Source organism: Pseudomonas sp. ICMP 10191 (assembly GCF_001467335.1).
In the GTDB taxonomy this organism is placed as follows: domain Bacteria; phylum Pseudomonadota; class Gammaproteobacteria; order Pseudomonadales; family Pseudomonadaceae; genus Aquipseudomonas; species Aquipseudomonas cerasi.
The window spans coordinates 57,672-113,331 of the sequence record NZ_LKGW01000057.1; the positions used below are offsets into that span (position 1 = coordinate 57,672).

At 59.5% G+C, this 55,660-nt stretch carries 59 protein-coding genes and 1 other RNA gene (2 of these 60 only partly in view); 42 read left to right on the top strand and 18 right to left on the bottom strand.

The window, feature by feature from the left end; translation table 11 throughout:
• On the top strand, positions 1 to 492 hold the 3' portion of the coding sequence (locus AO388_RS06035; protein ID WP_058398011.1) for a carbon-nitrogen hydrolase family protein. The gene continues 354 nt to the left of window position 1, outside the view; only the last 492 of its 846 coding nucleotides appear in the window; its start codon lies beyond the left edge, outside the window; its stop codon occupies positions 490 to 492.
• Positions 493 to 494: 2 nt separating this feature from the next.
• Positions 495 to 1,934, top strand: a complete 1,440-nt coding sequence (gene tldD / locus AO388_RS06040) for a metalloprotease TldD (RefSeq protein WP_003400228.1) — start codon at positions 495 to 497, stop codon at positions 1,932 to 1,934.
• A 47-nt stretch (positions 1,935 to 1,981) separates the two neighbouring features.
• On the opposite strand, the gene yjgA is transcribed toward tldD, so the two are convergent.
• Positions 1,982 to 2,503, bottom strand: a complete 522-nt coding sequence (yjgA, locus tag AO388_RS06045; protein ID WP_003364101.1) for a ribosome biogenesis factor YjgA — start codon at positions 2,501 to 2,503, stop codon at positions 1,982 to 1,984.
• A gap of 107 nt (positions 2,504 to 2,610) precedes the next feature.
• On the opposite strand from yjgA, the gene pmbA reads away from it, so the two are divergent.
• From pmbA to AO388_RS29900, 4 genes are all read left to right on the top strand, one after another.
• Entirely contained in the window at positions 2,611 to 3,957 is a 1,347-nt protein-coding gene (pmbA, locus tag AO388_RS06050) for a metalloprotease PmbA (protein WP_003364100.1), read from the top strand.
• 1,271 nt (positions 3,958 to 5,228) lie between these two features.
• Complete coding sequence (locus AO388_RS06055) at positions 5,229 to 5,690, top strand: tetratricopeptide repeat protein (RefSeq protein WP_054082039.1); 462 nt, start codon at positions 5,229 to 5,231, stop codon at positions 5,688 to 5,690.
• A gap of 1 nt (position 5,691) precedes the next feature.
• Positions 5,692 to 6,303 carry a superoxide dismutase gene (locus tag AO388_RS06060; protein ID WP_003364098.1) on the top strand — a complete coding sequence of 204 codons (612 nt, stop codon included), beginning with the start codon at positions 5,692 to 5,694 and terminating at the stop codon, positions 6,301 to 6,303.
• 27 nt (positions 6,304 to 6,330) lie between these two features.
• Positions 6,331 to 6,465 (top strand): hypothetical protein, encoded by a 135-nt coding sequence (locus AO388_RS29900; RefSeq protein WP_255301235.1) that lies wholly within the window; start codon positions 6,331 to 6,333, stop codon positions 6,463 to 6,465.
• 24 nt (positions 6,466 to 6,489) lie between these two features.
• Here AO388_RS29900 and AO388_RS06065 read toward each other — a convergent pair whose 3' ends face one another.
• From AO388_RS06065 to AO388_RS06110, 10 genes are all read right to left on the bottom strand, one after another.
• Positions 6,490 to 6,762 (bottom strand): HPr family phosphocarrier protein, encoded by a 273-nt coding sequence (locus AO388_RS06065; RefSeq protein ID WP_003364097.1) that lies wholly within the window; start codon positions 6,760 to 6,762, stop codon positions 6,490 to 6,492.
• 15 nt (positions 6,763 to 6,777) lie between these two features.
• Positions 6,778 to 7,635, bottom strand: coding sequence for an RNase adapter RapZ (gene rapZ / locus AO388_RS06070; RefSeq protein ID WP_003364096.1), 858 nt, complete (start codon positions 7,633 to 7,635; stop codon positions 6,778 to 6,780).
• A gap of 2 nt (positions 7,636 to 7,637) precedes the next feature.
• Positions 7,638 to 8,102, bottom strand: coding sequence for a PTS IIA-like nitrogen regulatory protein PtsN (ptsN, locus tag AO388_RS06075; RefSeq protein WP_003364094.1), 465 nt, complete (start codon positions 8,100 to 8,102; stop codon positions 7,638 to 7,640).
• Between the two features lie 10 nt (positions 8,103 to 8,112).
• Positions 8,113 to 8,421 carry a ribosome hibernation-promoting factor, HPF/YfiA family gene (hpf, locus tag AO388_RS06080; RefSeq protein WP_002555091.1) on the bottom strand — a complete coding sequence of 103 codons (309 nt, stop codon included), beginning with the start codon at positions 8,419 to 8,421 and terminating at the stop codon, positions 8,113 to 8,115.
• Between the two features lie 75 nt (positions 8,422 to 8,496).
• The gene (locus AO388_RS06085; RefSeq protein WP_003364093.1) at positions 8,497 to 9,990 is read right to left on the bottom strand and encodes an RNA polymerase factor sigma-54; all 1,494 of its coding nucleotides are present in this window, start codon (positions 9,988 to 9,990) and stop codon (positions 8,497 to 8,499) included.
• Positions 9,991 to 10,173: 183 nt separating this feature from the next.
• Positions 10,174 to 10,899 carry an LPS export ABC transporter ATP-binding protein gene (gene lptB / locus AO388_RS06090; RefSeq protein ID WP_002555089.1) on the bottom strand — a complete coding sequence of 242 codons (726 nt, stop codon included), beginning with the start codon at positions 10,897 to 10,899 and terminating at the stop codon, positions 10,174 to 10,176.
• A complete protein-coding gene (gene lptA / locus AO388_RS06095; protein WP_002555088.1) occupies positions 10,900 to 11,448 on the bottom strand; it encodes a lipopolysaccharide transport periplasmic protein LptA in 549 nt (182 codons plus the stop codon). It lies immediately after the preceding gene.
• Positions 11,435 to 12,007, bottom strand: coding sequence for an LPS export ABC transporter periplasmic protein LptC (gene lptC, locus AO388_RS06100; RefSeq protein ID WP_024661038.1), 573 nt, complete (start codon positions 12,005 to 12,007; stop codon positions 11,435 to 11,437). Before lptC ends, lptA begins: the two co-directional genes overlap by 14 nt.
• Positions 12,008 to 12,015: 8 nt before the next feature.
• Positions 12,016 to 12,555, bottom strand: a complete 540-nt coding sequence (locus AO388_RS06105; protein WP_003413390.1) for a KdsC family phosphatase — start codon at positions 12,553 to 12,555, stop codon at positions 12,016 to 12,018.
• A complete protein-coding gene (locus AO388_RS06110; RefSeq protein ID WP_003400250.1) occupies positions 12,555 to 13,529 on the bottom strand; it encodes a KpsF/GutQ family sugar-phosphate isomerase in 975 nt (324 codons plus the stop codon). Before AO388_RS06110 ends, AO388_RS06105 begins: the two co-directional genes overlap by 1 nt.
• A gap of 304 nt (positions 13,530 to 13,833) precedes the next feature.
• Between AO388_RS06110 and AO388_RS06115 the strand changes: the two genes are divergently transcribed.
• The 10 genes from AO388_RS06115 to hisC all read left to right on the top strand — a co-directional run bounded on the left by AO388_RS06115 (position 13,834) and on the right by hisC (position 21,824).
• Positions 13,834 to 14,643: an ATP-binding cassette domain-containing protein gene (locus AO388_RS06115; RefSeq protein ID WP_003313589.1), complete on the top strand. Its 810-nt coding sequence runs from the start codon at positions 13,834 to 13,836 to the stop codon at positions 14,641 to 14,643.
• Positions 14,643 to 15,440 carry a lipid asymmetry maintenance ABC transporter permease subunit MlaE gene (gene mlaE / locus AO388_RS06120; RefSeq protein ID WP_003364085.1) on the top strand — a complete coding sequence of 266 codons (798 nt, stop codon included), beginning with the start codon at positions 14,643 to 14,645 and terminating at the stop codon, positions 15,438 to 15,440. The genes AO388_RS06115 and mlaE overlap by 1 nt, the downstream gene beginning before the upstream one ends.
• Positions 15,440 to 15,907: an outer membrane lipid asymmetry maintenance protein MlaD gene (gene mlaD / locus AO388_RS06125; RefSeq protein ID WP_003313587.1), complete on the top strand. Its 468-nt coding sequence runs from the start codon at positions 15,440 to 15,442 to the stop codon at positions 15,905 to 15,907. Before mlaE ends, mlaD begins: the two co-directional genes overlap by 1 nt.
• A 10-nt stretch (positions 15,908 to 15,917) precedes the next feature.
• Positions 15,918 to 16,568: an MlaC/ttg2D family ABC transporter substrate-binding protein gene (locus AO388_RS06130; protein ID WP_003364082.1), complete on the top strand. Its 651-nt coding sequence runs from the start codon at positions 15,918 to 15,920 to the stop codon at positions 16,566 to 16,568.
• Positions 16,565 to 16,870: an STAS domain-containing protein gene (locus AO388_RS06135; protein WP_003431491.1), complete on the top strand. Its 306-nt coding sequence runs from the start codon at positions 16,565 to 16,567 to the stop codon at positions 16,868 to 16,870. The genes AO388_RS06130 and AO388_RS06135 overlap by 4 nt, the downstream gene beginning before the upstream one ends.
• Positions 16,871 to 16,985: 115 nt before the next feature.
• Entirely contained in the window at positions 16,986 to 17,225 is a 240-nt protein-coding gene (locus AO388_RS06140) for a BolA family protein (protein ID WP_002555079.1), read from the top strand.
• Positions 17,226 to 17,247: 22 nt separating this feature from the next.
• Entirely contained in the window at positions 17,248 to 18,513 is a 1,266-nt protein-coding gene (gene murA, locus AO388_RS06145) for a UDP-N-acetylglucosamine 1-carboxyvinyltransferase (protein ID WP_002555078.1), read from the top strand.
• A gap of 153 nt (positions 18,514 to 18,666) precedes the next feature.
• A complete protein-coding gene (hisG, locus tag AO388_RS06150) occupies positions 18,667 to 19,302 on the top strand; it encodes an ATP phosphoribosyltransferase (protein WP_002555077.1) in 636 nt (211 codons plus the stop codon).
• 123 nt (positions 19,303 to 19,425) lie between these two features.
• The gene (gene hisD, locus AO388_RS06155) at positions 19,426 to 20,772 is read left to right on the top strand and encodes a histidinol dehydrogenase (RefSeq protein ID WP_058397322.1); all 1,347 of its coding nucleotides are present in this window, start codon (positions 19,426 to 19,428) and stop codon (positions 20,770 to 20,772) included.
• Entirely contained in the window at positions 20,772 to 21,824 is a 1,053-nt protein-coding gene (gene hisC, locus AO388_RS06160; protein ID WP_058416190.1) for a histidinol-phosphate transaminase, read from the top strand. The genes hisD and hisC overlap by 1 nt, the downstream gene beginning before the upstream one ends.
• Positions 21,825 to 22,536: 712 nt before the next feature.
• On the opposite strand, the gene algW is transcribed toward hisC, so the two are convergent.
• On the bottom strand, positions 22,537 to 23,697 hold the full coding sequence (algW, locus tag AO388_RS06165) for a Do family serine endopeptidase AlgW (RefSeq protein ID WP_002555073.1): 1,161 nt from the start codon (positions 23,695 to 23,697) through the stop codon (positions 22,537 to 22,539).
• Positions 23,698 to 23,808: 111 nt separating this feature from the next.
• Here algW and AO388_RS06170 point away from each other — a divergent pair, with 111 nt between their 5' ends.
• The 3 genes from AO388_RS06170 (at position 23,809) to cysN (ending at position 27,547) form a co-directional block, all read left to right on the top strand.
• The gene (locus tag AO388_RS06170) at positions 23,809 to 24,567 is read left to right on the top strand and encodes a Nif3-like dinuclear metal center hexameric protein (protein WP_003364071.1); all 759 of its coding nucleotides are present in this window, start codon (positions 23,809 to 23,811) and stop codon (positions 24,565 to 24,567) included.
• Positions 24,568 to 24,720: 153 nt separating this feature from the next.
• The gene (gene cysD, locus AO388_RS06175) at positions 24,721 to 25,638 is read left to right on the top strand and encodes a sulfate adenylyltransferase subunit CysD (protein ID WP_003313577.1); all 918 of its coding nucleotides are present in this window, start codon (positions 24,721 to 24,723) and stop codon (positions 25,636 to 25,638) included.
• Between the two features lie 10 nt (positions 25,639 to 25,648).
• The gene (cysN, locus tag AO388_RS06180) at positions 25,649 to 27,547 is read left to right on the top strand and encodes a sulfate adenylyltransferase subunit CysN (protein ID WP_003431487.1); all 1,899 of its coding nucleotides are present in this window, start codon (positions 25,649 to 25,651) and stop codon (positions 27,545 to 27,547) included.
• Between the two features lie 100 nt (positions 27,548 to 27,647).
• Here cysN and AO388_RS06185 read toward each other — a convergent pair whose 3' ends face one another.
• Complete coding sequence (locus tag AO388_RS06185) at positions 27,648 to 28,091, bottom strand: YhcB family protein (RefSeq protein WP_003364066.1); 444 nt, start codon at positions 28,089 to 28,091, stop codon at positions 27,648 to 27,650.
• A gap of 145 nt (positions 28,092 to 28,236) precedes the next feature.
• On the opposite strand from AO388_RS06185, the gene AO388_RS06190 reads away from it, so the two are divergent.
• The 3 genes from AO388_RS06190 to zapE all read left to right on the top strand — a co-directional run bounded on the left by AO388_RS06190 (position 28,237) and on the right by zapE (position 31,411).
• Complete coding sequence (locus AO388_RS06190; protein ID WP_003364064.1) at positions 28,237 to 28,866, top strand: alpha/beta hydrolase; 630 nt, start codon at positions 28,237 to 28,239, stop codon at positions 28,864 to 28,866.
• A gap of 38 nt (positions 28,867 to 28,904) precedes the next feature.
• Positions 28,905 to 30,254 carry a tryptophan--tRNA ligase gene (locus AO388_RS06195; RefSeq protein WP_058416191.1) on the top strand — a complete coding sequence of 450 codons (1,350 nt, stop codon included), beginning with the start codon at positions 28,905 to 28,907 and terminating at the stop codon, positions 30,252 to 30,254.
• 62 nt (positions 30,255 to 30,316) lie between these two features.
• A complete protein-coding gene (gene zapE / locus AO388_RS06200) occupies positions 30,317 to 31,411 on the top strand; it encodes a cell division protein ZapE (protein WP_003340671.1) in 1,095 nt (364 codons plus the stop codon).
• Positions 31,412 to 31,469: 58 nt separating this feature from the next.
• Here zapE and AO388_RS06205 read toward each other — a convergent pair whose 3' ends face one another.
• Positions 31,470 to 32,375 (bottom strand): GlxA family transcriptional regulator, encoded by a 906-nt coding sequence (locus AO388_RS06205; RefSeq protein ID WP_161420698.1) that lies wholly within the window; start codon positions 32,373 to 32,375, stop codon positions 31,470 to 31,472.
• Positions 32,376 to 32,869: 494 nt separating this feature from the next.
• On the opposite strand from AO388_RS06205, the gene rplM reads away from it, so the two are divergent.
• The 4 genes from rplM (at position 32,870) to AO388_RS06225 (ending at position 35,041) form a co-directional block, all read left to right on the top strand.
• A complete protein-coding gene (gene rplM / locus AO388_RS06210; protein ID WP_002555065.1) occupies positions 32,870 to 33,298 on the top strand; it encodes a 50S ribosomal protein L13 in 429 nt (142 codons plus the stop codon).
• A gap of 14 nt (positions 33,299 to 33,312) precedes the next feature.
• Positions 33,313 to 33,705, top strand: a complete 393-nt coding sequence (gene rpsI, locus AO388_RS06215) for a 30S ribosomal protein S9 (protein ID WP_002555064.1) — start codon at positions 33,313 to 33,315, stop codon at positions 33,703 to 33,705.
• A gap of 281 nt (positions 33,706 to 33,986) precedes the next feature.
• Positions 33,987 to 34,604, top strand: a complete 618-nt coding sequence (locus tag AO388_RS06220) for a glutathione S-transferase N-terminal domain-containing protein (RefSeq protein WP_007248965.1) — start codon at positions 33,987 to 33,989, stop codon at positions 34,602 to 34,604.
• A 17-nt stretch (positions 34,605 to 34,621) separates the two neighbouring features.
• Positions 34,622 to 35,041 carry a ClpXP protease specificity-enhancing factor gene (locus AO388_RS06225; protein ID WP_003313571.1) on the top strand — a complete coding sequence of 140 codons (420 nt, stop codon included), beginning with the start codon at positions 34,622 to 34,624 and terminating at the stop codon, positions 35,039 to 35,041.
• A gap of 59 nt (positions 35,042 to 35,100) precedes the next feature.
• Here the strand turns inward: AO388_RS06225 and AO388_RS06230 are convergent, their stop codons facing one another.
• From AO388_RS06230 to AO388_RS06245, 4 genes are all read right to left on the bottom strand, one after another.
• Positions 35,101 to 35,679 carry a BON domain-containing protein gene (locus AO388_RS06230; protein WP_003364054.1) on the bottom strand — a complete coding sequence of 193 codons (579 nt, stop codon included), beginning with the start codon at positions 35,677 to 35,679 and terminating at the stop codon, positions 35,101 to 35,103.
• Entirely contained in the window at positions 35,676 to 36,269 is a 594-nt protein-coding gene (locus tag AO388_RS06235; RefSeq protein ID WP_003418801.1) for a phosphoheptose isomerase, read from the bottom strand. The genes AO388_RS06230 and AO388_RS06235 overlap by 4 nt, the downstream gene beginning before the upstream one ends.
• Before the next feature lie 171 nt (positions 36,270 to 36,440).
• On the bottom strand, positions 36,441 to 36,815 hold the full coding sequence (locus AO388_RS06240; RefSeq protein ID WP_170846025.1) for a YraN family protein: 375 nt from the start codon (positions 36,813 to 36,815) through the stop codon (positions 36,441 to 36,443).
• Positions 36,812 to 38,626, bottom strand: a complete 1,815-nt coding sequence (locus AO388_RS06245; protein WP_024662621.1) for a penicillin-binding protein activator — start codon at positions 38,624 to 38,626, stop codon at positions 36,812 to 36,814. Before AO388_RS06245 ends, AO388_RS06240 begins: the two co-directional genes overlap by 4 nt.
• A 280-nt stretch (positions 38,627 to 38,906) precedes the next feature.
• Here AO388_RS06245 and rsmI point away from each other — a divergent pair, with 280 nt between their 5' ends.
• The 16 genes from rsmI to ftsA all read left to right on the top strand — a co-directional run.
• Complete coding sequence (gene rsmI / locus AO388_RS06250) at positions 38,907 to 39,776, top strand: 16S rRNA (cytidine(1402)-2'-O)-methyltransferase (RefSeq protein ID WP_003431476.1); 870 nt, start codon at positions 38,907 to 38,909, stop codon at positions 39,774 to 39,776.
• 85 nt (positions 39,777 to 39,861) lie between these two features.
• Positions 39,862 to 40,219, top strand: an RNA gene (rnpB, locus tag AO388_RS06515) — RNase P RNA component class A.
• Positions 40,220 to 40,526: 307 nt separating this feature from the next.
• Positions 40,527 to 40,982 carry a division/cell wall cluster transcriptional repressor MraZ gene (mraZ, locus tag AO388_RS06255; protein ID WP_002555055.1) on the top strand — a complete coding sequence of 152 codons (456 nt, stop codon included), beginning with the start codon at positions 40,527 to 40,529 and terminating at the stop codon, positions 40,980 to 40,982.
• Between the two features lie 2 nt (positions 40,983 to 40,984).
• Complete coding sequence (rsmH, locus tag AO388_RS06260) at positions 40,985 to 41,926, top strand: 16S rRNA (cytosine(1402)-N(4))-methyltransferase RsmH (RefSeq protein WP_074805056.1); 942 nt, start codon at positions 40,985 to 40,987, stop codon at positions 41,924 to 41,926.
• Positions 41,923 to 42,216: a cell division protein FtsL gene (gene ftsL, locus AO388_RS06265; protein WP_003340690.1), complete on the top strand. Its 294-nt coding sequence runs from the start codon at positions 41,923 to 41,925 to the stop codon at positions 42,214 to 42,216. Before rsmH ends, ftsL begins: the two co-directional genes overlap by 4 nt.
• Complete coding sequence (locus AO388_RS06270) at positions 42,216 to 43,943, top strand: peptidoglycan D,D-transpeptidase FtsI family protein (protein WP_010427469.1); 1,728 nt, start codon at positions 42,216 to 42,218, stop codon at positions 43,941 to 43,943. Before ftsL ends, AO388_RS06270 begins: the two co-directional genes overlap by 1 nt.
• Positions 43,943 to 45,406, top strand: a complete 1,464-nt coding sequence (locus AO388_RS06275) for a UDP-N-acetylmuramoyl-L-alanyl-D-glutamate--2,6-diaminopimelate ligase (RefSeq protein WP_058416193.1) — start codon at positions 43,943 to 43,945, stop codon at positions 45,404 to 45,406. Before AO388_RS06270 ends, AO388_RS06275 begins: the two co-directional genes overlap by 1 nt.
• Positions 45,399 to 46,769, top strand: coding sequence for a UDP-N-acetylmuramoyl-tripeptide--D-alanyl-D-alanine ligase (locus AO388_RS06280; RefSeq protein WP_003431469.1), 1,371 nt, complete (start codon positions 45,399 to 45,401; stop codon positions 46,767 to 46,769). Before AO388_RS06275 ends, AO388_RS06280 begins: the two co-directional genes overlap by 8 nt.
• Positions 46,769 to 47,851 carry a phospho-N-acetylmuramoyl-pentapeptide-transferase gene (gene mraY, locus AO388_RS06285; RefSeq protein ID WP_003431468.1) on the top strand — a complete coding sequence of 361 codons (1,083 nt, stop codon included), beginning with the start codon at positions 46,769 to 46,771 and terminating at the stop codon, positions 47,849 to 47,851. Before AO388_RS06280 ends, mraY begins: the two co-directional genes overlap by 1 nt.
• A gap of 5 nt (positions 47,852 to 47,856) precedes the next feature.
• The gene (murD, locus tag AO388_RS06290) at positions 47,857 to 49,203 is read left to right on the top strand and encodes a UDP-N-acetylmuramoyl-L-alanine--D-glutamate ligase (protein ID WP_044308992.1); all 1,347 of its coding nucleotides are present in this window, start codon (positions 47,857 to 47,859) and stop codon (positions 49,201 to 49,203) included.
• A complete protein-coding gene (gene ftsW, locus AO388_RS06295; protein WP_003431463.1) occupies positions 49,200 to 50,414 on the top strand; it encodes a putative lipid II flippase FtsW in 1,215 nt (404 codons plus the stop codon). Before murD ends, ftsW begins: the two co-directional genes overlap by 4 nt.
• Entirely contained in the window at positions 50,404 to 51,474 is a 1,071-nt protein-coding gene (murG, locus tag AO388_RS06300; protein ID WP_003431460.1) for an undecaprenyldiphospho-muramoylpentapeptide beta-N-acetylglucosaminyltransferase, read from the top strand. Before ftsW ends, murG begins: the two co-directional genes overlap by 11 nt.
• The gene (gene murC, locus AO388_RS06305) at positions 51,467 to 52,927 is read left to right on the top strand and encodes a UDP-N-acetylmuramate--L-alanine ligase (RefSeq protein WP_003431458.1); all 1,461 of its coding nucleotides are present in this window, start codon (positions 51,467 to 51,469) and stop codon (positions 52,925 to 52,927) included. The genes murG and murC overlap by 8 nt, the downstream gene beginning before the upstream one ends.
• The gene (locus AO388_RS06310; RefSeq protein ID WP_003431456.1) at positions 52,924 to 53,883 is read left to right on the top strand and encodes a D-alanine--D-alanine ligase; all 960 of its coding nucleotides are present in this window, start codon (positions 52,924 to 52,926) and stop codon (positions 53,881 to 53,883) included. The genes murC and AO388_RS06310 overlap by 4 nt, the downstream gene beginning before the upstream one ends.
• Before the next feature lie 3 nt (positions 53,884 to 53,886).
• The gene (locus AO388_RS06315; protein ID WP_003364019.1) at positions 53,887 to 54,756 is read left to right on the top strand and encodes a cell division protein FtsQ/DivIB; all 870 of its coding nucleotides are present in this window, start codon (positions 53,887 to 53,889) and stop codon (positions 54,754 to 54,756) included.
• Between the two features lie 14 nt (positions 54,757 to 54,770).
• Positions 54,771 to 55,660, top strand: the 5' portion of a protein-coding gene (gene ftsA, locus AO388_RS06320) for a cell division protein FtsA (RefSeq protein WP_003364017.1). Its footprint extends 367 nt past the window's final position; 890 of the gene's 1,257 nt are visible here — the first part of the coding sequence; the start codon lies at positions 54,771 to 54,773; the stop codon falls past the right edge of the window.

Here is a 55,660-nt window from a genome sequence, read left to right on the forward strand (position 1 = left end):
TTCGATGTAGACGTCGCTGACAACCGTGGCCGCTATCGTGAATCGGATGACTATGCTCATGGGAGCAGCGTGGTGGTAGCCGATACGCCCGTGGGGCGTCTGGGGCTGACCGTCTGCTACGACCTGCGCTTTCCCGAGCTGTACACCGCGTTGCGTGAAGCCGGTGCTGAACTGATAACCGCGCCGTCAGCGTTCACTGCGGTAACGGGGGCTGCGCACTGGGACATTCTGATCCGCGCGCGTGCCATCGAAACCCAGTGTTACGTGCTGGCGGCAGCACAGGGCGGGGTCCATCCGGGGCCTCGCGAGACTTACGGACACGCGGCCATCGTTGATCCATGGGGACGCGTACTGGCCGAGCAGGCACAGGGTGAAGCGGTGCTGCTGGCCACACGAGACAGTCAAGAACAGGCGTCCATACGGGCGCGGATGCCGGTGTCCAGTCACCGGCGCTTTTTTTCGCAGGACGCCATGCGGCCTGCTTCGGAGTGAATATGAGTGATCTGTCCTCAGTCAGCGAACACCTTCTGGCACCCGGCGGCCTGAACCTCGACAGCCTGCAGTCCGTGCTGGGCGATCTGGCCGGGCCAGGAATCGACGCGGCCGATCTGTATTTTCAGGGCATGATCTCCGAGTCCTGGTCGCTCGAAGACGGGATCGTCAAGGAAGGCAGTTTCAATCTCGATCAAGGCGTGGGCGTGCGTGCCCAGTCGGGTGAGAAAACCGGCTTTGCGTACAGCAACGCGATCACCGCCGAGGCACTGCGCACCGCCGCGCAGGCCGCGCGTTCCATCTCCCGCGCTGGCCAGAATGGTCGCGTGCAGGCTTTCACCTCGCAGGACGTGGCGCAGTTGTACGCCCCGGATAACCCGCTGGAAGTGTTGAGCCGCGCCGAGAAGGTCGAGTTGCTCAAGCGCATCGACGTTGCGACGCGTGCGCTGGACTCGCGTATCCAGCAGGTTTCGGTGAGCATGGCCGGCGTCTGGGAGCGCATTCTGGTGGCCGCCGCGGATGGCAGCCTTGCCGCCGATGTGCGCCCGCTGGTGCGCTTCAATGTCAGTGTCATCGTCGAGCAGAATGGCCGTCGCGAGCGGGGCGGGCATGGCGGCGGGGGGCGTACCGACTACCGTTATTTCCTGACCGACGATCGCGCCATGGGCTATGCCCGTGAGGCCCTGCGTCAGGCACTGGTCAACCTGGAAGCGATTCCCGCCCCGGCAGGCACCTTGCCGGTAGTACTTGGCTCTGGCTGGTCTGGCGTGCTGCTGCACGAAGCAGTGGGTCACGGCCTTGAGGGCGACTTCAACCGCAAGGGCAGTTCGGCCTACAGCGGGCGCATGGGCGAGATGGTTGCGTCGAAACTCTGCACCATCGTCGACGACGGCACCCTGGCGGGGCGTCGTGGCTCGCTGAGTGTCGATGACGAGGGCACACCGACCGAATGCACCACGCTGATCGAGAATGGCGTGCTCAAGGGCTACATGCAGGACAAGCTCAATGCGCGCCTGATGGGCGTGGCACGTACCGGCAACGGCCGTCGCGAGTCCTATGCCCACCTGCCGATGCCGCGCATGACCAACACCTACATGCTGGGCGGGCAGAGCGATCCGCAGGAAATCATCGCCTCAGTGAAGCGCGGCATCTACTGCGCCAATCTGGGCGGTGGCCAGGTGGATATCACCAGCGGCAAGTTCGTGTTTTCAACCAGTGAGGCCTATCTGATCGAAGACGGCAAGATCACCGCGCCGGTCAAAGGCGCGACCTTGATCGGTAACGGGCCGGAAGCCATGAGCAGGGTGTCGATGGTGGGTAACGATCTGTCGCTGGACAGCGGCGTCGGTACGTGCGGGAAAGATGGCCAGTCGCTGCCGGTCGGTGTGGGTCAGCCTACGTTGAAAATCGACGCGATCACCGTGGGTGGCACCGGTAGCTGAATGTGAGTCGGGGCCGGCTGCCTCTGCTGCCGGCCCCGAGGGCGAAATCAACGCAGACCGCGTTGAAGTTCGTCCAGCTCACGGATGTATTTGAAGATTTTGCGGCTGGTGGCCGGCGGTTTGTTGCGTGCAACTTCGTGTTGCGCCTGACGGATCAGCGAACGCAGCTGCTGACGGTCAGCATCGGGGTATTCGACCACGAATTTCTCGAGGTCGGCGTCATCGCCCGCAATCAGGCGATCACGCCAGCGCTCCAGATTGTGGAAACGTTCATTGTATTGGCGAGTGGAGGCATCGAGTTGGTCCAGCAACACCAGAATGGCTTCCTGGTCCTGATCGCGCATCAGCTTGCCGATGAACAGAATGTGCCGCTTTCGCGCGATGTTCGCCGTGTGCTTGGGCGCTTCGGCCAGGGCCTTGCGCAAAGCGTCGGTCAGCGGCAGCTTGGCCAGCACATCGGCTTTGAGTGTTGTCAGTCGCTCGCCGAGGTCGACCAGAGCATGCAGCTCTCGTTTGACCTGGGTTTTGCTTTTCTCCCCGTCGAGGGAGTCGTCGTAAGAATCAACCATGGGGGCAGTCCGCAAAGAAACGCCGCCATGATAACCAGTCGTGGGCCGCTTGTCCGGCCCGGTCGGTATTCGGCCTGTGCTGAAAGAAGAATTTGATGGAGAAAGTCATGAGTGCAACCCAAAGCGTCGGCCCACAAGCCTTGCCCGAACTGCAGGAACAGGTCGAGCAGATCATCGCCGAAGCCCGGCGTCAGGGTGCCAGCGCCTGCGAAGTCGCGGTGTCGGTGGACCAGGGGCTGTCGACATCGGTCCGTCAGCGTGAAGTCGAAACCGTCGAGTTCAACCGCGATCAGGGCTTTGGTATCACCCTGTATGTCGGGCAGCGCAAGGGCTCGGCCAGCACGTCGGCAACCGGCGCCGATGCGATTCGTGAAACGGTCGCCGCTGCACTGGCGATTGCCGAACACACCTCCGAGGATGAAAGCTCCGGGCTGGCCGACGCTGCGCTGATGGCCAAAGAGGTCATGGATTTTGACCTTTATCACACCTGGGACATCACGCCCGAGCAGGCCATCGAGAAAGCGCTGATCTGCGAAGCGGCGGCCTTCGATGCCGACAGCCGCATCAAGAACGCCGATGGCACTACGCTCAATACCCATCAGGGCTGCCGCGTGTATGGCAACAGCAATGGCTTCATCGGTGGCTATGCCTCAACGCGTCACAGCCTCAGCTGTGTGATGATTGCCGAGGGTGAAGGCCAGATGCAGCGCGATTACTGGTATGACGTCAACCGCCAGGGCGAGCTGCTGGCCGATGCGCAGAGCATTGGCCGCAAGGCCGCGTTGCGTGCGGCAAGCCGTCTGGGTGCGCGTCCGGTGCCGACCTGTGAAGTGCCAGTGCTGTTTGCTGCGGAACTGGCGGGCGGCCTCTTCGGCAGCTTTCTCGGCGCCATTTCCGGTGGCACGCTGTACCGCAAATCGTCGTTCCTCGAAGGCGCGCTGGGTCAGCGCCTGTTCCCTGAGTGGATGACCATCGATGAGCGCCCGCACCTGAAGCATGCGATGGGCAGTTCGGCGTTCGACAGCGACGGTCTGGCGACCTTCGCCAAGCCATTCGTGGCAGGTGGGGATCTGGTTTCCTATGTGCTGAGCACGTATTCCGGCCGCAAGCTGGGCATGCCGAGCACCGCCAACGCGGGCGGTGTACATAACCTGTTCGTCACCCATGGTTCGGACGACCAGGCTGCGCTGATTCGGCGCATGGGGCGCGGCTTGCTGGTCACCGAGCTGATGGGCAGCGGTTTGAACATGGTCACCGGCGACTATTCGCGTGGCGCGGCAGGCTTCTGGGTCGAGAATGGCGAGATTCAGTTCCCGGTTCAGGAAGTGACCATCGCCGGCAACATGCGCGACATGTTCAAGCAGATCGTCGCCGTTGGCAGCGATCTTGAGCTGCGCAGCAACATCCGCACCGGCTCGGTACTGATCGAGCGAATGACCGTAGCGGGTAGCTGACAGGCCCCCGATTTCGGCTATCGTGCCCATAAATGCAGAGCGTGGGCACGATAGTTGCGATCATCGTTCCCTACGCTCCAGCGTGGGAATGCAGTTCACGACGCTCTGCGTCGTCAAGAGGACGCAGAGCGTCCGGAACGGCATGCGACGCGGAGCGCCGCACGATAGTTGAGGTTATCGTTCCCTACGCTCCAGCGTGGGAATGCAGTTCACGACGCTCTGCGTCGTCAAGAGGACGCAGAGCGTCCGGAACGGCATGCGACGCGGAGCGCCGCACGATAGTTGAGGTTATCGTTCCCTACGCTCCAGCGTGGGAATGCAGTTCACGACGCTCTGCGTCGTCAAGAGGACGCAGAGCGTCCGGAACGGCATGCGACGCGGAGCGCCGCACGATAGTTGAGGTTATCGTTCCCTACGCTCCAGCGTGGGAATGCAGTTCACGACGCTCTGCGTCGTCAAGAGGACGCAGAGCGTCCGGAACGGCATGCGACGCGGAGCGCCGCACGATAGTTGAGGTTATCTTTCCCTACGCTCCAGCGTGGGAATGCAGTTCACGACGCTCTGCGTCGTCAAGAGGACGCAGAGCGTCCGGAACGGCATGCGACGCGGAGCGCCGCACGATAGTTGAGGTTATCGTTCCCTACGCTCCAGCGTGGGAATGCAGTTCACGACGCTCTGCGTCGTCAAAAGGACGCAGAGCGTCCGGAACGGCATGCGACGCGGAGCGCCGCACGATAGTTGAGGTTATCGTTCCCTACGCTCCAGCGTGGGAATGCAGTTCACGACGCTCTGCGTCGTCAAAAGGACGCAGAGCGTCCGGAACGGCATGCGACGCGGAGCGCCGCACGATAGTTGAGGTTATTGTTCCCTACGCTCCAGCGTGGGAATGCAGTTCACGACGCTCTGCGTCACCCATCCGCTTGCGGCTTTGACAGCCAATAACCTCCCTCCGAACCCGCGTTTTACGTTTCCCTCAAAGCATGTTCACGCTCACCGGCGCAAGGCGGTGAAGCGATTGGGCTTGTGTTGATTCTGTATCTCATTTAATAATGAATATCATTTATAAAATGAGCTGCGATCATGGGGTCTGCCCTGAACGAGTTGTCTTCGCTGGAAACCAGCGTGGCTTGAGTCTGCGGATTCGTTGTGCGCTTTAAACCGACGAGCCTCTGCTGATCGAGCATTACCTCGTCAAGAGGCGTTCCTGACGCGATTGACCGCCACGCCCTGGCCCATGATCGCTGCCTAGCCAACGTTCCTGGAGGTATGTCATGCAGCATTGGAAACGCACCATTGAGCAGGCCAATCGCTGTTTCAATCTCGGCGAGTGGGTCGAGGCCCGCGAGTTGTACCTTCAGGCGCTGGCGTTGGCGCAAGTCCTGTTCGAACGCTGGGCGGATGCCGACGAAGCGGTCGCGGCCTGTGTGATTTCTCACCATAACCTGGCGGATCTGCACCTGAGTCTGGGCCAGCCGGAGGAGAGCGCCGAGTACCTGTGTGCCATCCACCAGCACCTGTTGCGGACCCTACAGGATCAGCGCCTCCCGCCCGCCCTGCGCGAGGCGGCCTTGCGTCATAGCAGCAAAACCTACGCCGAGCTGCTGAGTTTCATCAGCGAACATGGCGAATACCCGCGCACCCATCGGTTGCTGAACAGCAGCGGTGAGCATACGCGCTCAGCGCTGCAACGCCATTCGGGAGCCCCTTCCGGACTTTTCTACGGAGCACACTGACATGCCATACACCTTGCCCGCACTGCCTTACGCATACGATGCCCTTGAACCGCATATCGATGCGCAAACCATGGAAATCCACTACACCAAGCATCACCAGACGTACATCAACAATCTCAATGCAGCGGTGGAAGGCACGGAGTTTGCGGACTGGTCTGTCGAGAAACTCGTCGCCAGTGTCCAGCAATTGCCTGAAAACCTGCGTCCAGCGGTGATCAATCAGGGTGGCGGCCATGCCAATCATTCGTTGTTCTGGGAAGTCATGGTGCCGGGCGGGGGAGGCTTGCCCACAGGCGCTGTCGCGTTGGCGATTGACGAACAACTGGGCGGCTACGAAAGCTTCAAGGAGGCGTTCACCAAGGCCGCGTTGACCCGATTCGGCAGTGGCTGGGCATGGCTGAGCGTCACGCCTGACAAGAAGCTGGTGGTGGAAAGCAGCGGTAATCAGGACAGCCCGCTGATGAACGGCAACACGCCGATTCTAGGGCTGGACGTGTGGGAGCACGCTTACTACCTGCGCTATCAGAACCGTCGTCCCGAATACATCAACGCGTTCTACAACGTGATCAACTGGGATGAGGTGTCCCGCCGTTATCAGGCCGCCCTGGCCTGAGCCTGGCAACCGGACCCAAGGCAGCCCATGCGCTTCGGATTCCTTACGCTCAGTACTGCGCGGTTATTTCGGCTGGTAGTGGGTAGCGTGCTGTTGTTGGCGGGTATGGCGCTACTGGTTGCCCATGGGCTGAGCTGGATGCACTTGCAAGGCTGGTGGTGACGTATACCGCGTTTGTCCGAGGGCTTATTCGCCCTCATCAAACCGGTTGTTGATCAGCTCGACCAGGCCATCGAGCGCTTCCTGTTCGAATTCGCCTTCAGTGTGCAGGTGGATCTCGGTGCCCTTGCCGGCAGCCAGCATCATCACGGCCATGATGCTTTTGCCGTCAACCATGCTCTCCGGAGTGCGGCCGACCCTGATCTTGCAGGGGAACTTGCCTGCGACGCCGACGAATTTGGCGGCAGCGCGGGCATGCAGGCCCAGTTTGTTGATGATGGTGATTTGACGAGCGGGCATCGCAGTGAAAATCCTTCAGCTGAGGTCGCGGTGGCGGACCTGAACGTTCTTGAGTGATTGTTGCAAAACCTGACCAAGCCGCTCGGTCAGGTAGACCGAACGGTGGTGTCCGCCGGTGCAGCCGATGGCAATGGTAACGTAGGAACGGTTACTGGCTGCAAACCGGGGTAGCCATTTGTTCAGGTAGGCAAAGATGTCCTGAAACATTTCTTCGACATCAGGCTGCACCGACAGGTAGTCGATAACAGGCTGTTCAAGCCCTGAATGGTCGCGCAGTTCTGGTTTCCAGTAGGGATTGGGCAGGCAGCGCACATCGAATACCAGGTCTGCATCGATGGGCATGCCACGCTTGAAACCAAATGACTCGATCAGAAACGCCGTGCCTGGCTCGGGCTTGTTCAGCAGGCGAAGCTTGAGCGCGTCGCGCAACTGATAGAGGTTCAGGTGGGTGGTGTTGATCTTCAGGTCGGCCAGATCGATGATCGGGCCAAGCAGTGCGGTCTCGTCGCGTATCGCTTCGGCCAGCGAACGATCGGCCGTGCTCAGGGGGTGGCGGCGCCGGGTTTCCGAGAAGCGCTTGAGCAGTGTGGCTTCGTCTGCATCCAAGTAGAGCACGTCGCACTGAATATTGCGCGCGCGGACTTCATTCAGCATCTGCGGAAAACGGGTCAGATGGCTGGGCAGGTTGCGCGCATCTATCGAAACCGCCAGCAGCGGTTCGGCGAGTTCGGTGTTGATCAGCGCGCGTTCCGCCAGCTCTGGCAACAGACCTGCCGGCAGGTTATCGACACAGTAAAAACCGTTGTCTTCCAGCACATCGAGCGCCGTACTCTTGCCTGAGCCGGAGCGACCGCTGACGATGATCATGCGCATGGTCAGTTTCCGTTCTGCACGTCCAGCACCACTTGATAAAGCGCCTGAGCGCTTTCGGCACTGCGCAGGCGCTTACGCACATCTTTGTCGTCGAGCATGCTGGCGATCTGGCGCAGCAGCTCCAGGTGCTCATCGGTAGCGGCTTGCGGGACCAGCAGGACGAACAGCAGGTCAACCGGCGCGCCATCGATGGCGTCGAAATCCACGGGTGTAGCGAGGTGAATGACTGCACTGACAGGCTCGCTGCAGTCAGCAAGGCGGCAGTGGGGAATGGCAATACCGTTGCCAAAACCGGTCGAGCCCAGTTTTTCCCGGGCAACGAGGCTTGCGAATACTGTATCCGAGACCATGCCCGGCACTTCACGGCCGATCAGGTTGGCAATTTCTTCGAGTACACGCTTTTTGCTGCCACCCGGCACGTTCACGAGGGAGCGGCCGGGGGTCAGGATATTTTCGATTCGGATCATTAAATGGGCGTTAGCGAGCGGCCGCACCTTTGAGGATGCTTTGCTGCTTTTCCTTATGCTTGAGCAATTGTCGGTCTAGCTTGTCAGTGAGCAGGTCGATGGCAGCGTACATGTCATCATGTTCAGCATTGGCAACGACCTCTCCACCATGGATGTGCAACGTGGCTTCGATCTTTTGCTTGAGCTTTTCGACCGTCATCGTGACCTGCACGTTGGTAATCTTGTCAAAATGCCCTTCGAGCTTCTTGAGCTTGAGCTCAACGTATTCACGAAGGGGTTTGGTCACTTCCAGTTGGTGTCCACTGATGTTGACTTGCATACAGCTTTCTCCTTTGCCAGTGCATAAAGAGGCAGGCATGGCGCCTGCCACTGGGACGCTGTGGCTCGGCCTGCATCACATCAGTCGCTTACGCTCACTGGAAGGGGCGATCCCGAGAGACTCACGGTACTTGGCGACTGTGCGACGGGCTACTTGAATGCCTTGTGCCTCCAGTAAACCAGCGATCTTACTATCACTCAACGGCTTTTTCTGATTTTCCGCCGCAACCAGTTTTTTGATGATTGCGCGAATTGCCGTGGACGAGCATTCTCCGCCCTCGGAGGTGCTCACATGGCTTGAGAAGAAGTATTTCAGCTCGTAAATGCCACGTGGGGTGTGCATGAATTTCTGCGTGGTCACCCGCGAGATAGTCGATTCGTGCATGCCAACTGCCTCGGCAATGTCGTGCAGGACGAGCGGCTTCATGGCCTCGTCGCCGTACTCGAGGAAACCGCGCTGGTGTTCGACGATCTGCGTGGCGACCTTCATCAGTGTTTCGTTGCGGCTTTGCAGGCTTTTGATGAACCAGCGCGCTTCCTGCAACTGATTGCGCATGAAGGTGTTGTCTGCGCTGGTGTCAGCGCGCCGCACGAAGCCCGCGTATTGCGGATTGACCCGCAGGCGTGGCACCGACTCCTGATTGAGTTCGACCAGCCAGCGTTCGTTGTCCTTGCGCACGATCACGTCCGGAATGACGTATTCGGCTTCGGTGGATTCGATCTGCGAGCCTGGACGCGGGTTGAGGCTTTGCACCAGCTCGATGACCTGGCGCAGCTCGTCTTCCTTGAGCTTCATGCGCCGCATCAGCTGGCCGTAGTCGCGGCTTCCGAGCAGATCGATGTAGTCGCTGACCAGGCGCTGTGCTTCTGTCAGCCACGGCGTTTTCGCTGGCAGCTGGCGCAGTTGCAGCAGCAGGCATTCGCTCAGATTGCGAGCACCGATGCCGGCAGGTTCGAACTGCTGGATGCGATGCAGTACGGCTTCGATCTCGTCGAGCTCGATGTCCAGCTCAGGGTCGAACGACTCGAGAATCTCATCGAGCGTCTCGTCGAGGTAGCCCTGATTGTTGATGCAGTCGATCAGCGTGACCGCTACCAAACGGTCCTTGTCGGACATCGGCGCAACATTCAGTTGCCACAGCAGGTGGCTTTGCAGGCTTTCACCGGCGGAGGTGCGTGTGGTGAAGTCCCACTCGTCGTCATCGTTGCTTGGCAGGCTGCTGGCGCTGGTCTGGTAGATGTCTTCCCATGCAGTATCCACGGGCAGCTCGTTGGGAATGCGCTCGTTCCATTCACCGTCTTCAAGATTGTCCACGGTAGGCGCGGATTCCTGATAGGTCGGTTCCTGAACGTCGGGGTTGGGCTTTTGTTCGATGTTGTCGGCAAGCGGGTCGGAGTTGTCGAAGTCGTCGCCTTCTTCCTGCCGCTCCAGCATAGGGTTTGACTCCAGCGCTTCCTGGATCTCCTGCTGAAGATCCAGAGTTGAAAGCTGAAGTAAGCGGATTGCCTGTTGCAGCTGCGGTGTCATCGTCAGCTGCTGGCCCATTCTCAAGACTAGCGATGGTTTCATGGCAGGGGCTAAACACCTTATTCGCCGGCGCGCATGCGCCATCTACTACAGGCGCCGTGGCGCCAACTTAAGCAAATTATATGCCTGAAACCTGTGCATTTGCCTAGAGTGATATGACAAATAAAATGTTGTCAATACACTGCGTAGGCATCAATCGGCTGCGAAGCGCAAAGGGGCAGTCGATTAAAGGCGGAACTCGTGGCCGAGGTAGACCTCTTTCACCAGCTGGTTCGCCAGAATGGTCTCGGAGTCGCCTTCCGCAATCAGCTGTCCATCGTTGACGATGTAGGCCGTTTCGCAGATATCCAGTGTTTCCCGGACGTTGTGGTCGGTGATCAGTACACCGATGCCCTTGGCCTTGAGATGGTGAATGATCTGCTTGATGTCGCCTACCGAAATAGGGTCGACACCTGCGAATGGTTCATCCAGCAGGATGAATTTCGGCGCGGTGGCCAGGGCTCGGGCGATTTCCACACGGCGACGTTCACCACCCGACAGGCTCATGCCCAGGTTGTCGCGGATATGGGTGATGTGGAACTCCTGCAGAAGGCTTTCCAGTTCCTTGCGGCGTGCACCGGCGTCGAGCTCCTTGCGGGTCTCGAGAATCGCCATGATGTTGTCGGACACCGAGAGCTTGCGGAAGATCGAGGCTTCCTGTGGCAGGTAGCCGATACCCGCGCGGGCGCGACCGTGCATGGGTTGATGGCTGACATCCAGATCGTCAATCAGCACACGACCCTGATCAGCCTGCACCAGACCCACGATCATGTAGAAGCAGGTGGTCTTGCCGGCGCCGTTCGGGCCCAGCAGGCCGACGATCTGGCCGCTGTCGATGGAGATGCTCACATCGCGCACGACCTGCCGGCTTTTGTAGCTTTTAGCCAGATGCTGGGCTTTGAGCGTCGCCATTTACTGGGCCTTCTGAGGTTGATCGGTTTTCTTTTTCGGCTGGATGACCATGTCGATACGCGGACGTGGTGTAGTCACCTTGGCACCGCCATTGGCCCGACCGGCACTGACGACCTGTCTGACCGTGTCATAGACGATTTTCTCGCCTTCCGAGGTGTTGCCATCATTGATGACCTTGGCCTTGTCGATCAGGACGATACGGTCCTGGCCGGCGTAATACTGAATGGTGACGGCATAGGCCTGCACGATCGGCTTGTCCACGGCAGGCTTCTGCTCGTAGTAGGCCAGATTGCCGACCGAGGTGAATACGTCGACTTCGCCCTGGGCATTACGCGTGATCGTCACGGTGTTGCCCGTGATTTTCATCGAGCCCTGAGTGATGATGACATTGCCCTTGTAAGTCGCCACGCCTTTCTTGTCATCGAGCTGAGCATCGTCAGACTGGATGTGGATAGGCTGATCTCGGTCGGTTGGCAGGGACCAGGCGCTCGCGCTTCCCAGTGCTGCGCCCAGGCCGAGCAATAAAGGAAGAGTTTTAACGAGCCTCATACTGTCCTCTTACGTTGGACAGCAGGTCCATCCTGCTGTCTTTCAAATACGCTTTCATTCCCTTGGCCGTGGTCACACCGCCTGCGCCGTCGATTCTAACGTCTTGGTCGGTCTGCGCATATTGCTTCTGAGGGAATACGGTCATGCGACTACTGGTGATGATAGTCGTACGTTGTTTTTCATCGGTGCGTTCAACGCGCACGGAATCGATCAGCTCGACCTGGTCGCCGCCGGACGAAACCTCGCCTTTCTTGCTCTGCACGTGCCAGGGAAACTCGCCGCCGCGGTACATGTGCAGGTCTGGCGTGGTCAGCAGGGTCACGTCAGTGGCTTTCACATGCTCCACCTTGTCGGAGGTCATGTCGTACTGAAGCGTGCCGTCGGGCAGGTACTGAACGCTGTGGGCGTTGATTGCATAGTAGTCGATGACAGTGTCGTCGACCGTCGAGACCGGTTGATCCATGAAGCTTTCCGGGCTGATGTTCCAGTAGCCGACCGCTGCCAGCAGCAGCGCCAGTACCCCGAGAAGCAGGAACTTGCGAATTTTTTTAGTGAACATAATGGCTTCTATAAATAGGCGGAGTGAGCCGCTTCAAGGTTGCCTTGCGCACTCAGAATCAGTTCGCAGAATTCGCGCGCTGCGCCTTCGCCGCCTCGCGCCCTGGTTATCCCGTGTGCATGCTCGCGTACAAAGCCGGCAGCATTGGCCACTGCCATGCCCAGACCTACGCGTCTGATGACGGGCAAGTCTGGCAGATCATCACCCAGATAGGCGACTTGTTCGTAACTCAGATTGAGTTCTGCCAGCAACTTGTCCAGCACTACCAGTTTGTCTTCACGCCCCTGGAACAGGTGTTCAATGCCCAGGCTCTTTGCCCGGCGCTCGACTATCGCGGTCTTGCGGCCACTGATGATCGCCGTGGTGACGCCCGAAGCTATCAGCATTTTAATGCCTTGGCCGTCGAGGGTATTGAATGTCTTGATCTCGCTGCCGTCTTCCATGAAGTAAAGGCGGCCATCGGTCAGCACGCCATCGACGTCGAAGACTGCCAGCTTGATGGCCTTGCCGCGTTGCATGAGATCCTGGGTCATTATTTCGGTTTCCATTACATGACGCCTGCGCGCAGGAGATCCTGCAGGTTGAATGCGCCAACCGGCCGGTCGTTCTGGTCTACGACAACAAGCGCACTGATTTTGTTGTCCTCCATGATTTTCAGCGCCTCGGCGGCGAGCATCTCGGCATGGGCGGTCTTGCCATGAAGCGTCATGACCTCATCGATGATGGTCTGGCGGATATCGACAGGGCGGTCCAGCGTCCGGCGCAAGTCACCGTCCGTGAAGATGCCGGCCAGGGTGCCATCGGCTTCGACGATGGCGGTCATGCCCAGACCTTTACGAGTCATTTCAAGCAGTGCGTCGCGCAGCAGGGTACCGCGTTGCACGCTGGGCAGTGATTCGCCGGAGTGCATCACATTCTCGACCTTGAGCAGCAGGCGACGACCCAATGCGCCGCCCGGATGTGAGAATGCGAAATCTTCGGCGGTGAAACCGCGGGCGTCGAGCAGCGCTACGGCGAGGGCGTCGCCCATGACCAGTGCGGCGGTTGTCGAGGACGTCGGTGCCAGGTTGAGCGGGCAGGCCTCATGCACGACATGCGCGTTGAGGTTGATGTCGGCAGCCTTGGCCAGAATGGACTCGGGGTCGCCGGTCAGGCTGATCATCTTTATGCCCAGGCGCTTGATCAGTGGCAGCAGGGTGACGATTTCGTTGGTGCTGCCAGAGTTCGACAAGGCCAGGATGATGTCGTCACGGGTGATCATGCCCATGTCGCCATGGCTGGCTTCGGCCGGATGCACGAAAAAAGAGGTGGTGCCCGTGCTCGCCAGCGTGGCAGCGATCTTGTTGCCGATATGTCCGGACTTGCCCATGCCGACCACGACCACGCGCCCTTTGCTGGCAAGGATCATTTCGCACGCGCGCACGAAATCGCCGTCAAGACGTTCAAGCAAGCCTTGCATGGCTTCTATCTCAAGGCGAATGGTGCGTTGCGCCGATTGGATCAGGTCACTGGATTGGTTCATGTCTGGAAAGGGTCAGCCTGCTGAAAGGCGGCGATTATAGCGGTAATGAACGATTCCCTCACGTCTGATCGTCGTTGTGTTGTTTTTAAACGAATTTTCTACGTACCTGCGGGTCTGTATTCAAGCCTGTGGCCATAACATTGTGGTACAGAATAATTCAGCGAATACCTGAACCGCTCGGTTCTCTTCTTGGGGGCGGGTGGCTGCGGTGATATAGTTCGCGGCCTGTTCGGCACGCCTGGACAGCCTGTCGGTGTTCAAAAACCGACGGCTCAAGGCGGAAGCTGTATCGCAAGGAGTTTAGATGAGTCCTGATGACGCCTATGCGGTCGAGTTGAAAGGTGTGTCTTTCAAACGCGGTGCGCGCAGCATTTTCAATAACGTTGATATTCGTATTCCGCGCGGCAAGGTTACCGGGATCATGGGGCCGTCAGGTTGCGGCAAGACCACCCTGTTGCGCCTGATGGGTGCCCAGTTGCGCCCGAGCGAGGGACAGGTGTGGGTCAATGGCCAGAATCTGCCGGAGCTGTCGCGCAGTGATCTGTTCGATGCCCGCAAGCAGATGGGCGTTTTGTTTCAGAGCGGTGCACTGTTTACCGATCTGGATGTTTTCGAAAACGTCGCCTTTCCCCTGCGCGTGCACACCGAGCTGCCGGAAGAAATGATCCGCGACATCGTTCTGCTCAAGCTTCAGGCCGTGGGCCTGCGCGGCGCGGTGGAACTGATGCCGGACGAATTATCGGGCGGCATGAAGCGTCGTGTCGCGCTGGCGCGCGCAATCGCTCTCGATCCGCAGATTCTCATGTATGACGAGCCCTTTGTCGGGCAGGACCCTATTGCGATGGGGGTGCTGGTGCGTCTGATCCGGCTGCTTAACGACGCACTGGGTATCACCAGCATCGTGGTGTCCCATGACCTCAGCGAGACTGCGAGCATTGCCGACTATCTATATGTCGTCGGCGACGGGCAGGTGCTGGGGCAGGGTACGCCGCAGGAACTGATGTCCTCGGACAATCCACGTATTCGTCAATTCATGACCGGCGAGCCGGACGGCCCTGTACCGTTCCACTATCCGGCGCCGGATTTTCGCGAAGATCTATTGGGGAAGCGCTGATGCGCAATAAGTCACTGATGGACCGGGTCAGCCTGCTGGGGCGTTCGGCCATTGATATTGTTACTGTTCTGGGGCGTTCCGGTCTGTTTTTGGTGCACGCCCTGCTCGGTCGCGGCGGTGCCGGCAGCAGTTTTCAATTGCTGGTCAGGCAGCTGTATTCGGTGGGGGTCATGTCGCTGGTCATCATTGTGGTGTCCGGCATGTTCATCGGCATGGTACTGGCGTTGCAGGGCTTCAGCATCCTGACCAAATACGGTTCGGAGCAGGCGGTCGGCCAGATGGTTGCCCTGACCCTGCTGCGTGAACTCGGTCCTGTGGTGACGGCCTTGCTGTTCGCCGGTCGTGCCGGGTCTGCATTGACCGCCGAGATCGGCAACATGAAATCCACCGAGCAGCTGTCGAGCCTTGAAATGATCGGTGTCGATCCACTCAAGTACATCGTTGCGCCGCGTCTGTGGGCCGGCTTCATCTCGTTGCCGATTCTGGCGATGATTTTCAGCGTGGTCGGTATCTGGGGGGCTTCCTGGGTGGCGATCGATTGGCTCGGAGTCTATGACGGTTCTTTTTGGTCGAACATGCAGAACAGCGTTTCTTTCACGAACGATGTGCTCAATGGGGTGATCAAAAGCGTCGTATTTGCCTTCGTGGTGACATGGATTGCCGTTTTCCAGGGTTACGATTGCGAGCCTACTTCCGAGGGGATCAGTCGCGCGACGACCAGAACCGTCGTATACGCCTCGTTGGCCGTGCTGGGACTGGACTTTATTTTGACCGCTTTGATGTTTGGAGATTTCTGATGCAAAACCGTGCCATCGAAACCGGAGTCGGTCTGTTCCTGCTGGCGGGGATACTGGCTCTGCTCCTGCTGGCCCTGCGAGTCAGTGGTCTGAGCACGAGCGCGAGCACCGACACTTATAAACTTTATGCCTACTTCGACAATATTGCCGGTTTGACTGTCAGAGCCAAGGTAAGCATGGCTGGCGTCACGATCGGCAAGGTGACGGCGATCGATCTGGATCGCGATACCTTTACCGGTCGCGTCACGCTGGAGATTCAGAAGAAGGTCGATAACCTGCCTTCGGACTCGACTGCGTCGATTCTGACTGCCGGTTTGCTGGGTGAAAAATACATCGGTCTGAGCGTCGGTGGCGATGACAAGCTGCTCAAGGATGGCGGGACTATCCATGACACGCAGTCGTCGCTGGTGCTGGAAGACCTGATCGGAAAATTCCTGCTCAATACTGTTAGTAAAGACGCCAAGTGAGGAGCTTCAAATGATCTCTATTCTGCGCCGTGGCCTGCTGGTATTGCTGGCCACTCTGCCAATGCTGGCGAATGCCGCGGCGACCCCGTCGGCTCATGACCTGGTGGAGCGCACCACCAAGGAACTGTTGAGTGACCTGGCGACCAATCGCGAGCAGTACAAAGCCAACCCAAGCGCGTTCTATGATGCACTGAACCGCATTGTCGGTCCTGTCGTGGATGCCGATGGCATTTCCAAAAGCATCATGACCGTGAAGTACTCCCGCAAGGCGAGCCCTGAACAGGTGAAGCGTTTCGAGGAAAACTTCAAGCGCAGCCTGATGCAGTTCTACGGCAATGCCTTGCTTGAATTCAACAACCAGGGCATCACCGTCGCACCTGCCAAGGACGAAGGCGATGACCGCACCAGCGTTGACATGCAGGTCAAGGGCAATAACGGCGCGATCTATCCGGTTTCCTACACGCTGGTCAAGCTGAACGGCGAGTGGAAAGTGCGTAACGTTGTCATCAACGGTATCAATATCGGCAAGCTGTTCCGTGATCAGTTCGCCGATGCCATGCAGCGCAACGGCAACAACCTGGATACCACCATCAACAACTGGGCTGGCGAAGTGGCCAAGACCAAATCTACCGTTGATGCCACGCAGAAGCCGGTGCAATGACCGAATCTGCCGTCCGCCTCGTCGGGCCGGGTGAGCTCAGGCTGATCGGTGTGCTGGATTACCGTACAGGGCCGCAACTGCGCAAGCAGGGTGCGGCGTTGATCAAGTCCGGTGATCTGGCAGACCTCACGCTTGACTGCTCGGGTGTCGAGAAGTCCAGCAGCGTCGGCCTGGCCTTGTTGCTGGCGTTCATGCGCGACGCCCGTGATGCGGGCAAGTCGATGACCATCCGTGCACTCCCCGAAGACATGCGCCAGATAGCTCGCGTATCAGGTTTGACCGAGCTGCTGGACGCCCACTGAAAGGCATCATCGAAAAAGCCCTTTATCCGGGACCTGCTTGTCGGGCTTCGCATAACATGGGCTTTTTTTGTATGATGCCAGACCCGCGCGCGTACAGCGCCGATCGAGGTTAAGCATGCAGGCCGTAGAAGTTAAAAGCTTCCTTGAAGGAAAGCTGCCGGAAATCAAAGTGGAAGTCGAAGGCGAAGGCTGCAACTTCCAGTTGAACATCATCAGCGACGAGTTGGCCGGCCTGAGCCCGGTCAAACGTCAGCAACAGATTTATACCCATCTGAACCCCTGGATTGCCGATGGCAGCATCCACGCGGTGACCATGAAATTTTTCAGCCGCGCTGCATGGGCCGAGCGTTCCTGAGCCAATTGGTGTCGAGACTCTAATGGATAAATTGATTATTACCGGCGGCGTTCGTCTTGATGGCGAAATTCGCATTTCCGGGGCAAAGAACTCTGCCCTGCCGATCCTTGCCGCCACGTTGCTGGCGGACGGACCCGTCACCGTTCAGAACCTGCCGCACCTGCACGACATCACGACCATGATCGAGCTGTTCGGTCGCATGGGCATCGAGCCTGTCATCGACGAAAAGCTCAGTGTCGAAATCGATCCGCGCACCATCAAGACCCTGGTCGCCCCGTACGAACTGGTGAAAACCATGCGTGCGTCGATTCTGGTGCTGGGCCCGATGGTCGCTCGATTCGGTGAGGCCGAAGTGGCTCTGCCAGGCGGCTGTGCCATCGGTTCGCGTCCGGTCGACCTGCACATCCGTGGTCTTGAAGCCATGGGCGCGATCATCGACGTCGAAGGTGGCTACATCAAGGCCAAGGCACCCGAGGGTGGCTTGCGCGGTGCCAACTTCTTCTTCGATACCGTGAGCGTGACCGGTACTGAGAACATCATGATGGCAGCCAGCCTCGCCAACGGTCGCAGCGTGCTGCAGAACGCCGCACGCGAGCCCGAGGTTGTCGATCTGGCCAACTTCCTGATCGCAATGGGCGCCAAGATTCACGGTGCAGGTACCGACACCATCACCATCGATGGCGTCAAGCGTCTGGGCCCGGCCACTTATAAGGTCATGCCTGACCGTATCGAGACCGGCACCTACCTGGTGGCCGCTGCTGTTACCGGCGGTCGCGTTAAGGTCAAGGACACCGATCCGACCATCCTCGAAGCTGTGCTGCTCAAGCTTCAGGAAGCAGGTGCTGAAGTCACGACCGGTGAAGACTGGATCGAGCTGAACATGCACGGCAAGCGTCCAAAGGCGGTCAATGTGCGTACCGCGCCTTACCCGGCGTTCCCGACCGACATGCAGGCGCAGTTCATTTCGCTCAACGCGATTGCCGAGGGCACGGGGGCGGTCATCGAGACCATCTTCGAAAACCGCTTCATGCACGTGTATGAAATGCACCGCATGGGTGCTCAGATTCAGGTTGAAGGCAACACCGCCATTGTCACCGGCACCGAAGTACTCAAGGGCGCGCCAGTCATGGCGACCGACCTGCGTGCATCGGCCAGTCTGGTGATCTCGGCGCTGGTCGCTCAGGGCGACACGCTGATCGACCGCATCTACCACATAGACCGTGGTTACGAGTGCATCGAAGAGAAGCTGCAAATGCTGGGTGCCAAGATCCGCCGCGTTCCGGGCTAGCAGCAGGCGGCCCTGATGCCGCTGGCATCGGGGCCGCCTGTTCTGTCGCGGGTGTGATTTCTGATTCGTTTCACTTCAGGTCAACAGGCCTGAGGGCTGTCATGCGCCGCTTGCGTCGTGACAAAAGTTTCCTGATAAGGACTTACGTTTCCCATGTTGACCATCGCACTGTCCAAGGGCCGCATTCTTGATGACACCCTGCCGCTTCTCGCTGAAGCGGGCATCGTGCCGACCGAGAATCCGGACAAGAGCCGCAAGCTCATCATCCCCACGACTCAGGCCGATGTGCGCCTGCTGATCGTGCGCGCCACCGACGTGCCGACCTATGTCGAGCATGGTGCCGCCGATCTGGGTGTCGCGGGCAAGGATGTGTTGATGGAATACACCGGTCAGGGCCTCTATGAGCCGCTGGACCTGCAGATTGCCAAGTGCAAGCTGATGACCGCTGGCGCCATCGGTGCGGTCGAGCCCAAGGGCCGTCTGCGCGTGGCTACCAAGTTCGTCAACGTTGCCAAGCGTTACTACGCCGAGCAGGGCCGTCAGGTCGATATCATCAAGTTGTACGGCTCCATGGAGCTGGCACCGCTGATTGGCCTGGCAGACAAGATCATCGATGTGGTCGACACCGGTAACACCTTGCGCGCCAACGGCCTCGAGCCTCAGGAACTGATCGCGACCATCAGTTCGCGTCTGGTGGTCAACAAGGCCTCCATGAAGATGCAGCACGCACGTATCCAGGCCCTCATCGACACCCTGCGCAAGGCAGTGGAGTCGCGACACCGTAGCTGATCCCTTCACGCAACGTTGAGTTGCGTCCAGCTATCCGTGTCATAGCCAAATTTCTCAGGTGCCTGCGCGGATAGCTTGGTAGCTTTAGGCTCCTGAGCATCCGCCAATTATTGAGGCCCCGCTATGACCACTCCCACTGCAATTCGCCGACTCGACGCTGCTGACCCGGATTTCGCACGACATCTGGATCATCTGCTGAGCTGGGAAAGTGTGTCTGACGATTCGGTCAACCAGCGCGTGCTCGACATCATCAAGGCGGTGCGTGAGCGGGGCGACGCGGCGCTGGTCGAGTTCACCCAGAAGTTCGACGGGCTACAGGTTGCGTCGATGGCCGACCTGATCCTGCCTCGCCAGCGCCTGGAGCTAGCGTTGACGCGCATTACCCCGGTTCAGCGCGAAGCCCTGGAAAAGGCCGCCGAGCGTGTACGCAGCTACCACGAAAAGCAGAAGCAGGATTCCTGGAGCTACACCGAGGCCGACGGCACGGTGCTGGGCCAGAAGGTCACGCCGCTGGACCGTGCAGGCCTGTACGTGCCGGGTGGCAAGGCTTCCTACCCGTCTTCGGTATTGATGAACGCCATACCGGCCAAGGTGGCAGGCGTGACCGAAGTGGTCATGGTCGTGCCGACGCCGCGTGGTGAAATCAACGAGCTGGTGCTGGCCGCTGCCTGTATTGCAGGGGTTGACCGGGTGTTCACCATTGGCGGGGCACAAGCTGTTGCCGCGCTGGCGTACGGCACTGAAAGCGTGCCGAAAGTCGACAAGGTGGTCGGTCCTGGCAACATTTACGTGGCGACCGCCAAGCGTCATGTGTTCGGCCAGGTGGGGATCGACATGATCGCCGGTCCTTCCGAAATTCTGGTGGTGTGTGACGGCCAGACCGATCCTGACTGGATTGCCATGGACCTGTTCTCCCAGGCCGAGCACGACGAAGATGCCCAGGCCATTCTGGTCAGTCCGGATGCCGAATTTCTCGACAAGGTCGCCGCCAGCATCACCCGTCTGCTACCGACCATGGAGCGGGCGGCCATCGTCGAAACGTCGATCAATGGCCGCGGTGCGCTGATAAAGGTGGCTGACATGGCCCAGGCTATCGAAGTCGCCAATCGCATTGCGCCCGAGCACCTTGAACTGTCGGTCGCCGATCCGGAAGCCTGGCTGCCGCAGATCCGCCATGCGGGTGCGATCTTCATGGGGCGCCACACCTCCGAAGCACTGGGCGACTACTGCGCAGGTCCCAACCATGTGTTGCCGACCTCTGGCACGGCGCGTTTCTCTTCGCCGCTGGGCGTCTACGATTTCCAGAAGCGCTCGTCGATCATCTATTGCTCGCCGCAAGGTGCGTCCGAGCTGGGCAAGACAGCGTCCGTGCTGGCTCGTGGCGAATCCCTGAGCGGCCACGCGCGCAGTGCCGAATATCGAATCACTGACCCTGACTGGAAAGCAGGCAACACAGAGGACGGCAAATAATGAGCAAATTCTGGAGCCCTTTTGTCAGCGATCTGGTGCCTTATGTGCCGGGCGAACAGCCGAAGCTGACCCGACTGGTCAAGCTTAATACCAATGAAAACCCGTATGGCCCTTCGCCAAAGGCCATCGACGCCATGCGCGCTGCGCTGACCGACGACTTGCGTCTGTACCCGGACCCCAACAGTGATCTGCTCAAGCACGCTGTCGCCGATTACTACAAGGTGCAGCCCAATCAGGTGTTCCTGGGCAATGGCTCGGATGAAGTGCTGGCGCACATTTTCCACGCTTTGTTTCAGCACGATGCTCCGCTGCTGTTCCCGGATATCAGCTACAGCTTCTATCCGGTGTATTGCGGCCTGTATGGCATCGACTATGAAACGGTGTCGCTGGACGCGCAGTTCCAGATCCGTGCTGTGGACTATGCCAAGCCGAATGCCGGGATCATCTTCCCCAACCCGAATGCGCCGACGGGTTGCCTGCTCGGTCTGGACAAGGTCGAGCAGATCATCAAGGCCAGCCCGGATTCGGTGGTGGTCGTCGATGAAGCATATATCGACTTTGGTGGCGAGACGGCCATTACGCTGATCGACCGTTACCCGAACCTGCTGGTCACTCAGACCCTGTCCAAGTCGCGCTCGCTGGCCGGTCTGCGCGTTGGCCTGGCGGTGGGGCATCCTGACCTGATCGAGGCGCTGGAGCGGGTCAAGAATAGCTTCAACTCCTACCCGCTGGACCGCATGGCCAACGTGGGAGGGGCAGCGGCTTTCGAGGATCGCGAGCACTTCGAGACGACCTGCAACAAGGTCATCGAAAGCCGCGAGGCGCTGGTCGAGCAGTTGCAGGGCAAGGGCTTTGAAGTGCTGCCATCGGCAGCCAACTTCATCTTCGCTCGCCACCCGCAACACGATGCCGCAGCACTGGCCGCCAAACTGCGCGAGCAGGGCGTTATCGTCCGCCACTTCAAACAGCAGCGAATCGCCCAGTTCCTGCGTATCAGCATCGGCACGCCAGAGCAGCATCAGGCGTTGCTGGAAGGTCTGGGCGACATCTGAGACGCGGATCGGTCAGCCCGAAAACGGGCTGACCTTGCGCTGCCACAGCATCATCGATGCCGCAGAGCATCCGCATGGCCTGGAAACACCGCCGACCTATGTGAGTAATCCAAACGGCTCGAAAACACCCCGGACCTGTGTGGGAGCGAGCTTGCTCGCGAAGAGGCCCGTTCAGCCTCTGAAACTCCATTGATCAGGTAATCCGCCTTCGCGAGCAAGCTCGCTCCCACAAGATCATCGCTGCCGCAGAGCATCTACATTGCTTGAAACACTTCGGACCTGTGTGAGTGTCTCGCATGGCTTGAAAACACTCCGGATCTGTGTGGGAGCGAGCTTGCTCGCGAAGAGGCCCGTTCAGCCTCTGAAACTCCATTGATCAGGTAATCCGCCTTCGCGAGCAAGCTCGCTCCCACAAGATCTCGCTGCCGCAGAGCATCCACATGGCTTGAAACACTTCGGACCTGTGTGAGTGTCTCGCATGGCTTGAAACACTTCGGACCTGTGTGAGTGTCTCGCATGGCTTGAAAACACTCCGGACCTGTGGGAGCGAGCTTGCTCGCGAAAAGGCCTGCACAAGCGCCGAAAATGCATCGATTGAAACACTTTCTTCGCGAGCAAGCTCGCCCCTCACGCCCTTCGGGCAGAAGCCCGGACGCCCTTTATTCCCGGCGTCACAGATCTGTGCTGTACCGCACTTTCAGGTAATGGCGCATCACTCCGGCGCTGCGGCGGGTGTCGGGGCGGGTGGTGGGCGTAGGCCGACTTCGGCGCTCAGGCGCATTTCCTTGCCGTTGCGCATCACGTCGATAGCAATCTTGTCCTTGGGTTTGGTGCGCGCCACTTGGTTCATCGAGCGACGACCATCGCCGGCAGGTTCGCCATTGATGCTCAGGATCACGTCGCCCAGTTGCAGGCCGGCTTTCTGCGCCGGTCCGTCGCGGAAGATGCCGGCCACAACGATACCTGGACGATCCTTCAGCCCGAAGGATTCGGCCAGTTCCTGGGTCAGGGGTTGAACTTCGATGCCCAGCCAGCCACGAATGACCTGACCGTGCTCGATGATCGACTTCATGACATCCATTGCCAATTTGGTCGGAATAGCGAAGCCGATGCCCTGGGAGCCGCCGGACTTGGAAAAAATCGCGGTATTGATACCGATCAGATTGCCGCTGGCGTCTACCAGCGCACCGCCCGAGTTACCCGGGTTGATGGCCGCATCGGTCTGAATGAAGTCTTCATAAGTATTGAGGCCCAATTGATTGCGCCCGGTGGCACTGATGATCCCCATGGTCACGGTCTGGCCGACCCCGAACGGGTTGCCGATCGCCAGCGCAACATCGCCGATGCGGATGCTGTCAGAGCGCGCGATGGTAATCGCGGGCAGGTTTTTCAAATCGATCTTGAGCACCGCCAGGTCGGTTTCCGGGTCATTGCCGATGACCCGGGCAATGGTTTCGCGGCCGTCTTTTAGCGCTACCACGATCTGGTCAGCGCCAGTGGTGACGTGGTTGTTGGTCAGTATGTAGCCTTCAGGGCTCATCATCACGCCAGAACCCAGGCTCGATTCCATACGCTTCTGCTTGGGCGTGTTGTCGCCGAAGAAGCGGCGGAACTGCGGGTCTTCGAAAAGCGGATTGTTGCCCTTGTTGACCATCTTGGTGGTATAGAGGTTGACCACCGCGGGCGCTGCGGCAATGACCGCGTCGGCATAGGAAGACGGACCTTGCATGACGTTGGTGGTCTGTGGGGCCTGTTGCAGATTGACATCCAGGCTCGGCAGACCGACCCACTGCGGATAGCGCTGAATAATCAGCATGGCGATAAGCACGCCAGCCAGCAATGGCCAGCCGAAAAAACGCAGTGCCTTGAACATTTAACAAGTCCTGATGGTTGCGGGCGCAGAAAGTTTTGCCACGGGTGCGCCATAATGGCGGGCATTATACGAGTACAACGCAGCTCTGAACTGCATATTTAGGAGTCTTTTATGGCTGTTGCCCTGAGCACCCTGGTCGAAGAAGCCGACCGCTATCTGAACAGTGCCCGGATTCAGGATTACTGCCCCAATGGCCTGCAGGTCGAAGGGCGGCCGCAAGTCATGCGCATCGTCAGCGGCGTGACGGCCAGTCAGGCCCTGCTGGATGCGGCAGTCGATGCCCAGGCTGATCTGGTTCTGGTTCACCACGGTTATTTCTGGAAGGGCGAAAACCCGTGTGTCGTCGGCATGAAGCAGCGTCGCCTGAAGACCTTGCTCAAACACGACATCAGCCTGCTGGCCTATCACCTGCCGCTGGATGTGCATCCCGAGGTGGGCAACAACGTGCAACTGGCGCGTCAACTGGACATCACGGTCGAAGGCCCTCTGGACCCTGAAAACCCGCGTGTGGTCGGGTTGATCGGCTCGTTGTCCGAGCCCATGACTGCGCGGGATTTTGCCCGTCGCGTGCAGGATGCGCTGGGGCGTGAGCCATTGCTCATCGAAGGCAGTCAGATGATTCGCCGTGTCGGCTGGTGCACGGGCGGTGGTCAGAACTACATTGATCAGGCAGTGCTGGAAGGCGTCGATCTGTTCCTCAGTGGCGAAGCGTCAGAGCAGACGTTTCATAGCGCACGCGAGAATGACATCAGCTTCATTGCGGCCGGTCATCATGCCACCGAGCGCTATGGCGTGCAGGCGCTGGGCGATTATCTGGCGCGACGGTTTGCGCTCGAGCATATCTTCATCGACTGCCCGAACCCGATTTGAACGATCAAACAGCAGGGCATATGCATAGATCGTTTCGATCTAGCTGCGTCGCTGATTAGCGATATCACGCATGTTAAAGTGCCCGGCTCGAATACGGCCCGCTGGCCGCCCCGGGGTTTCCCGGTCCATAACGAACGCAATCCGTGAGTAGCCATGGTTGACAAACTGACGCATCTGAAACAGCTGGAGGCGGAAAGCATCCACATCATCCGCGAGGTCGCCGCCGAGTTCGATAACCCGGTGATGCTGTACTCGATCGGCAAGGATTCGGCCGTGATGCTGCACCTGGCGCGCAAGGCATTCTTCCCCGGTAAACTGCCATTCCCGGTCATGCACGTCGATACGCGCTGGAAATTTCAGGAGATGTATCGCTTCCGCGACCAGATGGTCGAGGAAATGGGGCTGGACCTGATCACCCACATCAACCCCGATGGCGTGGCACAGGGCATCAACCCGTTCACCCACGGCAGCGCCAAACACACCGACATCATGAAGACCGAGGGCCTGAAGCAGGCGCTCGACAAGCATGGTTTCGACGCCGCCTTTGGCGGTGCCCGACGCGATGAAGAAAAGTCCCGGGCCAAGGAACGCGTCTACTCGTTCCGCGACAGCAAGCACCGCTGGGACCCGAAAAACCAGCGTCCCGAGCTGTGGAACGTCTACAACGGCAACGTCAACAAAGGCGAGTCGATCCGTGTGTTCCCGCTCTCCAACTGGACCGAGCTGGACATCTGGCAGTACATCTACCTCGAAGGCATCCCGATCGTGCCGCTGTATTTCGCCGCCGAGCGCGACGTCATCGAGAAGAACGGCACGCTGATCATGATCGACGACGAGCGCATCCTCGAGCATCTCACCGATGAAGAGAAGTCGCGCATCGTCAAGAAAAAGGTCCGTTTCCGCACCCTCGGCTGCTACCCGCTGACCGGTGCTGTCGAGTCCGAAGCGACCAGCCTGACCGACATCATTCAGGAAATGTTGCTGACGCGAACTTCCGAGCGCCAGGGCCGGGTCATTGACCATGACGGCGCTGGCTCGATGGAAGAAAAGAAACGTCAGGGTTATTTCTAAGGGGTGTCACATGTCGCATCAATCTGATTTGATCAGCGAGGACATCCTCGCCTACCTGGGCCAGCACGAACGCAAGGAAATGCTGCGCTTTCTTACCTGTGGCAACGTCGATGACGGCAAGAGCACGCTGATCGGGCGTCTGCTGCACGACTCCAAGATGATCTACGAAGATCACCTGGAAGCCATCACCCGTGACTCGAAGAAGTCCGGCACCACTGGCGATGACGTCGATCTGGCGTTGCTGGTGGATGGTCTGCAGGCCGAGCGGGAGCAGGGCATCACTATCGATGTCGCCTATCGCTATTTCTCCACGGCCAAGCGCAAGTTCATCATTGCCGACACCCCGGGCCACGAGCAGTACACCCGCAACATGGCCACCGGCGCGTCGACCTGTGACCTGGCGATCATTCTGGTGGACGCGCGCTATGGCGTGCAGACCCAGACCCGTCGTCACAGCTACATCGCTTCGCTGCTGGGCATCAAGCACATCGTCGTCGCCATCAACAAGATGGACCTCAACGGCTTCGATGAAAGCGTTTTCGAGTCGATCAAGGCCGATTACCTGAAGTTTGCCGAGGGCATAGCGTTCAAGCCGACCACCATGGCTTTTGTGCCGATGTCGGCGCTCAAGGGCGACAACGTGGTGAACAAGAGCGAGCGTTCGCCGTGGTACACCGGCCAGTCGTTGATGGAAATTCTCGAAACGGTCGAAATCGCCAGCGACCGCAACTATGCGGACCTGCGTTTCCCGGTGCAGTACGTCAACCGTCCGAACCTGAACTTCCGTGGCTTCGCCGGTACGCTGGCCAGCGGCATCGTGCACAAGGGCGACGAGATCATCGTGCTGCCATCGGGCAAGAGCAGCCGTGTGAAGTCCATCGTCACCTTTGAAGGTGAGCTGGAGCAGGCCGGGCCGGGCCAGGCAGTGACGCTGACCATGGAAGACGAGATCGACATTTCCCGTGGTGACCTGCTGGTGCATGCCGACAACGTTCCGCAGGTCAGCGATGCGTTCGAGGCCATGCTGGTGTGGATGGCCGAAGAGCCGATGCTGCCGGGCAAGAAGTACGACATCAAGCGCGCCACCAGTTATGTGCCGGGCTCTATTGCCAGCATCACCCACCGGGTCGATGTGAATACGCTGGAGGAGGGCCCTGCCAGCTCGTTGCAACTGAACGAGATCGGCCGGGTCAAGGTCAGCCTCGATGCGCCCATCGCGCTGGACGGCTACAGCAGCAACCGCACCACGGGTTCGTTCATCGTCATCGATCGTTTGACCAATGGCACCGTTGCGGCAGGCATGATCATTGCCAAGCCGGTTTCAGGTGGTGGCTCGCAGCACCATGGCGAACTGGCCCACGTCTCCACAGAGGAGCGCGCGCAGCGCTTCGGTCAGCAACCGGCCACCGTGTTGTTCAGCGGCCTGTCCGGCGCGGGCAAAAGCACGCTGGCCTATGCGGTCGAGCGCAAGCTGTTCGACATGGGCCGTGCGGTCTATGTACTGGACGGTCAGAACCTGCGTCATGACCTGAACAAGGGCTTGCCACAGGATCGTGCCGGTCGTACCGAGAACTGGAGCCGTGCTGCTCATGTGGCGCGTCAGTTCAACGAAGCCGGCCTGCTGACTCTGGCCGCATTCGTTGCGCCGGACGCCGAAGGGCGTGAGCGCGCCAAGGCGCTGATCGGCAAGGATCGTCTGCTCACGGTCTATGTGCAGGCATCGCCAGCGGTCTGCCGCGAGCGTGATCCACAGGGCCTGTATGCCGCTGATGGCGACAATATCCCTGGCGAGTCCTTCCCGTATGACGTGCCGCTGAATGCCGATCTGGTGATCGACACGCAGACACTCAACGTTGAAGAAAGCGTCAGGCAGGTGCTGGATCTGCTGCGCAGCCGCGGCGCGATCTGATTCATAGCCTCTAGCAAGGGGCTTACATCTGCAGGGGATTGCAGTGTCGATCCCNCCGCAGACAATCTCTGCGGCGGGCTTTTTGTGTGGCTGTGAAAGCTTACTTCTTCAAGCCGTAATGCTCGTCCAGCATGCCCGGGGTGTTGGGCGACTTGGGGGCGTAATCCTTGGGCGTTTCAGTGTCGCGTGGCGGGGTCAGGCGGTCGCGATGATCGCGGTGCGCATGATTGGCCTCAGGGTGCAGGGCGGCCAGCAGGCGTTGGCGGGTCAGCTCGTCGAGAGCCAGGCGGTTGGCGCCCTCGGCAAGGTGTTCCTGAACATCCTGATAGCTCTGTGAAAGCTTTTGTACCAGATTGGCCGTGCTGTTGAAGTGCGTGACTACCTCGTTCTGATAGGTGTCGAAACGCTCCTGAATGTCATCCAGCTGGCGCTGGGTGCTGTTCGGAACGGTGTTGGGCAGCAGGCGTGCCACCAGAAAACCAATGACGACACCGGCCACCAGGGCGAGCGTCGGCAACAACCAGACTAAGAGCGAGTGTTCCACGAGTCCTTCCTCTATAAACGGCTTTGCTTTACGTTAACGGCTCGAACCTGCGCTGTATACCCGCGACGTATCGTTGATATGCATGCCGCAGACAATCAGCTAGACGAGTCGACCCATTTCGAGGTCACGGAGTTCTGTTTTGCTCATGCGTGAAACCCCATTATTTATCGATGGCCCTGAGGGCCAGCTCGAAGCGCTGTATCAGGACGTCCCCGACGCCCGAGGTGTTGCACTGATCTGCCATCCTAACCCGATACAGGGCGGAACGATGCTCAATAAAGTCGTTTCGACGTTGCAGCGCACCGCACGCGATCAGGGTTTGATCACATTGCGCTTCAATTATCGCGGCGTCGGCGCCAGTGCCGGTACGTCGGTTGCCGGGCCGGGCGAGATTGATGATGCCCAGGCAGCCGCCCGATGGCTGCGGGCGCAACATCCGGATCTGCCGATGACCCTGTTCGGATTTTCCTTTGGCGGCTACGTTGCTGCAAACCTGGGTGGCAGGCTGGAAGCGCAGGGTGAAAAGCTCACGCACGTGTTTCTGGTTGCTGCTGCGGCTTCGCGGCTCGAGGATCAGAGCGTGCTGCCCCAGGCTTGCCCGCTGACGATCATTCAGCCCGAGAACGACGAAGTGATCGAGCCCGAGACCGTCTATGCATGGTCCGCCGCGTTGCAACGTCCCCATGAGCTGCTGAAAGTGGCAGAATGCGGACACTTTTTTCACGGCAAGCTGACTGATCTGAAAGATCTGCTCCTGCCGCGACTTTCCAGCTGATTGCAGCCGTATTGCATCCTATTGATAAGCGACCTGCCATGACCACTCGTATCCTGACCGGTATCACGACCACCGGCACTCCCCATCTGGGCAACTACGCGGGCGCCATTCGCCCGGCCATTGTCGCCAGCCGTCAGAGCGATTTCGACTCGTTCTACTTTCTGGCCGACTACCACGCGCTGATCAAATGCGATGACCCGCTGCGCATTCAGCGCTCGCGTCTGGAAATCGCCGCGACCTGGCTGGCAGCGGGGCTGGACGTTGATCGTGTGACCTTCTATCGCCAGTCGGACATTCCCGAAATCCCGGAACTGACCTGGCTGCTCACCTGCGTCGCGGCCAAGGGCCTGCTCAATCGCGCCCACGCCTACAAGGCGTCGGTGGACAAGAACGTGGAAAGTGGCGAAGACCCGGATGCAGGCATCACCATGGGGCTGTACAGCTACCCGGTGCTGATGGCTGCCGACATCCTGATGTTCAATGCGCATCAGGTTCCGGTAGGGCGTGATCAGATTCAGCACGTTGAAATGGCCCGCGATATAGGCCAGCGTTTCAATCACCTGTTCGGCAATGGCAAGGAGTTCTTCGTCATGCCCGAGGCATTGATCGAAGAGAGCGTAGCCACGCTGCCAGGCCTGGACGGTCGCAAGATGTCCAAGAGTTACGACAACACCATCCCGTTGTTCAGCGGTGCCAAGGACATGAAAGGCGCGATATCGCGCATCGTCACCGACTCGCGTGCGCCGGGCGAAGCGAAAGACCCGGACACCTCGCACCTGTTTACTCTGTACCAGGCGTTCTCGACGGCCGAGCAGTGCGCTGAATTCCGCTCTGACCTGTTGCAGGGCCTGGGCTGGGGCGAAGCCAAGAATCGTCTGTTCACGTTGCTGGATGCACAACTGAGCGAACCCCGTGAAAAGTATCTGGGGCTGATCGAGCGTCCTGCCGATCTCGAAGACATCCTGCTCGCTGGCGCGCAGAAAGCCCGTCGCGTCGCCACTCCGTTTCTCGAGCAATTGCGCGAGGCGGTGGGCCTGCGGTCGTTCCGTACCGTGGTGCAGAACGCCGACACCGGCAAGAAAAAGGCCAGCAAGGGCGCTCGTTTCGTCAGCTTCCGTGAAGACGACGGCAGCTTCCGTTTCCGCCTGCTGGCAGCCGATGGCGAGCAGTTGCTGTTGTCGCGCAACTTTGCCGATGGCAAGGCTGCAGGCGTGGTCAGCAAGCAGTTGCAGCAGGGCGGCGAACTGGACCTGCGCAGCGAAGACGATCGCTTCACGCTGTGGCTGGACGGCGCCTGTGTGGCGGACAGTCCGGTATTCGCCGACGCTGCCGCGCGCGACAGTGCCATCGAAACTCTCAAGCTGGCGCTCGCTCCTCAACAGGACTGATTGCCAATCCCCGGGGTCGTCGCTACAGTGACGACCCGTTTTTGTTGCCTTGCTAACGAATTATGACGCCCCTAGAACGATATCAAGCTGATCTGAAACGCCCGGACTTCTTTCACGATGCCGCGCAGGAAAACGCTGTGCGTCATCTGCAGCGCCTGTACGACGATCTGATCGCCGCTCACGACAGCAAGCCTGGCCTGTTCGGCAAACTGTTCGGCAAGAAAGAGCAGACGCTGGTCAAGGGGCTGTACTTCTGGGGTGGCGTAGGCCGCGGCAAGACGTATCTGGTCGATACGTTCTTCGACGCACTGCCGTTCCAGGACAAGGTCCGTACGCACTTCCACCGCTTCATGAAGCGCGTGCACGAAGAGATGAAGACCCTCAAGGGCGAGAAAAACCCGCTGACGATCATCGCCAGGCGGTTTTCCGACGAGGCGCGGGTCATCTGCTTCGACGAGTTTTTCGTCTCCGATATCACCGATGCCATGATCCTCGGCACGCTGATGGAAGAGCTGTTCAAGAACGGCGTGACGCTGGTGGCTACGTCCAACATCGTCCCGGACGGCCTGTACAAGGACGGCCTGCAGCGGGCGCGTTTCCTGCCGGCCATCGCGCTGATCAAGCAGAACACCGACATCGTCAACGTCGACAGTGGCGTCGATTACCGTCTGCGCCACCTGGAACAGGCCGAACTGTTTCACTTTCCGCTTAACGAAGTTGCACAGGAAAGCCTGCGTAAAAGCTTCAAGGCCCTGACGCCGGATTGCGCAGAAACCATCGAAAACGATGTGTTGATGATCGAAAATCGCGAGATCCGCGCGCTGCGCACCTGTGACGACGTGGCTTGGTTCGACTTCCGTGAATTGTGCGACGGCCCGCGCAGTCAGAACGATTACATCGAGCTGGGCAAGATCTTCCATGCCGTGCTGATCAGCGGCGTCGAGCAGATGGACGTTGCTACTGACGACATCGCCCGGCGCTTTATCAACATGGTCGACGAGTTCTACGATCGCAACGTCAAGCTGATCATCTCGGCCGAGGTTGAATTGAAGGACCTGTACACCGGCGGCCGGTTGATGTTCGAGTTCCAGCGTACCCTCAGCCGCCTGCTGGAAATGCAATCCCACGAATTCCTCTCGCGGGCGCACAAGCCTTAGCAGTTGCGGCGAGCTTCAGGCGACAGGCCTGAAGCTCGATCACGCTGCGCCTTGTACCTCAAAGCCGCTCTTTATGGCCTTCGAACTGTTGCCGGTACTGATTGGGTGACAGCTCGGTGTGCTGGCGGAACAGTCGGGCAAAGAAGCTGGCGTCGTCGTAGCCCACTTCATAGCTGATGGTCTTGATGCTCTTGCGCGTCCCAGAGAGCAATCCCTTCGCCGTTTCGATCCGCAGTCTTTGCAGGTAATGCAGTGGCTTGTCGCCCGTGGCGGTCTGAAAGCGGCGCATGAAATTGCGAATGCTCATGCCATGCTCGCGGGCCACGTCTTCAAAGCGGAACTTGTCGGCAAAGTGCTCTTCCAGCCAGTGCTGAATTTGCAGGATGACCACGTCCTGATGAAGCTTCTGACCGCCAAAACCGATTCGCCCCGGCGAGTAGGTGCGACGCACTTCATAGAGGATGTCGCGGGCGACGGCCTGGGCGACATTGGCGCCGCAGAAGCGCTCGATCAGATAAATATACAGATCGCAGGCTGAGGTCGTGCCGCCCGCGCAATACACGTTGTCGGCGTCGGTGAGGTGCTTCTCTTGATTGAGCAGGACCTTGGGATAGCGCTCGGCAAATGCGCTGAAAAAACGCCAGTAGGTCGTCGCTTCCTTGCCGTCCAGCAAGCCGGCTTCGGCAAGCCAGTAGACGCCGGTGGCTTCGGCGCAGAGTACGGCGCCGTTGGCGTGCTGTTCGCGCAACCACGGCAGGGTCTGTGGATAACGCTGACAGAGGGTTTCAAAATCGTCCCAGAAGGCCGGGATGACGATAATGTCGCTCTGGCACAGCGCGCCGTCGACCGGCAGGGTGACATCGCTGAAGCTGCTGACAGGCAGCCCGTCGGGGCTGACCAGGCGCGTTTCGAAGGCGGGCACCAGGCCGTGGCCCAGTTGCTTGCTGTAGCGCAGGCTCGCCAGGTGGAAGAAGTCCTTGGCCTGCATGACAGTGGAGGCAAACATCTTGTCCGTGGTCAGAATACTTACGCGGCGCAGAGGAGTGGCGTGTCGGATCGGCATAATCGTTATTCTTATATGGGTAAATGGTCAAGCTACGGCTGGATCGTCTTATTTTTTGCCAAAACTGTCCAGTCTCGTTACGTGGAGCCCCTTGGCAGGGCACCCATGATGGCTTTGTGCTAAGAGGGTCAATATCCGCCAATCCACGCCTCGCAGGCAATAAACAGAATGTGAACAAAAAATCCGGTTGAGGTTATTTTTACAGTCTGTATAATCCGCCAGCTCTTTGCAGTGGAAGTGATGCGCCGTCTGCCGAAGAATCTTGCCGTATAACGGACGCGCTGACCCGAGCCCCCGATAGCGTCTGTTTCCGGCTGCCTTTGACTTGTCAAAGTACGCACTATTCAGTAAGATCCGCCGTCTAATTTTCAGGGCGGCCCCTGAGGCTATAAAGAATGAAAACTTTTACTGCTAAACCGGAAACAGTTAAGCGCGACTGGTTCGTCGTCGACGCTGCTGGTCAGACCCTGGGTCGTCTGGCCACCGAAATCGCGAGCCGTCTGCGTGGCAAGCACAAACCGGAATACACTCCGCACGTTGATACCGGCGACTACATCGTCGTGATCAATGCCGAGCAGATCCGCGTTACTGGTGCCAAGACCACCGACAAGATCTACTACTCACACTCCGGTTTTCCGGGCGGGATCAAGTCGATCAACTTCGAAAAGCTGATCGCCAAAGCTCCTGAGCGCGTGATCGAGACCGCGGTCAAAGGCATGCTGCCTAAGAACCCGCTGGGTCGCGACATGTATCGTAAGCTGAAAGTCTATGCGGGCGCTGTACACCCTCATACTGCTCAGCAGCCCCAAGAACTGAAGTTTTAACGGAATAGTTCATTATGTCGGCGACTCAAAATTACGGCACTGGCCGTCGCAAGACCGCAACCGCTCGCGTTTTCCTGCGTCCGGGTACTGGTAACATCTCGATCAACAACCGCTCCCTGGACAATTTCTTCGGCCGCGAAACTGCCCGCATGGTAGTTCGTCAGCCGCTGGAACTGACCGAGACCGTTGAAAAGTTCGACATCTACGTCACCGTTATCGGTGGCGGCGTAAGTGGTCAGGCTGGCGCAATCCGCCACGGTATCACTCGCGCTCTGATGCAGTACGACGAGACACTGCGCGGTGCTCTGCGTAAAGCAGGCTTCGTGACTCGCGATGCTCGTGAAGTTGAACGTAAGAAAGTCGGTCTGCGTAAAGCGCGTAAGCGTCCGCAGTACTCGAAGCGTTAATACGCTCTTCGTTCAAAGAAAGAACGTCCATCCCCTCGCGGGGCTGGGCGTTTTTTTATGGGCGTGATTTTTACGGTCATGATGTTTTTGCGTTGCTCGTTTTACGTCGATATTGTGAAATTTATCCGCCTGTCGACGAAGATTACGGAATTTACATCGCGTAAATGAGCTATCTTGTGGCCCGCGACGAACGCCTGTCATGTTGTGTTCATTATCGGATGCGCCCTTGAAGCGCGTTCGTTCGTCTGTCCGATAAATTTTAACAAGCGAGGAGGATCGCCATGGGCGTGACCAACCGGTTGGCCTGCTACTCCGACCCCGCCGACCACTATTCTCATCGCGTACGCATTGTGCTCGCCGAGAAGGGTGTCAGCGCCGAAATCATTGAAGTGGTGGCAGGTCGTCATCCGCCGCAGCTGATTGAAGTAAATCCATACGGCAGCGTGCCGACCCTCGTCGATCGTGACCTGGCGTTGTACGAGTCGACCGTGGTGATGGAGTATCTGGATGAGCGCTATCCACATCCGCCTCTGCTGCCTGTCTATCCGGTTGCCCGTGCCAACAGTCGTTTGCTGATCCATCGTATCCAGAGAGACTGGTGTGGCCTTGTCGACCTGATTCTGGATACGCGCAGCAAAGAGCCTGCTCGTGTTCAGGCGCGCAAGGAGCTCCGCGAGAGTCTGGCCGGGGTTTCTCCGTTGTTCGCGGAAAAAGCTTTTTTCATGAGCGACGAGCTAAGTCTTGTTGACTGCTGTCTACTCCCCATACTCTGGCGTTTGCCAATTTTGGGTATTGAATTGCCGCGGCCTGCCAAGCCGCTGCTTGATTACATGGAGCGCCAATTTGCGCGTGAGGCTTTTCAGGCGAGTCTGTCTGCTGCCGAACGTGAAATGCGCTAAGGCTTAAGGAGCCGTTAATGAACTCCAGTCGCCCTTATCTTGTTCGTGCTCTTTACGAGTGGATCGTCGATAACGATTGCACCCCGCATGTGCTGGTCAATGCGGATTACCCGTCGGTGCAGGTCCCGCAAGGGTTTGCCAATGACGGGCAGATTGTCTTGAATGTTTCGCCGAGTGCCGTGCGTCATCTGCATATGGATAACGAAGCGGTGAGCTTCGAAGGCCGCTTCGGCGGTGTGCCGCACACGCTTTATGTACCTGTCGCTGCCATCCTGGGTATTTATGCCCGCGAGAACGGTCAGGGCATGGTTTTCGATCTGGAGCCCTCCATGGAAGAGGGCGAAGAAATCGAGATCGAGATCGAAGACGATACGCCTCCGCCAGACAGCGAACCGCCTCGTCCGAGTGGCAGGCCGAGTCTGAAGGTCGTGAAGTAAAAACCGGCAATAAAAAAGGCGATCTTCGGATCGCCTTTTTCATGCCTGTCGGTTACCCGTCAGTCGATGTACTCGAAGAGTTTGACGATCTTCTGCACGCCGGAGACGCCCTGTACCAGGTTGGTGGCGCGATTGGCTTCGTCCTGGGTTACCAGGCCCAGCAGGAAGACGATGCCGTTCTCGGTCACCACCTTGATGCGCGAGCCGGGAATGGATGCGTCAGCGATCATCTGGCTTTTGATCTTGGTGGTCAGCCAGGCGTCATTGTTGCGCGCCAGCAGCGAGGAGGGTGCCATCACCTGCAGTTCGTTGTTGACCTTCTTGACGCGCTGAACAGCGCTGGCGGCCTGTTCGGCCATTGCCTTGAGGTCGGCACGCGGTGTCTGGCCAGCCAGCAGCACGATGCCGTTGAAGCTGGTCACGACGATGTGCGAGCCCTCTGCGAGGTCAGGGTTGGCCTTGGAGATGTTGACGGCTGCCTTGGTCTCGATCAGTGAATCGTCGATCTTGCTGCCGAAGGTGCGCGTGCCGCGATCGTCTTCGATCGGTTTTTCGCGAGTGGCCGTGATCACCGAACTGCATCCGGTGATGCTGAGGCACAGTGTCAGAACCAGTAGGCTGAGACGATTAGGGGTCATTCTTCACTCCCGAACAGTTGGCTGTCGATCAAATCGCAAAGGCAATGGATCGCCAGCAGATGGACTTCTTGTATGCGTGCCGTGACATTGGCGGGTACGCGGATCTCCACATCCTCGGGCAATAGCAGCGAGGCCATGCCGCCACCGTCGCGTCCTGTCAATGCTACGACAATCATTTCGCGATCATGTGCGGCCTGGATGGCTTGAATAATATTCGCCGAGTTGCCGCTGGTGGAAATGGCCAGCAACACATCGCCTGGCTGACCCAGCGCGCGAATCTGTTTGGAGAAGATTTCGTTGTAGCTGTAATCGTTGGCGATCGAGGTGATCGTCGAGCTGTCGGTGGTCAGTGCAATCGCTGGCAGGCTCGGCCGCTCGCGCTCGAAGCGGTTGAGCAGTTCCGAGGAGAAGTGCTGTGCATCGCCCGCTGAACCGCCATTGCCGCATGCGAGCATCTTGCCCTCGTTGAGCAGGGCATTGACCATGACCTGACTGGCTTGCTCGATAAAGGGTGCAAGGACTTCCATCGCCTGTTGCTTGGTTTCGATGCTGGCCTGGAACAGCCGGCGAATTCGGGATTGCATGTCCATCAATGTGACCTTAATTAGAGCGTACGGCGGCGGGACGGATGCGCCGGGTTCTCCCGGGAGCTATCCGGCACACAAGGTGTGCAGCCGGCAAAACAAATAGCGAAATCGGTGACGGTTAGTAGTGTGTTGCAGGTCATGACTCAAGTCGGATTGCTGCTTCACTGCGCCAGGTCAGCTGTCAAAAGCGCTCTTGATCCAGTTCAGTGGTGCGGCCTTGCCGGGCTCGCCTTCAATGGCGATCACGTCGAAACGGCAGGGGTGATTGGCCCAGGCCGTTGCGTGCTGCAGAAAAAGCTGTGCGGCTGTGACGAGTTTCTCCTGCTTGCGAAAATCGACGCTTTCCGTGGCGCCGCCCCATCCTGAATGGCGCCGGTAGCGAACTTCGACGAATACTACTGTATCGCCGTCAAGCATGACTAGATCAAGCTCGCCGCGTTTGCATAACCAGTTTTGTTCAATCAGGCGCAGGCCCTGCTGCTGCAAAAACTGCAGGGCGAAGGCTTCGGCCTCGCGCCCTGCTTGCTGGCGGGTGCTGCGTTGCATCAAGGAGCGGTGTCCGGCAGGCGCTGGATCTTGCCGTCGACGAACTCGGCCCATGGCAGCTGGCGTTCGACGCGGCGGCCAGGGTTCAGGCTGAGGCTACCGGACAGCCCGTCAATGCGGCTGTCAGGCATCGCCTTGAGTTGAGCGAGGCGCGGCGCCAGGCGATACGCGTCGATACCCATCGCATACAGACGACCCAGGCTGCCTGCAGCCTGTGGCCATTGTGCGGTGACCTGCTGGCGCAGCGGGTCTTCGGCGTTCAGCAGCCATGGCGTTTCGCAGAAGCGCACGCCATTCAGGTCCATGTATTGGGCGTGATCGTTGCTGTTGGTGAACAGGTGCGAAGTGGCATAGACCGGAACGTCACCGGCGTACTGGAAGACCATGGTGGGTTTGATCTGTTGCGCTTGTTGTGGCGTCGCGGCGAGGAACATGAAGTCGATGTCCTGGCGACGGCTCGGCTGAGCTGCGATCTGAGTGCCGGCCGTGCTTTGCAGGCGCTGAGCGCGGCCTTCGCTATTGCGCAGCTGGAACAGGTCGGCGACCTGCTGTGCCAGTTCTACCGGCTGATCAACGTGCTCTGCAGCGATCAGCGTACCGCCCTTGGCTTGCCAGCTCTTGCGGAAGGCATCCAGCACGCGGTCGCCCCACTCACCTTTCGGAACCATCGCCACGGCGCTGCGCTTGCCGTCCGCCCAGGCACGACGAGCAACCTCGCGGGCTTCGTCTTCTGCGGCCAGGCCGAACTGATACAGCTGCGCCGGGCCTTCATTGCTGGTATCGCTGTAGTTCAGCGCCAGTGTAGTAATAGGCAACTGCTGACGGCTGTTCAGTTGTTTGACGAGATTCTTTTCCAGCGGACCGACGACCAGTTGCACACCAGCGGCCTGAGCCTGACGGTAGAACTCGTCCATCGAGGTGATTCGCGAGCTGTCGAAGACCTGAATGGCCGGAGGATTCTCACCTGCTTGCTGAGCCTGGAAGTGCGCGGCCATGAAGCCTTCGCGCAGCGCCTTGGCGACTGCGGCCAATTGGCCATCCTGCGGCAGCAGCAGGGCAATTTTGGTAATCGGCTCGCTGGTCAGTGCACGCAGCTGCGCGAGAGCGGTTGGCAGTTGCAGTGCAGCAGGGTGTTTCGGATTCTGCGCTTTCCAGCTGTCGATGGCAGCCTGTTGCTGCTCAAGCGTGCCTGCGCCCTTGATCGAGCGAGCCAGGTTCAGCCAGCCGCCCATATCGTCGGTCGCTGTGCTCTGCAGTTGCTCGGCGGGCAGGGCAGAGACCAGTGTCCAGATCGCGTCATTGTTGGCGCTGGCGTCTGCGCCTTGCAGCAACGGGCCGGCATAAACACGTTCATTGGCGGCTGCGAGCGCCTGGCCATCGGCTTCAAGAGCGCGTGCCTTGACCATGTGCGTGCGAATCTGCTGCTCGACCGACAGCTCGCCCAGGCGCTGCATGCTTGGATGATTCAGGGCGGTCAGCGCTGCCTTGGGTTGATTACGGCCCATCGCCAGTTCGGCGGACAGTGTGCTGGCGAAAACCTGCAAGCCGGGCTTGAGTTGATCGATTTGCACCTGTCCGAGGATTTGCGCGGCGCGTCCTGCGTCATTCTGGCGGCTGGCCAGATCGGCCGCACTCAAGCGCAGCGTTGCGGCCTGCTCGGGGGTTTTGGCGCTGGCGGCCTGCTCGAGCAGTTGCTCGATGCTGGCATCAGGGGTTCGAGGCAGCTCGCCAAGGCTGGACGAGGGCGAGCTGGCACAGGCTGCAAGGAGGGCAGCGAGGCAGAGGGCAGAGAGCAGCCGCAGACAAGCGATCATTGGTATGTTCCTGAAACTCGAGCGAATTAACGGGGGATTGTACCCAAGCGCTGGCCGGGGTGCGATGTCGAAGGTATTTAAAGCCGTGATATCAGTCGCGTTAAGGTCATCTGGCGGCCAAATCGTTCAATTGGAGAGGTGCGCCGCGTTTCTTGCTCGGGTCTGAACATGTTTTCATTCCTTTTTTGTCGGCATCCTGACGCGCGAACCGTTCCGCCGCGCCGCAGCCTGTACAATGCAGTTTTTCCAAGCACCTGTTATAACCTGCGAGGTTTGCGTTTTGACTGTTCCGGTTGTTTCGAATTCCACTCCGGGTTCGCTTTATGTAGTGGCGACTCCCATCGGCAATCTGGACGACATGAGTGTGCGAGCCTTGAAGGTGTTGCGTGAGGTCGCGCTGATCGCAGCTGAAGACACGCGCCATTCCGCACGGCTGATGCAGCACTTCGGCATCTCGACTCCATTGGCAGCCTGTCACGAACATAACGAACGTGATGAGGGTAGTCGCTTCATTACACGTCTGCTGGCCGGTGATGACGTTGCGCTGATTTCCGATGCCGGCACGCCATTGATCTCCGACCCCGGTTATCACCTGGTGCGTCAGGCGCGTGCCGCAGGTGTTCAGGTTGTACCGGTGCCGGGCGCGTGTGCCTTGATTGCGGCTCTGTCTGCGGCCGGGCTGCCGTCGGATCGATTCATTTTCGAAGGTTTTCTTCCGGCCAAGGCTGCGGGTCGCAAGGCCAGGCTCGAGCGTGTCAGGGAAGAGCCACGCACGCTGATCTACTATGAAGCGCCGCACCGCATCCTGGAGTGCCTGCAGGATATGGAGCTGGTCTTCGGTGCTGACCGTCAGGCCTTGCTGGCGCGTGAAATAACCAAAACTTTCGAAACCCTCAAGGGTCTGCCTTTGGGTGAGCTGCGTGCATTCGTCGAATCGGACAGTAATCAGCAGCGCGGAGAATGCGTGGTGCTGGTGGCTGGCTGGACGCCGCCGGATGACGAAGATGTCATTGGTGAAGAGGCTCGTCGGGTGCTGGATCTGCTGCTTGCAGAGATGCCGCTCAAGCGCGCCGCAGCGCTGGCAGCCGAAATAACCGGCGTGCGCAAGAACCTGCTGTATCAGGTGGCGCTGGAGAAACAGAAGGAGTAACGGGGGCTTTTGAAGGGGGTAAGCGAGCCACACAATGCTATTAAAGCTTGTTCTTGATGGCGTGTGCCGCTAACCTTGTCGGCGGAGAGTCGATTGGACAGTCGCTGCCTCTTGTTGTTCCGCAACAAGGGGGGGAGGAAAGTCCGGGCTCCATAGGGCGGAGTGCCAGGTAACGCCTGGGAGGCGCGAGCCTACGGAAAGTGCCACAGAAAATAACCGCCTAAGCGCTTCGGTGCCGGTAAGGGTGAAAAGGTGCGGTAAGAGCGCACCGCACGTCTGGTAACAGTTCGTGGCAAGGTAAACCCCACTCGGAGCAAGACCAAATAGGGTTCCTAGGCGTGGCCCGCGCTGGAACCGGGTAGGTTGCTAAAGGCGTCCAGTGATGGCCGTCGTAGAGGAATGACTGTTCTCGACAGAACCCGGCTTACAGATCGACTCTCCACCTTTTTTCTTCCCCTTCGTTTCACGCAGCAAAACCCCTCCGTAATACCAAAAAAATCTTACAGCTCATAAATCACATTAACTTTGAATCGCAACGATTTGAGCTGTGTGGGATTTATCCGTCAGTTCCTTCGCAAAATTACCTTTTTAGCCCCGATACCTCTCCTAAATCTCCGAAATGTAAGGGTTTTCCTTAAGACCGTGCCTTGACGGTGTGGTGGGCGCGTTCCTATAGTGTGCGCAAGTGGCAGAAAGTGGCACGAAGTGGGTTTTTTTAGCGCAAAAAGCTAATATTCGGAGAATGCGCCTGTGTTCCGTGGTGCCAATGCGATCAATCTCGATGCCAAGGGCCGTCTCGCTATGCCGAGCCGGTACCGTGACGAGTTGGATTCGCGTAGCGCCGGCCAACTTATCGTGACCATTGATGCCGTTGATCCATGCCTTTGCCTTTATCCGCTTTCCGAATGGGAGCTGATAGAAGCAAAACTTCGTGATCTGGCGACGTTTCGTGAAGAGAACCGCCGTCTGCAAAGGCTTCTGATTGGTAATGCTGTCGATCTGGAGCTCGACGGGAGTGGGCGTTTTCTGGTGCCGCCGCGCCTGCGCGAGTACGCCAGGCTGGATAAGCGCGTAATGCTGGTGGGCCAGCTCAACAAGTTTCAACTGTGGGACGAGGACGCCTGGAATGCTCTTGCTGATGCTGACCTGGCTGCCATTCAAAAACCTGGCGCGATGCCCGACGAATTACGTGATTTGATCCTGTGACTATGAATAGCGGCTTTACCCACATCACCGTGCTGCTTGAAGAAGCCGTGGAGGCTCTCGCGGTGCGCGCCGATGGCTGCTACCTGGACGGCACGTTCGGGCGTGGCGGGCATAGTCGTCTGATACTCAGCCAGCTGGGCCCAGAGGGTCGGCTCCTGGGATTCGACAAGGACCCTCAAGCGATTGCCACCGGGCAAGCGCTAGCGGCCGAAGACGGCCGCTTTGTCATTGTGCAGCGCAGCTTTGCCGAATTGGGATCCGAGACTCAGGAACGCGGTTTGGCGGGCAAGGTCAGTGGCATTCTGCTGGATCTGGGTGTGTCGTCCCCGCAGCTGGATGATCCCGAGCGCGGTTTCAGCTTCATGAACGACGGTCCTCTGGACATGCGCATGGACCCGACCCGTGGCGTGAGCGCTGCCGAGTTCATCGCGACTGCACCGGCTGAAGAAATTGCCCGCGTTTTCAAGGAATACGGCGAAGAGCGATTTGCCAAGCGGATGGCCAATGCGGTCGTCGCGCGCCGCGAAGTCCAGCCTTTCGAGCGCACAGCCGATCTGGCAGAAGTGCTCAAGGTCGCAAACCCTGCCTGGGAAAAGGGCAAGAATCCTGCAACGCGTGCCTTTCAGGGCCTGCGTATTCACGTAAACAACGAATTGGGCGATCTGGAAGCCGGTCTCGAAGCGGCTCTGGATGCGCTGGAAGTGGGCGGCCGTCTGGTCGTCATCAGCTTTCACTCGCTGGAAGACCGCATCGTCAAGTTGTTCATGCGCAAGCTCGCCAAGGGCGAAGCCGACAACATGCCGCGTAATCTGCCGATCCAGTTCAAGCCGTTCGAACCGAAAATCAAAATTCACGGCAAGGCCCAGTTCGCCTCTGATGTCGAAACCAAAGCCAACCCGCGCTCGCGCAGTGCTGTCATGCGTGTAGCGGAGAAGCTCAGGTGAGCCGTCTGTTTCTTAAACCTCTGCCCGGCGGCAGCTTCATTATGCTGCTGCTGTTCATTGCTGTCCTGATTTCGGCGATTGGCGTTTCCTATAGCGCACATTGGAATCGTCAACTGCTCAACTCGCTGTATTCGGAAATGAGCGTGCGCGACAAGGCGCAGGCAGAGTGGGGCCGGCTGATTCTTGAGCAGAGCACCTGGACTGCACACAGCCGTATCGAGACTCTGGCCACCGAACAACTGAAGATGCGCATCCCGAGCGCCGCCGAAGTACGGATGGTGGCGCCATGATGAAGCTCGATGGCGCTCTTTATCCGTGGCGTTTTCGCGTAGTCGTAGGGCTGCTGGTGTCCCTCGTGCTCGCCATTTGCTGGCGCATCGTCGACCTGCAGGTCATCGACCATACCTTTCTTAAAGAGCAAGGCGATGCACGCAGCCTTCGGCATATTCCTATTCCGGCGCACCGTGGCCTGATCACTGACCGTAACGGCGAGCCGCTGGCGGTCAGTACTCCGGTGACGACGCTGTGGGCCAACCCGCGTGAAATGCAGCAGGACAAGTCCAAGTGGCCGATGCTGGCAGCCGCGCTGGGTCAGGATCTCAAGGCATTGACCGAGCGTCTGGACTCGCAGGCGAACAAGGAATTCATCTATCTGGTCCGTGGCCTGACGCCAGAGCAGGGCCAGTCGGTCATCGACCTGAAAGTACCGGGTGTCTACGGCATCGAAGAATTCCGCCGCTTTTATCCGGCCGGCGATGTCACCGCACACATGGTCGGCTTTACCGACCTTGATGACCATGGCCGCGAAGGCGTCGAGCTGGCGTATGACGACTGGCTCGCCGGTGTGCCCGGCAAACGTCAGGTCATCAAGGACCGGCGCGGTCGACTGATCAAGGATGTTCAGGTCACCAAGAATGCCAAGGCCGGAAAGACCTTGGCTTTGTCCATTGACCTGCGCCTGCAGTACCTGGCGACCCGTGAACTGCGCAATGCCATCGTCGAGAACGAGGCCAAGGCCGGCAGCATGGTGATCATGGACGTCAAGACCGGCGAGGTGCTGGCGATGGTCAACCAGCCGACCTACAACCCGAACAACCGCCGCACCATGGTGCCTGCCGCCATGCGCAACCGGGCCATCATCGACGTGTTCGAACCTGGTTCGACCATGAAGCCGATCTCCATGACCGCGGCGCTGGACAGTGGCCGCTGGAAGCCGACCGACAAGGTCGAGGTTTATCCGGGCACCCTGCAGATCGGCAAATACACGATTCGTGACGTGACCAAGACCGAAGGCCCGATCCTTGATCTGACCGGCATTCTGATCAACTCCAGTAACGTCGGCATGAGCAAGGTCGCGTTCGATGTGGGCGGTGAGGCGATCTTTCGTGCCATGCAGCGCGTCGGTTTCGGTCAGTACACCGGCCTCGGCTTCCCTGGCGAGCGCGTCGGCAACCTGCCCAACTACCGCGAATGGCGCAAGGCTGAAACCGCCACGCTGTCCTATGGCTACGGTTTGTCGGTCACGGCTTTGCAACTGGTGCATGCCTACGGCGCGCTGGCCAACAATGGCCGCATTGTGCCGTTGACCATTCTGAAAACAGATAAAGAGCCGGAATCGACCCAGGCCATTCCGGAGAAAACCGCCAAGACCCTGCAAGGCATGTTGCAGCAGGTTATCGAGGACCCGCGCGGCGTCTATCGCGCCCGTGTACCGTCCTACCACGTCGGTGGCAAGAGTGGTACGGCGCGTAAGACGTCCATCGGTACCAAGGGCTACGCGGAAAACTCCTATCGCTCGCTGTTCGCCGGTTTCGGCCCGATGAGTAACCCGCGTTACGCCATCGTGGTCGTCATCGACGAGCCGAGCAAGGGCGGTTACTACGGCGGTCTGGTTTCGGCCCCGGTATTCAGCAAGGTCATGTCCGGCACGTTGCGCCTGATGAACGTGACGCCGGACAACCTTGCGCCACCTGAACAAGTCAACGCCGCACCGGCAGCCAAAGGAGGGCGTGGTTGATGGCCTTTAATCTGAGCAAGATTTTCGCTCACACCGATCGCGATGCGCTGATTCGCGAGTTGACTCTCGACAGCCGCAATGTCCGTCCGGGTGATCTGTTTCTAGCCATACCGGGTATCAAGGTCGATGGCCGTGCGCATATTGCCGACGCGCTCAAGCGTGGCGCGGCGGCTGTGGCGTACGAAGTCGAAGGCTCGACCGTTCTGCCGATCACTGACGTGCCGCTGATCCCGGTCAAGGGGCTCGCCGCGCAGTTGTCCGATATTGCCGGCCGCTTCTACGGCGACCCGAGTCGCAGTCTGAATCTGGTAGGTGTTACCGGCACCAACGGCAAGACCAGCGTCACCCAGCTGGTTGCGCAGGCGCTTGATGCGCTGGGTCAGCACTGCGGCATCGTCGGCACACTGGGCACAGGATTCTACGGCGCGCTGCAAAGCGGCCGTCATACCACGCCTGACCCGATTGCCGTTCAGGCGACGCTGGCCGATCTGAAAAAGGCCGGTGCGCGCGCAGTGGCGATGGAAGTGTCGTCTCATGGGCTGGATCAAGGGCGGGCGACGGCGCTGGCGTTTGATGTGGCGGTGCTGACCAATCTGTCCCGTGATCACCTGGATTATCACGGCACCATGGAAGCGTACGCTGCCGCCAAGGCCAAGCTGTTTGCATGGTCCAACCTGAAATGCCGGGTAATCAACCTGGATGATACTTTCGGTCGTGAACTGGCCGGTATCAAGCAAGAGTCTCGGTTGATCACCTATAGCCAGCTGGATAGCTCGGCCTACCTGTATTGCCGCGATGCGAAATTCGATGATGATGGCGTGCGCGCTACGTTGGTCACGCCTCAGGGCGAGCATTTCCTGCGCAGCAGCCTGCTGGGTCGCTTCAACCTGAGCAACGTGCTGGCTGCGGTCGGCGCTTTGCTGGGCCTGGATTACGCGCTGGACGAAATTCTCAAGGTGCTGCCGAAACTCGAAGGCCCGGTCGGGCGCATGCAGCGTCTGGGTGGTGCCGACAAGCCGCTGGTGGTTGTCGATTACGCGCATACTCCGGATGCGCTGGAAAAAGTCCTCGAAGCACTGCGCCCGCACGCTAAAGGCCGTCTGTTGTGCCTGTTCGGCTGCGGCGGTGATCGTGATCGCGGCAAGCGTCCGCTGATGGCTGAAGTGGTCGAACGGCTGGCAGACGGTGCGTGGGTCACCGACGACAACCCGCGCTCCGAATCGCCAGCCAGTATTTTTGACGATATTCGCCCTGGCTTCGCTGCTGTCGACAAGGTGCGTTTCATCGAAGGTCGCGGTCAGGCCATTGCCGAACTGATTGCCAGCGCCAATGCCGATGACGTCGTAGTGCTCGCCGGCAAGGGCCACGAGGACTATCAGGAAATCAATGGTCAGCGGCAGCCATTCTCCGATTTGCAAGAAGCCGCCAACGCGCTTGCCATATGGGAGCCTGCAAATGCTTAAGCCAATGACCTTCAGCGAACTGGTTGTACCACTCGATGCGCGTCTGGTCGGGGGCGACTGCAGCTTTTCCGGCGTGAGTACCGACAGCCGTGGCATCGAGCCAGGTCAGCTGTTCGTAGCCCTGACCGGGCCGCGTTTTGACGGTCATGAATACCTCGATCAAGTGGCTGCGAAAGGCGCGGTCGGTGCTCTGGTCGAGCGCGAAGTGCAGGGCGCCGCCTTGCCGCAACTGGTCGTGCTGGATACCCGCAAGGCGCTTGCACAACTGGGTGCCATGAATCGCAATGCATTCGTCGACCGGCCGGTTGCTGCAGTCACCGGCTCCAGTGGCAAGACCACGGTCAAGGAAATGCTCGCGAGCATCCTGCGCACGCGCGGCCCCGTGCTGGCGACCCGAGGCAACCTGAACAACGAATTGGGCGTTCCACTGACTCTGCTGGAACTGGCCCCGGAATATACGTCCGCTGTGATCGAGCTGGGTGCGTCGCGGGTCGGCGAGATTGCCTACACCGTAAGCCTCGCCAAGCCGCACGTCGCCATGATCACCAACGCCGGAACTGCCCACGTCGGCGAGTTCGGCGGCCCGGACAGAATTGTCGAAGCCAAGGGCGAGATTCTCGAAGGTCTCGGCGCGGGTGGTACTGCAGTATTGAATCTGGAAGACAAGGCGTTTCCGATCTGGCGCAAGCGCGCCGGCGATCGCAATGTCCTGACCTTCGCACTGACCGACTCTGCGGCTGACGTGTACGCCAGCGAGCTGAGCCGTGATGCTCGGGGCTGCCCGGCTTTTACCCTCAACAGCCCGCTCGGCACTGCCCGGGTCCAGTTGAACCTGCTCGGCACACACAATGTGTCCAACGCCTTGGCCGCTGCGGCTGCGGGCTGCGCAATGGGTGTGCCGCTGGAAGGGATCGTCACCGGGCTGAACAACGTGCAGCCGGTCAAGGGCCGTGCCGTGGCGCAAATCGCCAGCAATGGCATGCGCGTCATCGATGACACCTACAACGCCAACCCTGCCTCGATCAACGCGGCCGTCGACATCCTCACCGGCTTCACCGGTCGTACCGTACTGGTGCTGGGCGACATCGGTGAGTTGGGCGAATGGGCCGAGCAGGGCCATCGCGAAGTGGGCGCCTATGCCGCTGGCAAGGTGTCGGCGCTGTATGCCGTCGGCCCATTGATGACTCACGCGGTCAGCGCCTTCGGCGAGCACGCTTACCACTTTGCCAGTCAGGCTGAACTGATCGCGGCGCTGGGCGCCGAGCAGAATCCTGATACCACTTTACTGATCAAGGGCTCGCGTAGCGCTGCGATGGAACACGTCGTGGCTGCCTTGTGCGGTTCTAGCCTGGAGAAACATTAATGCTGCTGCTGTTGGCCGAGTTTTTACAACAGTTCTACAAAGGCTTCGCGGTCTTTCAGTACCTGTCATTGCGCGGGATCCTTGGCGTGCTCACCGCCCTGACGCTGTCGCTGTGCCTGGGGCCGTGGATGATCCGCACCCTGCAAATGCGTCAGATCGGTCAGTCTGTGCGCAACGATGGTCCGCAATCGCACCTGTCCAAGTCGGGTACGCCGACCATGGGTGGGGCGCTGATCCTGTCGTCCATCGGTATCAGTACATTGCTGTGGGCTGACCTGAGCAACCGTTACGTATGGGTTGTGTTGCTGGTGACACTGTTGTTCGGCGCCATCGGCTGGGTCGATGACTACCGCAAGGTGATCGAAAAGAATTCCCGAGGCCTGCCGAGCCGCTGGAAGTATTTCTGGCAGTCGGTTTTTGGCCTCTGTGCAGCGATCTTCCTTTATACGACTGCACCGTCGGCGACTGAAACCACGCTGATCGTGCCGATGCTCAAGGATGTGCGTATCCCGCTGGGTATCGGTTTCATCGTGTTGACCTATTTCGTGATTGTCGGCTCCAGCAACGCAGTCAACCTGACTGACGGGCTGGATGGTCTGGCGATCATGCCGACGGTGATGGTAGGCGGTGCCTTGGGCATCTTCTGCTACCTGTCGGGTAACGTGAAATTTGCTGAATACCTGCTGATTCCCTACGTGCCGGGGGCGGGCGAGCTGATTGTGTTCTCTGGGGCGCTGATTGGCGCCGGGCTCGGATTCCTCTGGTTCAACACGTATCCGGCGCAGGTGTTCATGGGCGACGTCGGTGCGCTGGCACTCGGCGCGGCGCTGGGCACCATGGCGGTGATCGTTCGTCAGGAAATGGTCCTGTTCATCATGGGCGGCGTGTTCGTGATGGAAACCCTTTCAGTGGTCATTCAGGTTGCGTCTTTCAAACTTACCGGCCGCCGCGTATTCCGCATGGCGCCGATCCACCACCACTTTGAACTCAAAGGCTGGCCCGAGCCACGTGTGATCGTCCGTTTCTGGATCATCACCGTGATTCTGGTGCTCATTGGCCTTGCCACGCTGAAACTGAGGTAGAACGAGTGTCCCTGATCGTTTCCGACCGCTTCCGCATTGTCGTGGGTCTAGGCAAAAGCGGCATGTCTCTGGTTCGCTTCCTGGCGAACCAGGGCGTGTCCTTTGCCGTGGCCGACACGCGGGAGAATCCTCCTGAGCTGGCGACCTTGCGTCGCGACTATCCGCAGGTGGAAGTGCGTTGTGGCGAGCTGGACGTGGATTTCCTCTGCCGTGCCGATGAGCTGTACGTCAGCCCCGGTCTGGCCCTGGCGACCCCGGCCCTGCAGCAGGCTCACGCACGTGGCGTCAAACTGTCGGGCGACATCGAACTGTTCGCGCGTCACGCGAAGGCGCCGGTGATTGCCATTACCGGCTCGAATGCGAAAAGCACCGTGACGACACTGGTCGGCGAAATGGCTGCTGCCGCTGGAAAGCGTGTGGCGGTGGGCGGCAATCTAGGCACTCCGGCGCTGGACCTGCTCAGCGACGACGTCGAGCTGTACGTGATGGAGCTTTCCAGCTTTCAGCTCGAAACCACTGACCAGCTCAATGCCGAAGTGGCGACCGTGCTGAATATCAGTGAAGACCACATGGACCGTTACAGCGGCCTGCCTGCCTACCACCTGGCCAAGCACCGGATTTTCCGTGGCGCGCGGCAGGTGGTGGTCAACCGTCAGGATGCGCTCTCCCGTCCGTTGATTGGCGAAGGCCTGCCGTGCTGGACATTCGGCCTCAACAAGCCCGACTTCCATGGTTTCGGCCTGCGTGAAGAGAACGGCGAAAAGTACCTGGCGTTCCAGTTTGAAAACCTCATGCCGGTACGTGAGCTGAAAGTGCGTGGTGCGCACAATCAGTCCAACGCGCTTGCCGCCCTGGCCCTGGGGCATGCGGTCGGCCTGCCGTTCGACGCCATGCTCGCCAGCCTGCGCGAGTTCACTGGTCTGGAGCATCGCTGCCAGTGGCTGCGCGAGCACGAAGGCGTTCATTACTACAACGACTCCAAAGCCACCAACGTGGGTGCCGCGCTGGCTGCCATCGAAGGGCTGGGCTCGGATATCGACGGCAAGCTGGTGCTGATCGCCGGCGGCGATGGCAAAGGCGCTGATTTCAGCGGTTTGCGCGCGCCAGTCGCCGAGCATTGCCGCGCGGCGGTCTTGCTCGGGCGTGATGCCCAGCTTATTGCCCAGGCATTGGGCGACGCTGTCCCGCTGGTGCATGTCGACACCGTCCAGGCGGCTGTCGAGCACAGCGCAAAACTGGCTCAGCGTGGCGATGCCGTATTGCTTTCTCCTGCATGCGCCAGTCTGGACATGTTCAAGAATTATGAAGAGCGCGGACGTGTGTTCGCGCAGGCAGTGGAGTGCTTGTCATGATCTTCGGTGTGATCAAGCCTTATCCATCGCCACTGATCAGTGGGCGAGGCATCGACCTGGACTTCCCGATGCTGGTCGGCTGCCTGGCGCTGCTCGGCCTTGGCCTGGTGATGATTACCTCGGCCTCGTCGGAAGTTGCCGCCGTACAGTCCGGTAACACGCTGTACATGATGACCCGTCACCTGGTTTATCTGCTGATCGGTCTGGGTGCCTGTGGCGTGACCATGATGATTCCGGTCGCCACCTGGCAACGCCTGGGCTGGATGATGCTGCTTGGCGCGTTCGGCCTGTTGCTGCTGGTACTGGTGCCGGGAATCGGGCGCGAGGTAAACGGTTCGATGCGCTGGATCGGTTTCGGCGCGTTCAACGTGCAGCCGTCGGAAATCGCCAAGGTATTCGTGGTGATCTTCCTTGCCGGCTACCTGATTCGTCAGCAGCAGGAAGTTCGCGAAAGCTGGATGGGCTTTTTCAAGCCGTTCATCGTGCTGCTGCCGATGGCCGGTCTGCTGCTCATGGAACCTGACTTCGGTGCGACCGTGGTAATGATGGGCTCGGCGGCAGCCATGCTGTTTCTCGGCGGTGTCGGCCTGTTCCGCTTCTCGCTGATGGTGGTGCTGGCGGTCGCTTCTGTGGTTGTGCTGGTCCAGGCCCAACCTTACCGGATGGCGCGTCTGACCAACTTTACCGATCCGTGGGCCGACCAGTTCGGTTCCGGCTATCAATTGACCCAGGCACTGATCGCCTTCGGTCGCGGCGAGTGGTTCGGCGTCGGACTGGGCAACAGTGTGCAGAAGCAGTTCTATCTGCCGGAAGCGCACACCGACTTCGTGTTCTCGGTACTTGCAGAAGAGCTGGGCGTGGTGGGTTCGCTGATCACCGTCGCACTGTTCCTGTTCGTCAGTATTCGCGGCATGTACATCGGCATGTGGGCCGAGCGCGCCAAGCAGTTCTTCGGTGCCTATGTGGCCTACGGCCTTTCGTTCCTGTGGATCGGTCAGTTCCTGATCAACATCGGTGTGAACGTCGGTCTGCTGCCTACCAAGGGGCTGACCCTGCCGTTCCTCAGCTACGGCGGCAGCTCGCTGGTGATCTGCTGCGCGAGCCTCGGGCTGCTGCTGCGCATCGAGTGGGAATCGCGCAACAACATGGGCAGTGAAGAAGCCGAGTTCAAGGAAAGCGACTTCGCCGAGGACACACCGCATGGACGCTAACGTGCTGATCATGGCAGGCGGGACCGGCGGGCATGTATTCCCGGCGCTGGCCTGTGCGCGCGAGTTCCAGGCACGCGGCTACAAGGTCCATTGGCTGGGCACGCCGCGTGGTATCGAAAACGAACTGGTGCCGCAGGCCGGTCTGACGCTGCACCTGATCAACGTTACCGGTCTGCGTGGCAAGGGCCGCTTGTCGCTGCTCAAGGCGCCGTTCATGTTGCTCAAGGCCCTGATGCAGGCACGCAAGGTTGTGCGTGAGGTGAAACCGGTCTGTGTGGTCGGCTTCGGTGGCTACGTCACCGGCCCTGGCGGTCTGGCGGCGAAGCTGGCAGGCGTACCGTTGATCATTCACGAGCAGAATGCCGTTGCCGGTACCGCCAACCGCAGTCTGGCCTCGTTCGCCAGCCGGGTGTGCGAAGCGTTCCCGAACACCTTTGCGGATTCATCCAAGCGTCGCACCACCGGCAACCCGGTGCGTGTCGAGCTGTTTCTGGAAACACCGCGTCAGGCTCTGGCCGGACGCAAGGCTCGTCTGCTGGTACTGGGCGGCAGCCTGGGCGCGGAGCCGTTGAACAAACTGCTGCCCGAGGCGCTGTCCCAGCTGCCTCAGGACATCCAGCCCGAAGTGTTTCATCAGTCGGGCAAGAATCATGACGCAGTCACCGCCGAGCGCTATCGCAACGTGGGCGTCGAGGCGCAGGTTGCGCCATTCATACAGAACATGGCCCAAGCCTATGGCTGGGCCGATCTGGTGGTCTGCCGCGCAGGCGCATTGACCATCAGCGAACTGGCCGCCGCCGGTCTGCCGTCGTTGCTGATACCGCTGCCCCACGCGATTGATGACCATCAGTCACGTAACGCTGATTATCTGGCTCGCGAAGGCGCAGCCTTCGTCATGCCGCAAGCGACAACTGGCGCCGCCGAGATGGCAGCACGCCTGAAAGAGGTTTTGATGCAACCCGAACAATTGAACAGCATGGCCCGCACTGCACGCAGCCTGGCCATGCCTGATGCAACCAGCACTGTCGTCAACGTCTGTGTGGAGGTGGCCCATGGTTGAGAATCAACGCGCCATGCCACAACCTGAAATGCGCCGTATCCGTCGTATCCACTTCGTCGGTATCGGTGGTGTCGGCATGTGCGGGATCGCCGAGGTGTTGTTGAACCTGGGTTACGAAGTCTCGGGCTCCGACCTGAAGGGCTCGGCCGTGACCGAGCGCCTGGAATCGTTCGGCGCACAGATTTTTATCGGCCATCGTGCCGAGAACACCATCGGTGCCGACGTGCTGGTAGTGTCCAGTGCCGTCAACACCTCCAACCCGGAAGTGGCCACCGCGCTGGAGCGCCGCATTCCGGTCGTACCGCGTGCCGAGATGCTCGCCGAGCTGATGCGTTATCGCCACGGCATCGCCGTTGCCGGTACGCACGGCAAGACCACCACCACCAGCCTGATCGCTTCGGTATTCGCTGCCGGCGGCCTGGACCCGACCTTCGTGATTGGCGGCCGTCTCAACGCGGCGGGCACCAATGCGCAGCTGGGCACCAGCCGCTACCTGATCGCCGAAGCTGATGAGAGCGACGCCAGCTTCCTGCACCTGCAGCCTCTGGTCGCTGTGGTCACCAATATCGACGCCGATCACATGGCGACCTACGAAGGCGACTTCAACAAACTGAAGAAGACCTTTGTCGAGTTCCTGCACAACCTGCCGTTCTATGGGCTGGCGGTGATGTGCATCGACGATCCGGTGGTGCGTGAAATTCTGCCGCTGGTCAAGCGTCCGACGCTGACCTATGGCTTCAGCGAGTCTGCCGATATACGTGCAATCAATGTGCGTCAGGACGGCATGCTGACATTCTTCACCGTACTGCGCCGCGACCGCGAGCCGCTGGATGTGTCGGTGAACATGCCCGGCAATCACAACGTACTCAACTCGCTGGCGACCATCGCCATCGCCACCGACGAGGGCGTCAGCGACGAGGCCATCGTTCAGGGCCTTTCCGGGTTCCAGGGCGTCGGTCGGCGCTTCCAGGTCTACGGCGAGCTGCCGGTTGACGGCGGCAACGTGATGCTGGTCGATGACTACGGTCACCATCCGCGCGAAGTCGCTGCCGTTATCAACGCTGTGCGTGGCGGCTGGCCTGACCGTCGTCTGGTGATGGTCTACCAGCCACACCGTTTCAGTCGCACCCGTGACCTGTACGACGATTTCGTGCAGGTGCTGGCGGACGCCAATGTGCTGCTGCTGATGGAAGTCTACCCGGCCGGTGAAGAACCGATTCCTGGTGCGGACAGCCGCAACCTGTGCCACAGCATTCGTCAGCGTGGCCAGCTGGACCCGATCTACATCGAGCGTGGTGTCGAGCTGGCGCCGTTGGTCAAGCCGCTGTTGCGTGCCGGCGACATCCTGTTGTGTCAGGGCGCTGGCGACATCGGTGGTCTTGCGCCACAGCTGCTGAAAAGCCCACTGTTCGCCGGTGCCAAAGTGGCCCCCACCGAAGGGAAGCTGAAATGACAGCCGTCGCCCAGTCGTCCCTGCGCTCGACACTCGAGCCGAAAAGCTTCGGCCGTGTCGCCGTACTCTTCGGTGGCAAGAGTGCCGAGCGGGCGGTCTCGCTGAACTCGGGTAATGCCGTGCTCGGTGCGTTGCTCGAGGCTGGCGTGGATGCGTTCGGCATCGATGTGGGCGATGACTTTCTGCAGCGACTGGTCAGCGAGAAAATCGACCGTGCCTTTATCGTTCTGCACGGACGTGGCGGTGAAGACGGCACCATGCAAGGCCTGCTGGAATGCCTGGAAATCCCTTATACCGGCAGTGGCGTACTGGCTTCTGCCCTGGCGATGGACAAGTTGCGCACCAAGCAGGTCTGGCAGAGTCTCGGCCTCGCCACACCGCTGCATGCCGTTCTTGAAAACGAGAGTGATTGTATTTGCGCCGTGACGGAACTGGGCCTGCCTTTGATCGTCAAACCGGCCCATGAAGGTTCAAGTATCGGTATGGCAAAGGTGAACAGCGTCGATGAATTGATCGCCGCCTGGAAAGCCGCCAGTACCTACGATTCGCAAGTATTAGTCGAACAGTGGATTCAGGGACCTGAGTTCACTGTGGCGTCTCTGCGTGGCCAGGTGTTGCCTCCCATCGGCCTGGGCACTCCTCATAGTTTTTATGATTACGATGCCAAGTACCTGGCGTCCGATACCCAGTATCGGATTCCGTGCGGACTTGGCGATGCGCAGGAACAGGAACTCAAACAACTTGCAGCACGTGCTTGCGAAGCCATCGGCATTGCAGGGTGGGCGCGCACGGATGTCATGCAGGACGCACAAGGCAAGTTCTGGTTACTGGAAGTCAATACTGTACCCGGCATGACCGATCACAGTCTGGTGCCTATGGCGGCCCGTGCGGCAGGTCTGGATTTTCAACAACTGGTGTTGGCGATTCTGGCCGACAGCGTTCAGGCGAGAGGTTAAGGCATGTACGGCGCGTCGACACGTCCTCAGCCACCTGCTCCCGGCCGCAACAAGCCGGTGCCGCGCGGCGCCAGCCGTATGGTGGCCAAGGAGCCCTTGTCGGCGCGCCTGCCCAAGGCCAACTTCAGTTTTCTGAAGCGTTTGCTCTGGCCTGTGCTGTTGGTGGTTCTGGGCTTCGGTACTTATGAGGCAGCACAGCGTCTGCTGCCGTACGCCGACCGCCCGATCACCCGCATCAACGTGCAGGGCGATTTGAGTTACATCAGTCAGCAGGCTGTGCAGCAGCGGATTGCGCCTTATGTGGCGTCGAGCTTTTTCAAGATCGATCTGGCTGCCATGCGCACCGAGCTTGAGCAGATGCCTTGGATCGCACACGCCGAGGTCCGCCGTGTATGGCCGGATCAGGTCGTGATTCGTCTTGAAGAGCAGTTGCCGGTTGCCCGTTGGGGCGATGAAGCGCTGTTGAATAACCAGGGGCAGGCTTTCACACCGCGTGAACTGTCCAATTACGAACATCTTCCCCAGTTGTTCGGCCCGCAGCGGGCCCAGCAGCAGGTGATGCAGCAGTATCAGGTGTTGAGTCAGATGTTGCGCCCGCTGGGCTTCTCCATCGTGCGCCTGGAGCTGCGCGAGCGTGGCAGCTGGTTCCTGACGACAGGTGCCGGTAGTGCTGGCCCGGGTATCGAGTTGTTGCTTGGACGCGACCACCTTGTCGAAAAAATGCGCCGCTTCATCGCGATTTACGACAAAACGCTGAAAGACCAAATAACGAATATCGCGCGCGTCGACTTGCGTTACTCCAACGGCCTTGCGGTCGGTTGGCGCGAACAGGCAGCGCCGGCGACGGAAAAACCCGCCGTCGCGAAGAATTGATAAGAGGCAGGACCATGGCAAATGTGCAAAGCGGCAAAATGATCGTCGGGCTGGATATCGGTACCTCCAAGGTGGTGGCACTGGTAGGCGAAGTCGCGGCCGATGGCTCGCTGGAAATCGTGGGTATCGGTACCCATCCCTCCCGCGGCCTGAAGAAGGGCGTGGTGGTGAATATCGAATCGACCGTGCAGTCGATCCAGCGCGCAATCGAAGAAGCGCAGCTGATGGCCGGCTGCCGTATCCACTCGGCATTTGTTGGTGTGGCAGGCAGCCACATTCGCAGCCTGAACTCACACGGCATCGTGGCGATTCGTGATCGCGAAGTCAGCTCTGCGGATCTGGAGCGTGTGCTCGATGCTGCTCAGGCGGTGGCCATTCCTGCCGACCAGCGCGTGCTGCACACCTTGCCTCAGGATTACGTGATCGATAACCAGGAAGGCGTGCGTGAGCCCCTGGGCATGTCCGGCGTACGTCTGGAAGCCAAGGTTCATGTGGTGACCTGTGCGGTGAACGCGGCGCAGAACATCGAGAAGTGCGTACGTCGCTGCGGGCTGGAAGTCGACGACATCATTCTCGAACAGTTGGCCTCGGCGTATTCCGTGCTGACCGATGACGAGAAAGAACTGGGTGTCTGCCTGGTGGACATCGGTGGCGGCACCACCGACATCGCGATCTTCACCGAGGGTGCCATTCGCCACACGGCGGTCATCCCGATTGCGGGTGATCAGGTGACCAACGACATCGCCATGGCGTTGCGCACTCCGACCCAGTACGCCGAAGAAATCAAGATTCGTTATGCCTGTGCGCTGGCCAAGCTGGCCGGTGCAGGCGAAACCATCAAAGTGCCGAGCGTGGGCGACCGTCCACCTCGCGAGCTGTCGCGTCAGGCCCTGGCCGAAGTGGT

Coding starts and splice junctions, on each gene's coding strand:
- tldD (WP_003400228.1), top strand. CDS start 495: ATGAGTGATCTGTCCTCAGTCAGCGAACACCTTCTGGCACCCGGCGGC.
- yjgA (WP_003364101.1), bottom strand. CDS start 2,503: ATGGTTGATTCTTACGACGACTCCCTCGACGGGGAGAAAAGCAAAACC.
- pmbA (WP_003364100.1), top strand. CDS start 2,611: ATGAGTGCAACCCAAAGCGTCGGCCCACAAGCCTTGCCCGAACTGCAG.
- AO388_RS06055 (WP_054082039.1), top strand. CDS start 5,229: ATGCAGCATTGGAAACGCACCATTGAGCAGGCCAATCGCTGTTTCAAT.
- AO388_RS06060 (WP_003364098.1), top strand. CDS start 5,692: ATGCCATACACCTTGCCCGCACTGCCTTACGCATACGATGCCCTTGAA.
- AO388_RS29900 (WP_255301235.1), top strand. CDS start 6,331: ATGCGCTTCGGATTCCTTACGCTCAGTACTGCGCGGTTATTTCGGCTG.
- AO388_RS06065 (WP_003364097.1), bottom strand. CDS start 6,762: ATGCCCGCTCGTCAAATCACCATCATCAACAAACTGGGCCTGCATGCC.
- rapZ (WP_003364096.1), bottom strand. CDS start 7,635: ATGCGCATGATCATCGTCAGCGGTCGCTCCGGCTCAGGCAAGAGTACG.
- ptsN (WP_003364094.1), bottom strand. CDS start 8,102: ATGATCCGAATCGAAAATATCCTGACCCCCGGCCGCTCCCTCGTGAAC.
- hpf (WP_002555091.1), bottom strand. CDS start 8,421: ATGCAAGTCAACATCAGTGGACACCAACTGGAAGTGACCAAACCCCTT.
- AO388_RS06085 (WP_003364093.1), bottom strand. CDS start 9,990: ATGAAACCATCGCTAGTCTTGAGAATGGGCCAGCAGCTGACGATGACA.
- lptB (WP_002555089.1), bottom strand. CDS start 10,899: ATGGCGACGCTCAAAGCCCAGCATCTGGCTAAAAGCTACAAAAGCCGG.
- lptA (WP_002555088.1), bottom strand. CDS start 11,448: ATGAGGCTCGTTAAAACTCTTCCTTTATTGCTCGGCCTGGGCGCAGCA.
- lptC (WP_024661038.1), bottom strand. CDS start 12,007: ATGTTCACTAAAAAAATTCGCAAGTTCCTGCTTCTCGGGGTACTGGCG.
- AO388_RS06105 (WP_003413390.1), bottom strand. CDS start 12,555: ATGGAAACCGAAATAATGACCCAGGATCTCATGCAACGCGGCAAGGCC.
- AO388_RS06110 (WP_003400250.1), bottom strand. CDS start 13,529: ATGAACCAATCCAGTGACCTGATCCAATCGGCGCAACGCACCATTCGC.
- AO388_RS06115 (WP_003313589.1), top strand. CDS start 13,834: ATGAGTCCTGATGACGCCTATGCGGTCGAGTTGAAAGGTGTGTCTTTC.
- mlaE (WP_003364085.1), top strand. CDS start 14,643: ATGCGCAATAAGTCACTGATGGACCGGGTCAGCCTGCTGGGGCGTTCG.
- mlaD (WP_003313587.1), top strand. CDS start 15,440: ATGCAAAACCGTGCCATCGAAACCGGAGTCGGTCTGTTCCTGCTGGCG.
- AO388_RS06130 (WP_003364082.1), top strand. CDS start 15,918: ATGATCTCTATTCTGCGCCGTGGCCTGCTGGTATTGCTGGCCACTCTG.
- AO388_RS06135 (WP_003431491.1), top strand. CDS start 16,565: ATGACCGAATCTGCCGTCCGCCTCGTCGGGCCGGGTGAGCTCAGGCTG.
- AO388_RS06140 (WP_002555079.1), top strand. CDS start 16,986: ATGCAGGCCGTAGAAGTTAAAAGCTTCCTTGAAGGAAAGCTGCCGGAA.
- murA (WP_002555078.1), top strand. CDS start 17,248: ATGGATAAATTGATTATTACCGGCGGCGTTCGTCTTGATGGCGAAATT.
- hisG (WP_002555077.1), top strand. CDS start 18,667: ATGTTGACCATCGCACTGTCCAAGGGCCGCATTCTTGATGACACCCTG.
- hisD (WP_058397322.1), top strand. CDS start 19,426: ATGACCACTCCCACTGCAATTCGCCGACTCGACGCTGCTGACCCGGAT.
- hisC (WP_058416190.1), top strand. CDS start 20,772: ATGAGCAAATTCTGGAGCCCTTTTGTCAGCGATCTGGTGCCTTATGTG.
- algW (WP_002555073.1), bottom strand. CDS start 23,697: ATGTTCAAGGCACTGCGTTTTTTCGGCTGGCCATTGCTGGCTGGCGTG.
- AO388_RS06170 (WP_003364071.1), top strand. CDS start 23,809: ATGGCTGTTGCCCTGAGCACCCTGGTCGAAGAAGCCGACCGCTATCTG.
- cysD (WP_003313577.1), top strand. CDS start 24,721: ATGGTTGACAAACTGACGCATCTGAAACAGCTGGAGGCGGAAAGCATC.
- cysN (WP_003431487.1), top strand. CDS start 25,649: ATGTCGCATCAATCTGATTTGATCAGCGAGGACATCCTCGCCTACCTG.
- AO388_RS06190 (WP_003364064.1), top strand. CDS start 28,237: ATGCGTGAAACCCCATTATTTATCGATGGCCCTGAGGGCCAGCTCGAA.
- AO388_RS06195 (WP_058416191.1), top strand. CDS start 28,905: ATGACCACTCGTATCCTGACCGGTATCACGACCACCGGCACTCCCCAT.
- zapE (WP_003340671.1), top strand. CDS start 30,317: ATGACGCCCCTAGAACGATATCAAGCTGATCTGAAACGCCCGGACTTC.
- rplM (WP_002555065.1), top strand. CDS start 32,870: ATGAAAACTTTTACTGCTAAACCGGAAACAGTTAAGCGCGACTGGTTC.
- rpsI (WP_002555064.1), top strand. CDS start 33,313: ATGTCGGCGACTCAAAATTACGGCACTGGCCGTCGCAAGACCGCAACC.
- AO388_RS06220 (WP_007248965.1), top strand. CDS start 33,987: ATGGGCGTGACCAACCGGTTGGCCTGCTACTCCGACCCCGCCGACCAC.
- AO388_RS06225 (WP_003313571.1), top strand. CDS start 34,622: ATGAACTCCAGTCGCCCTTATCTTGTTCGTGCTCTTTACGAGTGGATC.
- AO388_RS06230 (WP_003364054.1), bottom strand. CDS start 35,679: ATGACCCCTAATCGTCTCAGCCTACTGGTTCTGACACTGTGCCTCAGC.
- AO388_RS06235 (WP_003418801.1), bottom strand. CDS start 36,269: ATGGACATGCAATCCCGAATTCGCCGGCTGTTCCAGGCCAGCATCGAA.
- AO388_RS06245 (WP_024662621.1), bottom strand. CDS start 38,626: ATGATCGCTTGTCTGCGGCTGCTCTCTGCCCTCTGCCTCGCTGCCCTC.
- rsmH (WP_074805056.1), top strand. CDS start 40,985: ATGAATAGCGGCTTTACCCACATCACCGTGCTGCTTGAAGAAGCCGTG.
- AO388_RS06270 (WP_010427469.1), top strand. CDS start 42,216: ATGAAGCTCGATGGCGCTCTTTATCCGTGGCGTTTTCGCGTAGTCGTA.
- AO388_RS06275 (WP_058416193.1), top strand. CDS start 43,943: ATGGCCTTTAATCTGAGCAAGATTTTCGCTCACACCGATCGCGATGCG.
- AO388_RS06280 (WP_003431469.1), top strand. CDS start 45,399: ATGCTTAAGCCAATGACCTTCAGCGAACTGGTTGTACCACTCGATGCG.
- mraY (WP_003431468.1), top strand. CDS start 46,769: ATGCTGCTGCTGTTGGCCGAGTTTTTACAACAGTTCTACAAAGGCTTC.
- ftsW (WP_003431463.1), top strand. CDS start 49,200: ATGATCTTCGGTGTGATCAAGCCTTATCCATCGCCACTGATCAGTGGG.
- murG (WP_003431460.1), top strand. CDS start 50,404: ATGGACGCTAACGTGCTGATCATGGCAGGCGGGACCGGCGGGCATGTA.
- murC (WP_003431458.1), top strand. CDS start 51,467: ATGGTTGAGAATCAACGCGCCATGCCACAACCTGAAATGCGCCGTATC.
- AO388_RS06310 (WP_003431456.1), top strand. CDS start 52,924: ATGACAGCCGTCGCCCAGTCGTCCCTGCGCTCGACACTCGAGCCGAAA.
- AO388_RS06315 (WP_003364019.1), top strand. CDS start 53,887: ATGTACGGCGCGTCGACACGTCCTCAGCCACCTGCTCCCGGCCGCAAC.